The sequence below is a fragment of the Halorubrum sp. Atlit-28R genome, from assembly GCF_003665955.1.
Lineage (GTDB): Archaea > Halobacteriota > Halobacteria > Halobacteriales > Haloferacaceae > Halorubrum > Halorubrum tropicale.
The window spans coordinates 549,932-603,757 of record NZ_QPLS01000001.1 but is presented as its reverse complement, the minus strand read 5'-3'; the positions used below and the strand labels follow the sequence as shown (position 1 = coordinate 603,757).

At 72.5% G+C, this 53,826-nt stretch carries 58 protein-coding genes (2 of these 58 only partly in view); 20 read left to right on the top strand and 38 right to left on the bottom strand.

The annotated features are described in order from the left end of the window. The 4 genes in view from DVK06_RS03170 to DVK06_RS03155 are tightly spaced (at most 53 nt apart) and all read right to left on the bottom strand, a layout consistent with a single transcriptional unit that may run on beyond the window. Positions 1 to 872, bottom strand: partial view of an aminotransferase class IV gene (locus DVK06_RS03170; protein ID WP_121599241.1) — the 5' portion only. It extends 49 nt beyond the left edge of the window; the window shows 872 of its 921 coding nt (coding positions 1-872); its start codon is at positions 870 to 872; the stop codon falls past the left edge of the window. After that, positions 865 to 1,539: an aminodeoxychorismate/anthranilate synthase component II gene (locus tag DVK06_RS03165; protein ID WP_053771719.1), complete on the bottom strand. Its 675-nt coding sequence runs from the start codon at positions 1,537 to 1,539 to the stop codon at positions 865 to 867. Before DVK06_RS03165 ends, DVK06_RS03170 begins: the two co-directional genes overlap by 8 nt. After that, entirely contained in the window at positions 1,536 to 3,242 is a 1,707-nt protein-coding gene (locus DVK06_RS03160; RefSeq protein ID WP_121599240.1) for an anthranilate synthase component I family protein, read from the bottom strand. Before DVK06_RS03160 ends, DVK06_RS03165 begins: the two co-directional genes overlap by 4 nt. 53 nt (positions 3,243 to 3,295) lie before the next feature. Beyond that, complete coding sequence (locus tag DVK06_RS03155) at positions 3,296 to 3,805, bottom strand: helix-hairpin-helix domain-containing protein (protein ID WP_121599239.1); 510 nt, start codon at positions 3,803 to 3,805, stop codon at positions 3,296 to 3,298. A gap of 104 nt (positions 3,806 to 3,909) precedes the next feature. Here DVK06_RS03155 and DVK06_RS03150 point away from each other — a divergent pair, with 104 nt between their 5' ends. Next, positions 3,910 to 4,368: a hypothetical protein gene (locus DVK06_RS03150; protein WP_053771716.1), complete on the top strand. Its 459-nt coding sequence runs from the start codon at positions 3,910 to 3,912 to the stop codon at positions 4,366 to 4,368. A 24-nt stretch (positions 4,369 to 4,392) separates the two neighbouring features. On the opposite strand, the gene DVK06_RS03145 is transcribed toward DVK06_RS03150, so the two are convergent. The 5 genes from DVK06_RS03145 to DVK06_RS03125 form a co-directional block, all read right to left on the bottom strand. Further along, positions 4,393 to 5,217, bottom strand: coding sequence for a shikimate dehydrogenase (locus tag DVK06_RS03145; RefSeq protein ID WP_121599238.1), 825 nt, complete (start codon positions 5,215 to 5,217; stop codon positions 4,393 to 4,395). 72 nt (positions 5,218 to 5,289) lie between these two features. Then, positions 5,290 to 6,426, bottom strand: coding sequence for a DUF373 family protein (locus DVK06_RS03140; RefSeq protein ID WP_121599237.1), 1,137 nt, complete (start codon positions 6,424 to 6,426; stop codon positions 5,290 to 5,292). An 84-nt stretch (positions 6,427 to 6,510) separates the two neighbouring features. Then, positions 6,511 to 7,446, bottom strand: a complete 936-nt coding sequence (gene sppA / locus DVK06_RS03135; protein WP_053771713.1) for a signal peptide peptidase SppA — start codon at positions 7,444 to 7,446, stop codon at positions 6,511 to 6,513. Between the two features lie 141 nt (positions 7,447 to 7,587). Continuing rightward, positions 7,588 to 8,511: a coiled-coil protein gene (locus DVK06_RS03130; protein WP_053771712.1), complete on the bottom strand. Its 924-nt coding sequence runs from the start codon at positions 8,509 to 8,511 to the stop codon at positions 7,588 to 7,590. Positions 8,512 to 8,721: 210 nt separating this feature from the next. Continuing rightward, entirely contained in the window at positions 8,722 to 9,408 is a 687-nt protein-coding gene (locus DVK06_RS03125) for a 2,5-diamino-6-(ribosylamino)-4(3H)-pyrimidinone 5'-phosphate reductase (RefSeq protein ID WP_121599236.1), read from the bottom strand. A gap of 102 nt (positions 9,409 to 9,510) precedes the next feature. Between DVK06_RS03125 and DVK06_RS18875 the strand changes: the two genes are divergently transcribed. Next, positions 9,511 to 9,636 (top strand): transporter, encoded by a 126-nt coding sequence (locus tag DVK06_RS18875; protein ID WP_199718552.1) that lies wholly within the window; start codon positions 9,511 to 9,513, stop codon positions 9,634 to 9,636. 39 nt (positions 9,637 to 9,675) lie between these two features. Further along, entirely contained in the window at positions 9,676 to 10,101 is a 426-nt protein-coding gene (locus tag DVK06_RS03115; protein ID WP_121599234.1) for a VOC family protein, read from the top strand. 30 nt (positions 10,102 to 10,131) lie between these two features. Here DVK06_RS03115 and DVK06_RS03110 read toward each other — a convergent pair whose 3' ends face one another. The 9 genes from DVK06_RS03110 to pyk all read right to left on the bottom strand — a co-directional run bounded on the left by DVK06_RS03110 (position 10,132) and on the right by pyk (position 18,749). Next, entirely contained in the window at positions 10,132 to 10,338 is a 207-nt protein-coding gene (locus DVK06_RS03110) for a hypothetical protein (protein ID WP_121599233.1), read from the bottom strand. Positions 10,339 to 10,405: 67 nt separating this feature from the next. Next, positions 10,406 to 12,529, bottom strand: coding sequence for a methionine--tRNA ligase (gene metG, locus DVK06_RS03105; RefSeq protein ID WP_121599232.1), 2,124 nt, complete (start codon positions 12,527 to 12,529; stop codon positions 10,406 to 10,408). 328 nt (positions 12,530 to 12,857) lie between these two features. Next, complete coding sequence (locus tag DVK06_RS03100; protein WP_121599231.1) at positions 12,858 to 13,310, bottom strand: pyridoxamine 5'-phosphate oxidase family protein; 453 nt, start codon at positions 13,308 to 13,310, stop codon at positions 12,858 to 12,860. Positions 13,311 to 13,396: 86 nt separating this feature from the next. Then, the gene (locus tag DVK06_RS03095) at positions 13,397 to 14,311 is read right to left on the bottom strand and encodes a thiamine-phosphate synthase family protein (protein ID WP_121599230.1); all 915 of its coding nucleotides are present in this window, start codon (positions 14,309 to 14,311) and stop codon (positions 13,397 to 13,399) included. Then, complete coding sequence (gene dcd / locus DVK06_RS03090) at positions 14,308 to 14,949, bottom strand: dCTP deaminase (RefSeq protein ID WP_121599229.1); 642 nt, start codon at positions 14,947 to 14,949, stop codon at positions 14,308 to 14,310. The genes DVK06_RS03095 and dcd overlap by 4 nt, the downstream gene beginning before the upstream one ends. 93 nt (positions 14,950 to 15,042) lie before the next feature. After that, entirely contained in the window at positions 15,043 to 15,786 is a 744-nt protein-coding gene (locus tag DVK06_RS03085) for a YIP1 family protein (RefSeq protein WP_121599228.1), read from the bottom strand. Between the two features lie 72 nt (positions 15,787 to 15,858). Beyond that, the gene (locus DVK06_RS03080) at positions 15,859 to 16,485 is read right to left on the bottom strand and encodes an NfeD family protein (RefSeq protein ID WP_121599227.1); all 627 of its coding nucleotides are present in this window, start codon (positions 16,483 to 16,485) and stop codon (positions 15,859 to 15,861) included. Between the two features lie 101 nt (positions 16,486 to 16,586). Beyond that, the gene (locus DVK06_RS03075; protein ID WP_121599226.1) at positions 16,587 to 16,874 is read right to left on the bottom strand and encodes a hypothetical protein; all 288 of its coding nucleotides are present in this window, start codon (positions 16,872 to 16,874) and stop codon (positions 16,587 to 16,589) included. A 117-nt stretch (positions 16,875 to 16,991) separates the two neighbouring features. Then, positions 16,992 to 18,749, bottom strand: a complete 1,758-nt coding sequence (gene pyk, locus DVK06_RS03070; RefSeq protein ID WP_053771702.1) for a pyruvate kinase — start codon at positions 18,747 to 18,749, stop codon at positions 16,992 to 16,994. 322 nt (positions 18,750 to 19,071) lie between these two features. Between pyk and DVK06_RS03065 the strand changes: the two genes are divergently transcribed. The 7 genes from DVK06_RS03065 to DVK06_RS03035 all read left to right on the top strand — a co-directional run bounded on the left by DVK06_RS03065 (position 19,072) and on the right by DVK06_RS03035 (position 22,451). Beyond that, on the top strand, positions 19,072 to 20,007 hold the full coding sequence (locus DVK06_RS03065; protein WP_121599225.1) for a sulfide-dependent adenosine diphosphate thiazole synthase: 936 nt from the start codon (positions 19,072 to 19,074) through the stop codon (positions 20,005 to 20,007). Between the two features lie 457 nt (positions 20,008 to 20,464). Further along, complete coding sequence (locus DVK06_RS03060; protein WP_006114269.1) at positions 20,465 to 20,731, top strand: 50S ribosomal protein L37ae; 267 nt, start codon at positions 20,465 to 20,467, stop codon at positions 20,729 to 20,731. A 4-nt stretch (positions 20,732 to 20,735) separates the two neighbouring features. After that, positions 20,736 to 20,870: a DNA-directed RNA polymerase subunit P gene (locus DVK06_RS03055; protein ID WP_006114270.1), complete on the top strand. Its 135-nt coding sequence runs from the start codon at positions 20,736 to 20,738 to the stop codon at positions 20,868 to 20,870. A gap of 23 nt (positions 20,871 to 20,893) precedes the next feature. Continuing rightward, positions 20,894 to 21,145, top strand: coding sequence for a KEOPS complex subunit Pcc1 (locus tag DVK06_RS03050; RefSeq protein WP_121599224.1), 252 nt, complete (start codon positions 20,894 to 20,896; stop codon positions 21,143 to 21,145). A gap of 108 nt (positions 21,146 to 21,253) precedes the next feature. Next, positions 21,254 to 21,640, top strand: coding sequence for a prefoldin subunit beta (locus DVK06_RS03045; protein ID WP_053771965.1), 387 nt, complete (start codon positions 21,254 to 21,256; stop codon positions 21,638 to 21,640). A 4-nt stretch (positions 21,641 to 21,644) separates the two neighbouring features. Then, positions 21,645 to 21,911 carry a DUF3194 domain-containing protein gene (locus DVK06_RS03040; RefSeq protein ID WP_053771698.1) on the top strand — a complete coding sequence of 89 codons (267 nt, stop codon included), beginning with the start codon at positions 21,645 to 21,647 and terminating at the stop codon, positions 21,909 to 21,911. Between the two features lie 114 nt (positions 21,912 to 22,025). After that, the gene (locus DVK06_RS03035) at positions 22,026 to 22,451 is read left to right on the top strand and encodes a universal stress protein (RefSeq protein WP_053771697.1); all 426 of its coding nucleotides are present in this window, start codon (positions 22,026 to 22,028) and stop codon (positions 22,449 to 22,451) included. Between the two features lie 32 nt (positions 22,452 to 22,483). Here the strand turns inward: DVK06_RS03035 and DVK06_RS03030 are convergent, their stop codons facing one another. From DVK06_RS03030 to DVK06_RS03010, 5 genes are all read right to left on the bottom strand, one after another. Continuing rightward, a complete protein-coding gene (locus DVK06_RS03030; protein WP_053771696.1) occupies positions 22,484 to 23,038 on the bottom strand; it encodes a GMP synthase subunit A in 555 nt (184 codons plus the stop codon). Positions 23,039 to 23,142: 104 nt separating this feature from the next. Further along, a complete protein-coding gene (gene truD, locus DVK06_RS03025) occupies positions 23,143 to 24,657 on the bottom strand; it encodes a tRNA pseudouridine(13) synthase TruD (protein ID WP_121599223.1) in 1,515 nt (504 codons plus the stop codon). Beyond that, a complete protein-coding gene (gene pth2 / locus DVK06_RS03020) occupies positions 24,658 to 24,996 on the bottom strand; it encodes a peptidyl-tRNA hydrolase Pth2 (RefSeq protein WP_121599222.1) in 339 nt (112 codons plus the stop codon). Between the two features lie 99 nt (positions 24,997 to 25,095). Then, a complete protein-coding gene (locus tag DVK06_RS03015; RefSeq protein WP_053771964.1) occupies positions 25,096 to 25,914 on the bottom strand; it encodes a bacteriorhodopsin in 819 nt (272 codons plus the stop codon). Positions 25,915 to 26,117: 203 nt separating this feature from the next. Beyond that, positions 26,118 to 27,650 (bottom strand): NAD(P)/FAD-dependent oxidoreductase, encoded by a 1,533-nt coding sequence (locus DVK06_RS03010; protein ID WP_121599221.1) that lies wholly within the window; start codon positions 27,648 to 27,650, stop codon positions 26,118 to 26,120. Positions 27,651 to 27,784: 134 nt separating this feature from the next. Here DVK06_RS03010 and DVK06_RS03005 point away from each other — a divergent pair, with 134 nt between their 5' ends. From DVK06_RS03005 to DVK06_RS02985, 5 genes are all read left to right on the top strand, one after another. Further along, complete coding sequence (locus DVK06_RS03005; RefSeq protein ID WP_121599220.1) at positions 27,785 to 28,579, top strand: helix-turn-helix domain-containing protein; 795 nt, start codon at positions 27,785 to 27,787, stop codon at positions 28,577 to 28,579. Between the two features lie 107 nt (positions 28,580 to 28,686). Beyond that, a complete protein-coding gene (locus tag DVK06_RS03000; RefSeq protein ID WP_121599219.1) occupies positions 28,687 to 29,112 on the top strand; it encodes a plastocyanin/azurin family copper-binding protein in 426 nt (141 codons plus the stop codon). A 139-nt stretch (positions 29,113 to 29,251) separates the two neighbouring features. Next, positions 29,252 to 30,088 carry a sulfite exporter TauE/SafE family protein gene (locus DVK06_RS02995; protein WP_121599218.1) on the top strand — a complete coding sequence of 279 codons (837 nt, stop codon included), beginning with the start codon at positions 29,252 to 29,254 and terminating at the stop codon, positions 30,086 to 30,088. 1 nt (position 30,089) lies between these two features. Continuing rightward, entirely contained in the window at positions 30,090 to 32,642 is a 2,553-nt protein-coding gene (locus DVK06_RS02990; protein ID WP_121599217.1) for a cation-translocating P-type ATPase, read from the top strand. Between the two features lie 142 nt (positions 32,643 to 32,784). Then, positions 32,785 to 33,570 carry an aldo/keto reductase gene (locus DVK06_RS02985; protein ID WP_121599309.1) on the top strand — a complete coding sequence of 262 codons (786 nt, stop codon included), beginning with the start codon at positions 32,785 to 32,787 and terminating at the stop codon, positions 33,568 to 33,570. Between the two features lie 28 nt (positions 33,571 to 33,598). On the opposite strand, the gene DVK06_RS02980 is transcribed toward DVK06_RS02985, so the two are convergent. Further along, positions 33,599 to 35,002: a PAS domain-containing sensor histidine kinase gene (locus DVK06_RS02980; protein ID WP_121599216.1), complete on the bottom strand. Its 1,404-nt coding sequence runs from the start codon at positions 35,000 to 35,002 to the stop codon at positions 33,599 to 33,601. An 87-nt stretch (positions 35,003 to 35,089) separates the two neighbouring features. After that, complete coding sequence (locus tag DVK06_RS02975) at positions 35,090 to 36,895, bottom strand: S9 family peptidase (protein ID WP_121599215.1); 1,806 nt, start codon at positions 36,893 to 36,895, stop codon at positions 35,090 to 35,092. A 142-nt stretch (positions 36,896 to 37,037) separates the two neighbouring features. Between DVK06_RS02975 and DVK06_RS02970 the strand changes: the two genes are divergently transcribed. Continuing rightward, entirely contained in the window at positions 37,038 to 38,087 is a 1,050-nt protein-coding gene (locus DVK06_RS02970) for a glycosyltransferase (protein ID WP_121599214.1), read from the top strand. 39 nt (positions 38,088 to 38,126) lie between these two features. Here the strand turns inward: DVK06_RS02970 and DVK06_RS02965 are convergent, their stop codons facing one another. The 7 genes from DVK06_RS02965 to DVK06_RS02935 all read right to left on the bottom strand — a co-directional run bounded on the left by DVK06_RS02965 (position 38,127) and on the right by DVK06_RS02935 (position 46,028). Continuing rightward, a complete protein-coding gene (locus DVK06_RS02965; protein ID WP_053771685.1) occupies positions 38,127 to 38,765 on the bottom strand; it encodes a halocyanin domain-containing protein in 639 nt (212 codons plus the stop codon). A 96-nt stretch (positions 38,766 to 38,861) separates the two neighbouring features. Beyond that, complete coding sequence (gene mfnA / locus DVK06_RS02960; RefSeq protein ID WP_121599213.1) at positions 38,862 to 39,953, bottom strand: tyrosine decarboxylase MfnA; 1,092 nt, start codon at positions 39,951 to 39,953, stop codon at positions 38,862 to 38,864. 76 nt (positions 39,954 to 40,029) lie between these two features. Continuing rightward, the gene (gene ppsA, locus DVK06_RS02955; RefSeq protein WP_121599212.1) at positions 40,030 to 42,375 is read right to left on the bottom strand and encodes a phosphoenolpyruvate synthase; all 2,346 of its coding nucleotides are present in this window, start codon (positions 42,373 to 42,375) and stop codon (positions 40,030 to 40,032) included. Between the two features lie 544 nt (positions 42,376 to 42,919). Then, positions 42,920 to 43,549: a hypothetical protein gene (locus tag DVK06_RS02950; RefSeq protein WP_121599211.1), complete on the bottom strand. Its 630-nt coding sequence runs from the start codon at positions 43,547 to 43,549 to the stop codon at positions 42,920 to 42,922. 133 nt (positions 43,550 to 43,682) lie between these two features. Next, a complete protein-coding gene (locus DVK06_RS02945) occupies positions 43,683 to 44,432 on the bottom strand; it encodes a hypothetical protein (RefSeq protein WP_233561600.1) in 750 nt (249 codons plus the stop codon). A 94-nt stretch (positions 44,433 to 44,526) separates the two neighbouring features. Beyond that, a complete protein-coding gene (locus tag DVK06_RS02940) occupies positions 44,527 to 45,264 on the bottom strand; it encodes a hypothetical protein (protein ID WP_233561597.1) in 738 nt (245 codons plus the stop codon). Then, positions 45,261 to 46,028, bottom strand: coding sequence for an AAA family ATPase (locus DVK06_RS02935; protein WP_121599209.1), 768 nt, complete (start codon positions 46,026 to 46,028; stop codon positions 45,261 to 45,263). Before DVK06_RS02935 ends, DVK06_RS02940 begins: the two co-directional genes overlap by 4 nt. A 150-nt stretch (positions 46,029 to 46,178) precedes the next feature. Between DVK06_RS02935 and DVK06_RS02930 the strand changes: the two genes are divergently transcribed. Further along, entirely contained in the window at positions 46,179 to 47,486 is a 1,308-nt protein-coding gene (locus tag DVK06_RS02930; RefSeq protein ID WP_121599208.1) for a rhodanese-like domain-containing protein, read from the top strand. A gap of 33 nt (positions 47,487 to 47,519) precedes the next feature. Here DVK06_RS02930 and DVK06_RS02925 read toward each other — a convergent pair whose 3' ends face one another. The 6 genes from DVK06_RS02925 to DVK06_RS02900 all read right to left on the bottom strand — a co-directional run bounded on the left by DVK06_RS02925 (position 47,520) and on the right by DVK06_RS02900 (position 51,872). Beyond that, a complete protein-coding gene (locus DVK06_RS02925) occupies positions 47,520 to 47,792 on the bottom strand; it encodes a hypothetical protein (RefSeq protein WP_121599207.1) in 273 nt (90 codons plus the stop codon). Between the two features lie 86 nt (positions 47,793 to 47,878). Beyond that, on the bottom strand, positions 47,879 to 48,754 hold the full coding sequence (locus DVK06_RS02920) for an endonuclease V (protein WP_121599206.1): 876 nt from the start codon (positions 48,752 to 48,754) through the stop codon (positions 47,879 to 47,881). Next, positions 48,754 to 49,737: a rhomboid family intramembrane serine protease gene (locus DVK06_RS02915; protein WP_053771676.1), complete on the bottom strand. Its 984-nt coding sequence runs from the start codon at positions 49,735 to 49,737 to the stop codon at positions 48,754 to 48,756. Before DVK06_RS02915 ends, DVK06_RS02920 begins: the two co-directional genes overlap by 1 nt. A 120-nt stretch (positions 49,738 to 49,857) precedes the next feature. After that, a complete protein-coding gene (locus DVK06_RS02910; protein WP_121599205.1) occupies positions 49,858 to 50,040 on the bottom strand; it encodes a multidrug transporter in 183 nt (60 codons plus the stop codon). Positions 50,041 to 50,105: 65 nt separating this feature from the next. Then, positions 50,106 to 50,813 (bottom strand): type I 3-dehydroquinate dehydratase, encoded by a 708-nt coding sequence (locus tag DVK06_RS02905; protein ID WP_121599204.1) that lies wholly within the window; start codon positions 50,811 to 50,813, stop codon positions 50,106 to 50,108. A gap of 84 nt (positions 50,814 to 50,897) precedes the next feature. Beyond that, complete coding sequence (locus tag DVK06_RS02900) at positions 50,898 to 51,872, bottom strand: transcription initiation factor IIB family protein (protein WP_004596489.1); 975 nt, start codon at positions 51,870 to 51,872, stop codon at positions 50,898 to 50,900. 238 nt (positions 51,873 to 52,110) lie between these two features. On the opposite strand from DVK06_RS02900, the gene DVK06_RS02895 reads away from it, so the two are divergent. The 3 genes from DVK06_RS02895 to DVK06_RS02885 all read left to right on the top strand — a co-directional run. Next, positions 52,111 to 52,908, top strand: coding sequence for a cobalamin-binding protein (locus DVK06_RS02895; RefSeq protein WP_121599203.1), 798 nt, complete (start codon positions 52,111 to 52,113; stop codon positions 52,906 to 52,908). Next, positions 52,905 to 53,477, top strand: coding sequence for a DUF84 family protein (locus DVK06_RS02890; protein ID WP_121599202.1), 573 nt, complete (start codon positions 52,905 to 52,907; stop codon positions 53,475 to 53,477). The genes DVK06_RS02895 and DVK06_RS02890 overlap by 4 nt, the downstream gene beginning before the upstream one ends. Positions 53,478 to 53,642: 165 nt before the next feature. Next, positions 53,643 to 53,826 carry the 5' portion of a hypothetical protein gene (locus DVK06_RS02885; protein WP_053771671.1) on the top strand. Its footprint extends 71 nt past the window's final position, so 184 of the gene's 255 nt are visible here — the first part of the coding sequence; the start codon lies at positions 53,643 to 53,645; its stop codon lies off the right edge, out of view.

The window sequence follows — 53,826 nt, the reverse complement described above, 5'->3', positions numbered from 1 at the left end:
AGCCGCGAGAGGAGGGTCGTGAGCGGGCCGGCGACCCCCTCGCCGTCGCCGTCGACCGCGATGCCGTCGACGGTCGCGACGGGCCGGACCTCCCAGGTGGTGTTCGTGAGGAACACCTCGTCGGCCTCGCGCACCGCGTCGGGTGCGTACGTCCCCTCCTCGACCGGGATCCCCTCCGACTCCGCCAGCTCGATCACGGTCGACCTGGTGACCCCGGGGAGGATCGGGCCGTCGAGCGACGGCGTCTTGAGGGCCGTCCCGTCGGCGAAGAAGAGGTTCGCGGTCGCGCCCTCCGCGACGTTCCCGTCCGGGTCGAGCATGAGCGCCTCGTCGGCGCCCGTGACCCGGAGCTCCAGCCGGGCTACGATCCCGTTGAGGTAGTTGTGGGTCTTGGCCGCGGCCGGGATCGCGCGGTCGGCGGGCTTGCGCGTCTTCGTCGTCTGGAGCGCGGCCGGGCCGTCGTGGACCGGGTCGCTCCCGACGCCGCCGCGCGCGAGCGGCTTCGCGATCACGACGACCGTCGGGTCGCTCGCCGGCTTCGGGTCGAGCGTCCCCGGCTGGACCCCGCGAGTGATCGAGAGCTTCACGTACGCGTCCGCGAGGCCGTTCGCGGCGAGCGTCTCGTCGACCCGGCGTTTCAGGTCCGCGTCGGCGAGCCCGTGGTCGAGCCCGAGCGTCTCGCAGGCGTCCCGGAGCCGGTCCGCGTGCGCGTCCCACCGGAAGACGGCGCCGCCGTACGCGCGCATCGTCTCGAAGGCGGCGTCGCCGTAGGCGAACCCGCGGTCCTCCACCGAGACGGTCGCCTCCGAGGCGGGGACGAGGTCGCCGTCGACGTGGTACAGGCGGTCCGAACCCTCGTCTCCCTCACGCATCCTCACACACCTCCACGAAGTTCCGGACCATGCGCTTCCCGCGGGGCGTCAGGATGCTCTCCGGGTGGAACTGGACGCCGACGTGCGGCTTCTCGCGGTGGCGCACGCCCATCACGACCTCGCGCTCCTCGTCGGTGCGGGCGGTCTCGACCAGCTCGGCGGGGAGGTCCTCGCGCTCGACGCACAGCGAGTGGTACCGTCCGACCCGCAGGCGGTCGGGGAGCCCGGCGAAGACGCCCTCGCCGTCGTGGGTGATCGTCGACGGCTTCCCGTGGACGACCTCCGGCGCGTGACCGACGCGGCTCCCGCCGCTCGCGCACAGCGCCTGGTGGCCGAGGCAGACGCCGAACACGGGTCGGTCGAGCTCGAAGGCGTCTGTCGAGACCCCGGCCTCAGCGGGCGTCCCCGGGCCGGGGGAGACGACGACGCCGTCCGGGTCGAGCGCGCGGATCCCGGCGAGGTCGACCGCGTCGTTCCGCCGGACCGTCACCGCGCCGGCGACCTCGCCGACGTACTGGACGAGGTTGTACGCGAACGAGTCGTAGTTGTCGACCACGAGGACCCGGGCGTCGGCGTCGCCCGCGCCGGGGCGCCACCCGCCCGCCGCCGAGGCGACGCCCCCGCGGTCGGCCGCTTCCTCCTCCCGCCGCGCGTCGCCACCGCTCATCGCTCGACCGCCTCCTCGGCCGCGGACCCGTCCTCGGTCTCGACCGCCATTCCGCCGGCGGCGAGCGCCTCGTCGACCGCGCTCACCAGCGCGCGCGCCTTCGCGAGCGTCTCCTCGTACTCCGCGTCCGGGTCGGAGTCGTGGACGATCCCCGCCCCGACCCGGAGGTGGTACTCGGCGGCGTGGCGGACGAGCGTCCGGATGACGATGTTCAGCGTCGCGCGCCCGTCGAACCCGGCCGCGAACATCGACCCGGTGTAGGGTCCGCGGCGGGTCGGCTCCAGCTCGTCGATGATCTCCATCGTCCGCGGCTTCGGCGCGCCCGTGATGGTCCCGCCGGGGAAGCAGGCCGCGACCGCGTCCGCGAGCCCCACGTCCGAGCGGGCCTCGCCCTCGATCAGGCTCACGAGGTGCATCACCTCGCTGTAGCGGTCCACCCGGCGGTACTCGCTCACCTCGACCGTGCCGAACCGCGACACCTTGCCCAGGTCGTTGCGTTCGAGGTCGACCAACATCGCGTGCTCGGCGCGCTCCTTCTCGTCGCCGGTCAGCTCGGCCTCCAGCGCCGCGTCACCGCTCGCCGTGTCCCCCCGCGGCCGCGTCCCCGCTATCGGCTCCGTGACGAGCCGCGCGCCGCGGTCGGAATCGTCGGTCGGCTCGCGCGCTAGGAGGAGCTCCGGGCTCGCGCTCACGAGGTCGACGCCGCTCGGCCGGTCGGCCCCGGTCTCACCGGAGCCGCCGAACTCGATCAGGCCGGAGTACGGCGCCGGGTTCACCTCGCGGAGCGCGTCGTACGCCTCGACGGGATGGACCGCGGCCGGCGCGGTCAACCGCTGGGAGACGTTCGCTTGGAAGGTGTCGCCCTCGCGGACGTGCTCTTTGACCCGCCGGACCGCGTCGGCGTACCCCTCGCGGCCCACGTCGCTCTCGAAGGTCGCGCTCTCCGCGGTCGGGTCGGGCGGCGCCCCCGAGGCCGCGTCCCCGGTCTCGATCCGGGCTACCAGGTCCCCGGCCCGCGCCCGACCCTCGTCGAACAGCGCGTCGAGCGCGTCGCGGTCGCCCTCGGGATCGTCGAGGCCCGCCGGTACGCGGGGACAGGCGGTCACGCGGAGCGTAACGGTCCCGTCGCCGTCGCCGTCGTCGCCGTCCTCGGCGTCCACCGGACACTCCCAGGCCGCGATCCGGTCGAAGAGCGCGGCCTGGAGCCGCGGGAGCCCGCGGTCGTCGACCGCGCCGGGGCCCGCGGGCGGCGCCGGCGGGAACGCCTCCAGTCCGCGCGCCACGTCGTAGGAGAGCCAGCCGAACGCGCCGCACGGGTACGGCACCTCGCAGTCGCCGCGCGCCAGCGCCTCGCCGTCGAGGACGCCCTCCAGGGCGGACAGCGAGGCCGACGGGCGCCGATAGTCGCCCGCCTGGGTCGTCCCCTCGCCGCGCTCCGATCCGTCCGCGTCGCCCGCGCCGGCGACGACCGCCTCGGCGGCGACGGTCAGCCGCTCGACCGGGTCGACGCCGAAGTACCCCCATCCGGACTGGCCGCCGGTCGTCTCGTAGAAGACGCCGCCGGGGCCGTCACGCGCTCGGCGGTAGGCCGCGAAGGGGTCGTCGACGGCGACCCGGAGCTCGACCGGGACCCGCGCGCCGTCCGGGGCCGCGGCCGCGACCGCGCGGAACCGCTCCCGGTCGGTGTGTACCGTTCGCCTCATGGGACTCCGTTCGGCGGGCGCGACGAAACAGTTGCGGTCGCCCGACCCGCCCGTCAGAACTCGCCCGCGCGGTCGATCCACGTCGCGGCGCGCTTCTCGCCGACGCTCGTGCCCTCCGCCACCTCGGCGGCGTCCGCTTCCGCGAGGTCGGCCACCGTCTCGATCCCGATCTCGGCGAGCCGCTCGGCGTACGCCGGGCCGATTCCCTTGATCTCCTCGACGCTCGGGCCGCGGTCGTCGTCGTCGACCGCGACGTCGTCCGCCTCGCCCGCCGCGGCCTCCGCCTGCTCGGCCGCCTCGTCCGCCCCCGCGCCCTCGTCGTCGACGAGCGACTCCGTCGAGGCGGCCGCCTCCGTCTCCGCGGCGACCGCCGCCTCGTCGCCGTCGTCCGCCTCGCTCTCCGCCGGCTCCGCGTCGCTCGACTCGACCGAACCACCGGCCGCTGGCGGCTCGGCCGCCGGCTCCGGTTCGTGCTCGACCGTCACTTCCGTCTCGCCGGACTCGCGCTCGCCCGAACCGCTCCCGAATCCGAGCTTCTCTTTGAGCTTCTGGAGTAGCGCCATTGCCGGCGGCTACACGTGCGAGATATTTAAAAACCCTCTCCGCCGCAATCGACCGCCGGCCCCGTCCCGCCTGTTTATAAGTGACGCCGGGCCGTCGCGGTCGTATGAACGTGATCAATCCGGTCATGTGGTCGGTCCACGTCGGCTTCGCCGTCCTCTGGGTCGGCAGCGTGCTGTTCGTCACCCTCGCGGTCCTCCCGCCCGCGCTCCGCGGCGAGATCGGGACGACCGCGCTCGGCTCGGTCGTCGGTCGCCTGCGCTGGATCACCCGGATCAGCGCGGTCGCGTTCGTCCTCTCCGGCGGCCACATGGCCGGGACGCTGTACACGTTCGAGGCGCTGACGGGCACGCCCCGCGGGCACCTCGTGTTGACGATGCTCGGGCTGTGGTTCGTCGGCACCGGGCTCGTCGAGGTCGCCGGCTCGAAGCTGGCCGACGGGCTCGACGCCGACAAGCTCCGCGAGCCCGCCCGCGAGGCCAAGCCGTTCCTCTACGGCGCGTCCGCCGTCTCCCTCGGCCTGATCGTCACCGCCGGGCTGCTCGCGAGCCCGTCGCTCCTCTGAGCGGCCGCCGGGTCCTCCGTCCGTTCACTCCAACTCCGCCCGCAGCGCCGCGTTCATCGCGTCGACGGGCGCGTCCTCGCCGGTCCAGATCTCGAACGCCTCCACCCCCTGGTACAGCAGCATCCACGCGCCGTCGACCGTCGTCGCGCCCGCGGCCGCGGCCTCCCGCAGGAGCCGGGTCTCGATCGGCGCGTACACCGCGTCGAGGACGGCGAGGTCGCCGTGGAGGTGTTCGGCGGGCACCGGGGTCTCGTCGGGCGCCTCCATCCCCACGCTCGTCGCGTTGACGAGCAGGTCGGCGGCCGCGACGCGCTCGCCGAGGCCGTCGAGGCCGCCGCCGGTCGCGCCCGGCACGTCCCCCGCGAGCTCGACCGCGCGCTCCGCGGTGCGGTTCGCGACGTGGACCGCCGCGCCGGCGTCCGCCAGCGCGAACGCGGCCGCCCGCCCCGCGCCGCCCGCGCCCACCACGAGCGCGTCGCGGCCGTCGACGGTCACGTCGTGGTGTTCGAGCGCCCGCGTCACCCCCGCGGCGTCGGTGTTGTGGCCGCGCGGCCGGTCGGCCTCGCCCGCCCGGACCGGGCCGTAGTCGACCGTGTTGACCGCGCCGATGCGCTCCGCGAGCGGGGCGACGTCGACCGCGTCGAGAACGTCCCGCTTGAACGGGACCGTCACGTTGAGCCCCGCGACGCCGAGGTCGGCCGCGCCCGCTATCGCCGCGGCCGCGGCGTCGGCGTCCGGCTCGAACGCGACGTAGCGCGCGTCGAGGCCGAGCGCCTCGTAACCCGCCTCGTGCATCGGCGGCGACAGCGAGTGGCCGACCGGGTTCCCGATCAGTCCGTACACGTCCATGCCCGCTCACGCGGCCGCGACCGACAAAAACGGGTCGGTCGGCGGGTCGCTCTCGCCGGCCCTCGCCCCGTCTCACTCCCGCCGGCCGTCGGCGTCCCGCTCCGCGTCGATGACGTCTTCGAGGGTCTCGGTGCCGACGTCGCTGGCGATCTTGACGCCGACGAGCGACACCACGATGCCGCCGACGATGAACGCCGCGAGCTGTTGAACTGGGGTCATCGTCATGCCGTACGCCGACAGCGGCTCGTGGATCGCCTCCTGCGCGAGGAAGTACCCGGCGAACCCGCGGACGACGAGGGCGACTGCGGCGATGACGAACGGGAGGTTGAGGTACGGGGTCCGGATCCCCTCGTCGCGGATCAGCTCGTCGAGCAGCCGGCCCACGGCCGCGGTCACGCCCGCGACCGCGAACCACGGGACGGCGGCGTAGGTGAACTCCACGACCTCGACGAGCCGCGCCGATCCGGGGGTGAGGTTCGAGGCGGCGAGGAAGCCGAAGAACCCGCCGACGAGGGCGAGCCCGCCGGCGACGACGTACGTCACGACGGACACCTGGCCGGCGTACAGCGCCTCGCGGACGCGCTCCGGCAGCCCGGCCACGAGCCGGTCGACCGCGAGCCCCTTGTACAGCAGCGCGGCGCCGAGCAGCCCGGCGACGCCGGCGACCGCCTCGCCGGCGGAGAACCAGTAGAACAGCGCGGGGACTAATAGCAGCGCGACGCCGAACGGCACGAGGACCGTCGAGCGAAGCTGCTCGTCCGCGAGGAACTGCTTGAGCAGGTAGTAGGTGGACTCGATGTCCCGGGCCTGCCGGACGACGACGCGGTCGACGGAGTCGACGGGGACCCGCGACTCGACGACCGGGAGGACGCGCTCGTCCTCCGCGGAGTCGACGACGACGATCGCGGCCCGCGGGTCGTACCGCTCCACGAGGTCGTTGAGCTGGGCGGCGATGGAGCGGTCGGCGCCGACCGAGGAGTCGCTCTCGGCGGAGACGACCGCAACCACCGACTCCTCGCGTTCGTCCCTGAGGTCGCGCGCGACGCGCAGCGACTCCAGCAGGCAGTTCACGCTGGCGTCCTCGGGGTCGTCCAGCCCGGCGTCCGTGACCAGCGACCGGACGGCCTCCCAGCCGGCGACCGGCATCGGGACGTTGGTGGCGCGACCGATCGCCCCCGAGCGGTCGACGCAGATGACCAGCGTCGTCACGTGTCGTCTCACACCGCGGCCGGACAAAAATCCTCCCCGTCGGTCGCGGACCGCCCTTCCGTCTCGGCGGCAGTCTGCCGGTCGCTACCGGAACTCCACGTCGATGTCGCCGCCGTCGTCGGCGAACACGCCCGCCACGCCGCTCCCGGCCGCGAACGCGACGCGCTCGGCGCCGATGCCGAGCCGCTCCGCGAGCCCGCGCTCCGGGGTGAACTCGCGGACCTCGGGCTCGGCCCCGATCAGGTCGGCGAGCCGGTCCTCGACGTCGTCCTCTGTGCCCAGCTCGTCGACCAGGCCGAGCTCGGCGGCGTCGTCCCCGAGGTACACCCGCGCCTCGGTCTCCCGGATCGCTTCGGGGTCCATGTCGCGGCCCTCGCTCACGGTCTCGACGAACTGCTCGTAGTAGCCGTCGATGATCCCTTGGAGGTACTCCCGTTCGTCCTCCTCGATCTCCTTCAGCGGGACGCCGGCGTCCTTGTACTCGCCGGCGGTGAACTGCTCGTAGGAGATGCCGAGCTTGTCGGCGAGCCCCTTCGCGTTCGGGCGGGAGCCGACGACGCCGATGGAGCCGACGAGGCTCGCCTCGCGCGCCCACAGCTCGTCGCAGCCGCTCGCGATCCAGTACCCGCCGGAGGCGCAGGTGTCGGTCGCGTACGCCACCGTCGGCCCGTCGAAGTCGGCGGCCGCCCGCCGGATGTCGTCGCTCGGCACGACCTCGCCGCCGGGCGTGTTGAGCTCGACGAGCAGCGCCTCGGCGTCGTCGTCCTCGTCGGCCGCCTCGATCTGCTCGACCACGTCGTCCGCGGTCGCACCGCCCGGGCCCGAAAGCGGCGACGGCCGCCCCTGGTTCCGGCGGATCGGCCCCGAGACCGTCACCTTCGCGACGTTGTACTCGTCTGCGTCACCGAATCGCCCGCCCGTGAGCCGCGCGAGGACCGCGCGGCCCGCGATCGTCGTCGCCGCGCCGACCGCGGCGGCCGCGAGCAACCCCTTCCGTCCGTTCGCCGGCGCGTCGTCCATACCGACGGTTGGCGGCGCTCCCGTTTATATGCTGTCGTGGGCGACGCCGGTCGCCAGGACCGGCCGCCCGCGCTCGCCGGGCGCGTCGCTGTCGACCGTGGAAAACCGCAGAAAACCGCGTCGGACCGCGTCTCGGCCGGCTTACAGGAGGCCGGTCTTCTGGAGCTTCATCAGGTCCTCGGTGTCGAGCGTCTCGCCCTCCTTGAACTTCTGATAGATCTCCTCGGCCTCTTCCTTCTCCTCCTCGCGCTTCTCGGCGCGCTCGTCCTGCCGCTCTTCCTCCTCCTTCTTGTCGAGCTCGCGCAGGCGCTTCTGGACGCGGACGAAGTCCTCGTGGTGGCGGTCGGCCGCCTCCTGGGCCTCGACGAACAGCTCGTGCATCTCGTCGGCCTCGTCGCGGATGTCGTCGGCCTCGCGGTAGGCCTCGATCATCTGGTTGTGGTGCTCCTGGGCCTTGTCGGCGAGCTCCGTCACCTTCTGGTGGTGCTGGGACGCCTCGGAGCGGACCTCCTCGGCCTCCTCGACGAGCTCGTCGAGCTCGCTCGTGTCGTCGACCTTCTCCTTCTTTTCGGCGAGCTTCTCGCGCTTGTCGTCGATCTTCTCGATGAGCTCGCGCTCGTCCTCCGCGTCGAGCACCTCCGTCTGCTGGCGGAACTCGAGGTCCTCGATCTCCTCTTCGAGCTCCTCGATGGACTTGCCGGAGCCGAGTTCGAGGTCCTGTTTGAGCTCCTCGACCTCGTCGAACAGCTCGTTGGCCTCGGCGTTGAGCTCGTTGCGCTTGTCCTTGTGCTCTTGGACCTGCTCGTTGAGCTCGTCGCGCTTCTCGCGGTGCTCCTGGGCTTCATCGACCTTCTCGCGCGTCTTCGCGTTGAGGTCGTCGCGCTTGGAGGCGCGCTCGGACGCCATCTGGTTCAGCTCGTTGCGTCGGTCTCGCAGCTGGCCGGCGCGTTTGATGAGCTGACCCTTGGAGCCGTTCTCCAGGTCGTCCTCAGAAAGGTCCACGTTGTCCGCCTCGTCCATCGCTTCTACGTCGTACTGCTCGATGACTTCTTCTTTCGTTACCATTTGTTATCTCTCCATCACCGCTCCGGCGATAGCGGACGCTCGCTGTGGTGCGTCGGGCCGTCTACAAGAACTCCCGTTCATTTCAGCGTGCGATTCCACCAGCGCCAGAGGCGTTCTGGTACCTGCAACTACCCCCGGGCGATACATAAATACTTCGGTGATTTTCGTGCGTACCGGTGCCACGACGCGTGTACCCCCCGATTTCCGTGGTTACCGTTCACACGACTCGCCGTCCTCTCCCACCGCGTACGAGAGGACGACCCCGTCGTCGAACCGCTCCGTGCCCGTCAGCGTCAGGTCGGGGAACCCCTCGGTGAAGCCCGCGCCGTCCGCGAGGGTGGGCGCGTCGCGGCCGCCGATGACGAGCGAGCCGACGTAGACGTGGAGCTCGTCGACGACGCCGGCCTCGAAACACGAGAAGATCACCTCGCCGCCGCCCTCCACCATCAGGCGGTCGACCTCGCGCTCGGCGAGCCGATCGACCCCCTCGGCGACGTCGACGCGCTCCTCGCCGGCCACGATCACCTCGGCGCCCGCGTCGGCGAGCGCCTCGCGGCGTTCCCGGTCGGTCGCGGCCGAGACGAGCAGGTACGTCGCGGCCGCGTCGTCCAAGATCCGGGCGTCGGTCGGCGTCCGCCCCGTCGAGTCGATCACGACGCGGGCGGGGTCGCCGGGCCGCCCGTTCCGGAGGCGCTCGACGCGGCGGTCTTCCTCGTCGAGGGTGAGGTGCGGGTCGTCCGCGAGGACGGTCCCGACCCCCACGAGCACCGCGTCCGCGGCCGCCCTGACGCGGTCGACCCGGTCGAAGTCCTCGGGACCGGAGATGCGGAGCTGCTCCCGGCGGCGGGTGGCGAGCTTCCCGTCGACGCTCTGGGCCGCGTTGACGACCACGTGCATACGCGACGGTCGGCCGGACGCGGAATGGTCGTTTCGGTCGGGGCGGCCGCGGCGGTCGCTCCGACCCAAAGCGTATCCGGCGCCGGACCGAAGGAGCGCGTCATGAGAACCTCGACGATCGTGGTCCTGATCGGCGTCGCCCTGTTCCTCCTCCCGATCCCGGGCACGTTCATCCTCGGCACGCTGGTCGTGCTCGCCGGGCTCGCCGCCCGCCTGTTCGGGCTCTGACCCGATACGATTTCCCCGGCGGGGACCGTCCGACCGGCCGTGTCCGACCCGACCGCGCACCACGTCGGCGTCACCGTCGCCGACCTCGACCGTGCCGTCGAGTTCTACGCCGAGACGTTCGACCTCGACGTCGTCGCCGAGTTCGCCGTCGGCGGCGACGCCTTCGCCGAGGCGGTCGCCGTCGAGGGCGCCGCCGCCGCGTTCGCGCACCTCGACGCCGGGGACGCGATCGTCGAACTCGTCGAATACGACCCGGCCGAGGAGTCGGGTCCGGGGAACGCCCCCGACCTGAATCGCCCCGGAGCGACTCACCTCGGGCTCGCGGTCGACGACGTCGAGGCGTTTCACGCGGGGCTCGCCGACGACGTCGAGACGCTGAGCCCGCCGCGGACGACGGAGAGCGGGACGACCGTCCTGTTCGTCCGGGACCCGGAGGGGAACCTGATCGAGGTGCTCGCCGCCTGACGGGGCTCGCTCGCGCGAGCCGTGTGTTGCCTATCCCGACATCGACTCGCGGAGCACGAGCAGCGACAGCGGGACGCTCGCGGCCACGAGCCCGTAGACGCCGCCGAGGATCGGTTCGACGCCAAACTCGGGCGCGAGGAGGTAGCCGGCGGCGAACCCGATCGGGTCGCAGACGACCGCGACGGCGATCAGCTGTGCGGAAAACGACATGGCTTCGAACCGCGCCAGGAGGGCCATACCCCGTCGTCGCACGTCAGTCAAATAAAACTTCGAGAACGGTCGCCGTCCGCGGGGCGCCGCGGCCTCACTTCACCTTCGTGCCGGGCGCGGCGTCCTCGTGGGTGGTGAGGAGGTCGGCGTCCTCGCCGGCGGCCAGCACCATGCCGTTGGACTCGACGCCGAACAGCTCCGCCTTCTCCATGTTCGCGAGCACGATCACCTTCGTGTCCGGCAGCTCGTCGACCTCGTGGAGCTGTTTGAGCCCCGCGACGATCGTCCGGGTCTCCGCGCCGAGGTCGACGGTGAGCTCAACGAGGTCGTCGGCCCCCTCGATCCCCTCGGCCGCCTCGATGCGGCCGACGCGGATGTCCAGCTCCTGGAACTGTTCGAAGCCGATGCGGTCGTCGCTGATGGGTTCGATGTCGCTCATGTCGGTGTCGTCGGTGGTCTCGGTCTCGTCGCCCTCGTCGTCAGCGCCGCTCTCGTCGTCAGCGTCGTCGCTCTCCGCCTCGGCGACGCGCGCTTCGAGCTTCTCGTTCAGGTCCTCGACGCGCTCGTCTTCCACCTGCTCGAACAGCTCGGTCGGCTCGCTCAGGTCGCCGGCGGGGCCCTCGCGGGCGGCCTCGACGGTCGCCTCGTGGACGGAGCCGGGCTCGCCGAGCTGGGCCCAGAGCCGCTCGCTCTTCTCGGGCGCCAGCGGCTCGAAGAGCACGGCGATCGCCTTCGCGAGCGCGACGCAGTCGTAGATGACGCGCTCGGCCTCGGCAGGCTCCTCGTCGACGAGCTTCCAGGGCTCGTTGCGCTGGATGTACTCGTTGCCGTACCGCGCGAGGCCGGTGACGGCGTCGCCGAGCGCGCGGACGGAGTAGTCGTTGACCGCGGCCGCGAACTCGTCGACGGCCTCGTCGATCCGCGCCGCCACGTCGTCGCTCGGCGCGTCGGCGTCGGGGCCGTCCTCGTAGTTGCGGTGGGCGAAGAGGAGCGAGCGGTAGAGGAAGTTGCCGACCGTGCCCACCAGCTCGGTGTTGACGCGCTCGGCGAACTTCTCCCACGAGAAGTCCACGTCCTGCTGGAACCCGCCGTTGGTCGCGAGGTAGTAGCGCAGCGGGTCGGGGTGGAACCCCTCGTCTAAGTACTCGTCGGCCCAGACGGCGCGGTCGCGGCTCGTGGAGAACCCCTTGCCGTCGAGGGTGACGAACCCGCTCGCCATCACCGCGCGCGGCTCCACGTGGTCGGTCGCCTCTAACATTGCGGGCCAGAAGATCGTGTGGTGCTGGATGATGTCGCGGCCGATCACGTGGACGATCTCGCCGCCCTCCGGGTGCTCGTCGCTCGCGCCCTCCTTCCAGGCGGCCTCCCAGTCGAAGGCGTCGGCGCCGACGCGCTCGGAGTACTGCTTCGTCGAGGCGATGTACTCGATCGGGGCGTCGACCCAGACGTACAAGACGAGGTCCTGCGGATTCTCGTCGGGCAGGTCGATCCCCCAGTCCATGTCGCGGGTGATACACCAGTCCTGGAGCCCCTGCTCGATCCACTCGCGGGGCTGGTTCCGGGCGTTCGAGGTGCCTTCGAGGCGGTCGAGGAAGCCGGAGAGGTAGTCGGCGAACTCCGAGACCGCGAAGAACTGGTGGGTTCGCTCGCGGTACTCCGCGGGGTTGCCGGTGATCGTCGACTCGGGGTCCTCGACCTCCCCCGGTTCGAGGTGGCGCTGGCACCCCTCGTCGCACTCGTCGCCGCGGGCGTGGGCGCCGCAGTACGGGCACGTCCCCTCGACGTAGCGGTCCGGGAGGTACTGGTCGTCGACGGGGTCGTACGCGACCATGATCTCCTTCTCGTAGAGGTGGCCCGCCTCGTCGAGGTCGCGGACGAGGTCCTGGGTCAACTCCGTGTTCGTCTCGTCGTGGGTGTGGCCGTAGTTGTCGAACTCGACGTTGAACTTCGGGAACGTCTCGGCGTAGCGCTCGTGCCAGTCGAGCGCGAACTCCTCGGGCGAGACGCCCTCCTGTTCGGCGTTGACCGCGACGGGCGTGCCGTGCATGTCCGAGCCGGAGACGAACGCGGTCTCCTGGCCGAGTCGGTCGAGCGCGCGGCTGTACACGTCGCCGCCGACGTAGGTGCGGAGGTGGCCGATGTGGAGGTCGCCGTTCGCGTACGGCAGTCCACAGGTCACCACCGCGGGCCGGTCGGTGGGGTAATCGTCGTGGCTCATGTGGTGCGTGTGTGTCGTGTGTCGGTCGATCGGGTCTAAAGCCCGCTGGTTCGAGGCCGGCGACCGCGGGGAGACCGGCGCTCGCGCGGTCGTCGGTGTCGGCGCCGGCGAGGCAGTCGAGGGTCCGGGCGCTGCGGGAAGGCGACGGGATTCGCCGCCGCGTCGCCGCCGGCCGGTAACGCGGTCGGCGCCGACGCGGCGGGTCCGCCCGCCGCTAGAAGGAGCGCATCCGCATCCCGAACCGTCGACGCCGTGTCACGCCTCACGCTTCGGGCGGTTCCGTCTAAAAAGCGTCGCCCGGGGTCGGCGGCGCCCTCGGCCGGGGTCTTCAGGGCTCCATCGCCTGCTCGGCGCGCCCCGTGAGCCGCTCCGGATCGAGCCGGTAGTACTCGAACGTCACCTCGCTCGTCGGCTCGCCGAAGGCGTCGACGATGGGGATCTCCGCCGTCCGCTCGAGGCCGGCGAGCGACTCGGTCGCGCTGGCGTCGTCGCTGGTCGACACCAGTCGGCCGCTCGCCACCACGCTCTTCCACCGCTCGTCGTCCCGCCCGTAGGCGACGAACGTGACGCCGCGGTCGGCGGCGTTCGCCTTTCCGCTGTCCGCCCCGACGGCGAGCCGGAAGTAGAACGTCCCCTCGACCGGATCGTACCCGTACGACACCGGGACCGAGTGCGGCGGCCCGTCGCCGTCCGTCGACAGCGAGAGGACGCCGGTCCCCGACCGCCCGAGGAACTCGTCGCGCTCGTCGTCCGTCATCCGAACCGCGTCCGCGTCTGTCATACGGGATCTACGCCCTGTATGTTAATGAATACCTCTCATGTATCGCGCGGCGTGCGGACCGTCGCGGGCCACGGCGACCGCCCCGCCTACAGGATGTCGCGGACGACCGCGGCCGCCTCGGACGCCGTCGGAGCGAGCACGTACGCGATCGGCTCGATGCCGACCGCGCCGGTCTGGTACAGGACGAGCGTTCCCCCGTCCCCGTCCGTCGGGGAGCCGGCGGCCGCGACCGCGTCCGCGACCGCCTCGCGCGTCGGGCGTTCGGCGTCGAACTCGACGGTCGGGTGCGACTCGGCGAGCGCCTCGACGGTGTCGGGGTCGTACCGGACGTTCACCGCGCCGCGGGCGGTCGCCCCGCCCTCGCGGGCGGCGAGCAACACCGTCGCGACGTGTTCGCTCACGCCGAACTCGGGCTCGCCGGGGACCATCGCCCGCCCCTTCACGTCGACGAGTCGGCCGGGGACCGCCGCCACGTCGTCGATCGCTCGGGCGTCGCCGAGACACTCCGCCACGTTCGCCCCGACGTTCGGGATGAGCCCGGCGAAGCCCGAGGCGTTCGTCAGGGTGCGGAGCCCGCGGCGGACCGAGGTGAGGACCCGCTCGCGCTCCCGGAGCCCGCTGTCGGGGTCGTGGACGGAGAACTCGACGTCGGCGTCGGCGAGCGCGGGCATCGCCGTCTCGTGGAGGTCGGCGAGCAGGTCCCCCTCCTCCAACTGCCGGATCAGCACCTCTATCTCCACGAGCGCGGCCACCGGCGTGAGGTCGCCGCTCGCGAGCCCCTCGCCGACCCGCTCGACGAGGTCGCGCACGCGCTCGTCGGCGACGATCCGCTCGTGTCTCGCCACGTCGCCGGCGGCGTACTTCGACACGGCCGACTGCGAGATGCCGAGCGCCGACGCGACCTCGGACTGCGTGAACCCGCGGTCGCGGAGGTCCTCCGCGAGCATCGATCGGACGGTCGGCAGGAACTCGTCGACGACGACCTCCTCGATGAACCTCATTCGCGATCACCGCCCGACGGCGTCGCCCCTCCGCTACCCTCGCGTCCGTCGCCCGCCTCGCCCGCGAACTCGGGATCGTCGCCGATCCGCGACGCCTGCGGCCCGTCCTGTCCCTGGTACTTCGAGCCCCGCTCGGCACCGTACGGTCGCTCCGCGGGCCGTTTCAGCTCCGTGAAGGTGAGCTGCGACACGCGCATGCCCGGCGAGAGCGCCACGGGCGCGGTGCCGAGGTTCGAGAGTTCGAGCGTGATCTGCCCCTCGTAGCCGGGGTCGCACAGCCCCGCGGTCGCGTGGACGACGATCGCGAGCCGGCCGAGCGACGAGCGGCCCTCGACGTGAGCGACGAGGTCGTCCGGGATCGCGACGCGCTCGGCTGTCGTCCCGAGGACGAAGTCACCGGGGTGGAGGATGAACTCGTCGCCCTCGTCGACGGTCGTCTCGGTGACGTACTCGCTCACCTCGCCCGCGTCGGTCGGGTGGATACAGGGGATGTTGGTGCGCTGGAACTCCAGGAACCGCTCGCCGAGCCGCAGGTCCACGCTCGCGGGCTGGACCTGCTGGTCGACGTCGTCGAGCGGCTCGATCGCGAGGTCGCCCTCGGCGAGCCGGTCGAGGATGTCGGCGTCGGACAGGATCATACCGGAAGGGGGAGCGCCGGCGGCTTAAAAACTCCCGAAACCGCGGTCGCGGGCGGTCCGACCGGCGTCCCCGACCGATCGATCCGGCGTGACTCAGACCGCTGCCAGCGCCAGCGCGCTCGCGGCGAAGAACGTCGCCACGCCCGCCGCGGCGCCGCGACCGAGGTCGTGCCGAGATTCCAGCCCGGCGACGACGATGACCCACTGGATAGCGATCGCGACCGCCGAGGCGACCAGCAGCGGGCCCGTCAGACCCGTGACCGCCGCGACGAGGTCCGTCGTGAGCGCCTCGAACGACGACCCTGCGGGGTCCGCGTTCGAGAGCGTGTACCAGATCCCGACGATCCCGGCCCCGAGCCGGAGCAGTTCCGCGCCGACCGCCCAGCCGGCGATCACGAACGAGTCGCCGGCGGAGCCGGAGCCACCCGCGACGAGCGCCCCGACGTGGAGCGCGAGCGCGAACACGACCCACCAGAGGGGGACGCCCAACAGGCCGTAGTGGATGAACCCGGTCGCGGCGTCGCGCAGTTCCTCCCCCGCGTCGACCTCGATCCGTTCCGGTTCGTCGCACTCCTCGGCGAACATCGACCCCGGCTCGTCGCCGAACGTCTCGCAGGTCGACTCCGACGGCCGGTCGGGGTTGTCGACGGTGATCCCCTGGTCGACCGTCGCGTCGAAGACGCCGCCGAGCGCGACGATTCCGAGGCTGGTACCGATCGTCGCCACGACCAGCATCGCGACCGCGACGGTCCCGGCGTGAGGGGAGTCGAACCCGTCGCGGACGCGGTCGAGCACGCTGCCGGGCAGGCTCGCGAGGGCGGCGAACGGGGAGGGCATCGTCGGGTGGTCCCCGCCGACGGACAAGTGCTTTTCCGCTCACAGCTCCGGGGCCGTGCCCGGCCGCCCGCGTCACTCCCGGTCGAGTTCGGTCTCCCGCTCGACCTCCTCTGTGTCGGCGTCGTCCGCCTCCGCCGCCTCGTTCGCGGCGGCCTTACGGGCGCGGTCGGCCGCCAGCTCGCGGTCGATGTCGTCCTCGACGTACCCCATCGACTCGACGGTGACGACGTTGCCGCCGCCCGGGTCGACCACCATCACCTCCTCGCCCTCGTCGATCGTTCCCTCCATCGACCGGGCGGAGTAGTGGGGGTTGAAGCCGCCGCCGGCGAGCTTCACCTCGCCGCCCGTGGGGGTCACTCGCTCCGTGACCGTCCCCGTCTTCCCCTTCAGCGAGTCGCTGTCGCTGGTCTGTTGCTGCCCTTTCCCGCCGTAGAGGTCGAACTCGTGGTAGCCGTAGAAGGCGGCGGCGCCGAACGCGAGCGTCAGCAGCGCCATGAGCAGCGTGAGGAGCGCGCCGGCGACGCCGAACGACGCCAGGAGCAGGCCGCCGAGCCCCGCGCCGATGAGCGCGATGCCGACGACGATGAAGTTCGCCCCCGGCGCGAGCGCCTCCGCCATCGAGAGCAGCAGCCCCGCGGTCAGGAGTAGGAGCGGGAGGGTGTCCGGGGAGAGGAGCCCGGACTGTACGAGCGCGTTCATAATCGGTCCTACGGCCGCGGCCTGATAAGTGGTGGTACGCGCGGCCGCGGCGCCGTCGGTCGGCGGCGTCCTCTGCGGTCCGGGTCGTCGACCGCGCGCGTTCAGAAGCCGACCAGCAGGGTCCCGACGGTGAGCGCGACGCCGAGGACGACGAAGGCCGCGTGTTCGAGGTCCACGTCGCCCGGCTCTATCGGCTCGTCCGCCGGGGTGGCGGTGTCCTCGGTGACGCCGTTCGGCCCCACGTCGTCGACCGAGAAGCGCCACTCGCCGCCGCCGTCCGGCTCCTCGTCGCCGGCGTCGTTGGCCCGGCTGCGGTCGCCGAACTCCGTCGACTCCGCGGCGTCGGACGCGCGCTCGTCGCGGGCGTCGTCGCCGGATTCGTCGCTCATGATCGGGCCTACGCGACTCCGTAATAAATGGCTGGCGGGCGCGAGCGGCGCGGGGCCGGGGCGGTCACGCGATGGCGGCGCGTCGGGTGACGCTGCGTCGGCGGGATCGGGCGCGGCCTACCGCTCGCGGGCCGCCCGGAGGACGTCGCCGTCGTAGACGACGCCGCGCTCGCCGTCGAGGGTCACGGTCGTTCCGTCCGCGACCGAGTCGGGGAGGCCGGCGCCGGAGACCATCGGGACGCCGAGTTCGCGGGCGACGACGGCGGGGTAGCCGGTCATCCCCTCGCGGGCGTCGATGATGCCGGCGATCCGGTCGAGGTCGCCGGAGAACTCCCCGTCGAAGCCGGCGTCGAGCGCGACGACGGAGCCCGCCGGCAGCGCGTCGAGGTCGCCGTCAGCGGTCCGGTGGACCGGGGCGGCGACGCGGCCGGCGACGACCGCCTTCCCCGTCACGAGCGTCTCGGCGGCGACGTGGACCTTCAGCGTGTTCGTCGTGTTCGTCCCCTCGAACTCGGTGAGCATGCCGGAGAGGACCACGAGGGTGTCGCCGGACGCGGCCCCCCCGCGGTCGAGCGCGGCGTCGACCGCGTTGTCGAGAATCGCCTCCATGTCCTTGGCGTACCCGGTCAGCACGGGGCGGACGCCCCACGAGAGCGCGAGCTGGCGGCGGACGCGGTCGTCCGGCGTCGTGGCGACGACCGGGACGCCCGGCCGGAACATGGCGGTCTTGCGCGCGGTGAAGCCGGACTCGGAGACGGCGACGACCGTCGACGCGCCGATGTCGCGCGCGAGGTAGCGCGCCGAGCGCGCCAGCGCCTCCGTGCGGGAGCCCTCCTCCGCGGTCGGGACGCGCTGCTCGCGCGTCTCCGCGTACTCGTCGCTGGCCTCGACCTCCCGGACGATCCGGTCCATCGTCTCGACGACGTTGACGGGGTCGTCGCCGACCGCGGTCTCGCCCGAGAGCATGACCGCGTCGGTGCCGTCGAGGACGGCGTTGGCCACGTCGGAGGCCTCGGCGCGGGTCGGGCGCCGCGAGGAGACCATCGAGTCGAGCATCTCCGTCGCCGTGATGACGGGGACGCCCTCGTTGACGCAGGTCCGGATGATCCGCTTTTGGATCACGGGCACGTCCTCCAGCGGGCACTCGACCCCGAGGTCGCCGCGGGCGACCATCACGCCGTCGGCGGCGTCGACGATCCCCTCCAAGTTCTCGACGGCGCCGGCGCGCTCGATCTTCGCGACGATCGGGATGTCGCCGCCGCCGCGGGCCTCAAGTTCGTCGGCGATCCGGTAGACGTCGTCGGCGTCGCGCACGAACGAGGCCGCGACGAAGTCGGCGTCGGTGCGCGCGGCGAGGTCGAGTTCGGCCTCGTCCTCCGGCGTGATCAGGTCCACGTCGATGGCGACGCCCGGAAGGTTCACGCCCTTCCGGGAGCCGAGCTTCCCGCCGGAGACGACCGTAGCGACCACGGACTCGCCGTCGACGCGCTCGACGCGGCACTCGATCCGGCCGTCGTCGAGGAGGATCGTGTCGCCCGGCCCGGCGGCCCCGATCGAGTGGGTGAGGCCGACGCGCTCGGGCGTCGCGTCGTCGGCTTCGAGGAAGGTGACCTCCGAGTCGGTCGCGAGTTCGATCGGCTCGTCGATCTCGGCCGTGCGGACCTCCGGGCCCTTCAGGTCGACCATCACCGCGAGCGGGTCGTCGATCTCGTCGTCGACGGCGCGGGCGCGCTCGATCACCGTCTCCCGGTGGTCGGTGGTCCCGTGGCTGGCGTTGAGTCGGACGACGGACATCCCCGCGTCGGCGAGGCCGCGGATCGTGTCCCGGTCGTCCGAGGCGGGACCGATCGTACAGACGATCTTGGCGTTTCGCATACCGCCGGGTTCGACGTAGCGCCGGAAAAAGGCACCCGGTTGAGTCGCTCCCGAGTGAACGTTCGTGACGGACGGGCGCGCCGCGGGTTCAGTCCGGTGCCCGGCGTGGATGAGTCGCAGTCCGAACTGCGGCGGCGCGTGCCTGCGAGGCAAGCACCGCAACGAGGGAGCGGAGCGACCGAGTGCGGAGCGCAGCGAGCGCACCGAGCCCTCTCGGCTGGGACTCTGGTGATGTTCGTGTCGGTGGTGCCGACAGCATTTATACGTACAACTCCGTGTCGACCGCAACGCATTTCACAACCAAGTAATACTACCAAGTTGTATGAACGGATTCGACGGCTTCAGCGACGTGAGCGAGACGGACGTGACGAAGGCCATCGGTACCGAGTGGACCGACGGGTTCCTCGATTTCACCGACTCAGAGGTGATCGTCCTCGGCGGCGGCCCGTCGGGGCTGATGGCCGCGAAGGAGCTGGCCGAGCGCGGCGTGAAGGTGATGATCGTCGAGAAGAACAACTACCTCGGCGGCGGCTTCTGGCTCGGCGGGTTCCTGATGAACACCGTCACGGTCCGGGACCCCGCCCAGGAGATCCTCGGCGACCTCGACGTGGACTACGAGCCGGTCGCGGACGTGGACGGGCTCTACACCGCCGCGGGCCCGGAGGCCTGCTCCGGGCTGATCAAGGCCGCCTGCGACGCCGGCGCGCGCGTCCAGAACATGACCGAGTTCACCGACCTCGTCGTCCGCGACGACCACCGGGTCGGCGGCATCGTGATGAACTGGACGCCGGTCCACGCGCTCCCCCGGGAGATCACCTGCGTCGACCCCATCGCGGTGGAGTCCGACCTCGTCATCGACGCGACCGGCCACGACGCCGTCGCGATCAGCAAGCTCGACGAGCGCGGCGTCCTCTCGGCGCCCGGCATCGAGCACGCGAAAGAGCACAACACCAGCATGGACCAGACGGACGACGACCAGTACGGCGCCCCTGGCCACGACTCGCCCGGCCACGACTCGATGTGGGTCGGCGAGAGCGAGGACGCCGTCGTCGAGCACACCGGCGTCGTCCACGACGGCCTGATCGCCTCCGGGATGGCGGTCGCCACCGCGCACGGCCTCCCGCGGATGGGCCCGACGTTCGGCGCGACGCTCGTCTCCGGGAAGCGCGCCGCGCAGGCCGCCCTCGACGAGCTGGAGGTCGACGCGCCCGAAGTCACGCTGTCGACCGGCGGCGCGCCCGCGCCCGCCGACGACTGATACATCGCCGCTGACGCTCCGGGAACGCACCCCTCCAAATCCTCAGGCGTCTACTCGTGAATCGCCCGTAGGGGATCCGTAGCGAACACCGCCAACGCCCCGGCCGGGAGGGCTCGGTGCGCTCGCTGCGCTCCGCACTCGGTCGCTCCGCTCCCTCGTTGCGGTGCTTGCGTCGCGCGCCGTCGCCCTCCCGGCTGCCCCTCTGAGTCCCGCCCCGCGCCACACGGCACAGCAGCCTCACACCTCCCCAGCCTCGCCGTTCGTTCCGGGCTCCCTGCGGTCGCCCGTCACTCACGGCGTCCCTCGCGCGTGCTGCCTCGCGGCCTCCGCTTCGCTCCGGCCGCTCGCAGGCACGCGCCGCCGCGCTCGCTCACCCGTCTTTCGTCGTCGCCGTCGGCGGTTCCGACCGCCGCAACTCGCAGCCTTTTTACCTGCGCTGGCGGTAGGAGTGGCTACTATGGCTGAGGACAAGGCTCGAAGCACCGGCAGCGCGGGCCGATTCGGCGCCCGTTACGGCCGGGTCTCCCGCAAGCGGGTCCAGGACATCGAAGAGGAAATGCGCAACGCGACCGTCGACGGCGACGACGTGAAGCGCGTGGGTACCGGCATCTGGGTCAACGAGGAGACCGGCGAGACGTTCACGGGCGGCGCGTACCGCCCCGAGACGCCCGGCGGTCGCACCGTCCGCCGCTCCATCCGCGCCGCGCTCGCCGACGAGGAGTAGGACGATGAGCTACAAGTGCTCCCGCTGTAAGCGCGACGTCACCCTCGACGAGTACGGCGGCGTGCGCTGCCCGTACTGCGGCCACCGCGTCCTCCTGAAGGAGCGCGGCGGCGGCATCAAGGAAGTCGACGTCGAGTAACGCCGTCTCTCCCTCCACGGACCGTGACGCGCACACACGAGACGGTCCTCTCGTTCACCTACCCCTCCGAGCGGCGCGCACGCGTCGTGGCCGACGCGCTCGGTCCCGAGGTCGGCGAGATCGACGACGCCCGCTCGGCCGCGACCGTCGACCGCGAGGGCGACGCGGTCCGCGTCCGCGTCCTCGCCGACGACCTCGTGGCGCTGCGCGCCGGCGTCAACAGCTGGTCCCGGCTCGTCGCGGTCGCCGAGCGCGTCGGCGGGCTCGACGCCTAAACCGACGCGAGCGTTTCCGAGACCCGTCGTATTGCCGACTTGTCGGGGCGAGAGAGATGTAGTGGGTTTTTCCGTCCGGGCCGCCTCGGTCCGCCCATGCAAGGGAACATGCCGCCCGAGGCACAGGAGAAGATCGAGGAGCTACAGGACCTTCAGGAGACCGCACAGCAGGTCGCCGAGCAGAAGGAGCAGGCCCAGTCCGCGCTCAACGAGTCCAAGACCGCCCTCGACGCCCTCGAAGACGTCGACGAGGACGCGGGGATGTACCGCGAGATCGGCGAGGTCCTCGTCGAGACGGACTACGAGTCCGCCTACGACGACCTCGAGGACAAGGTCGACTCGCTCGAAGTCCGCGTCGAGCAGCTCGAAAAGCAGGAGGAGCGCGTCGAGGAGCAGTTCGACGACCTCCAGAGCGAGCTCCAGCAGATGCTCCAGGGCGGCGCGGGCGGCGGCGGCCCGATGGGACCGGGCGGTCCGGGCGCCGGCGGCGCGTAAGGCCGTGCCCGACGACGCCGACGCCGCCGCGGAGCCGAGCGACGACGAGGTCGTTCGCACCGCTGCCGAGGCGGCCGAGGGGATCGTGTTCAAACACTACGACCAGTCGACGGTCACCGACCTCGACGTCACCGTCACGTTCGAGGCGGGCGTCCTCGACGTCGACGTCTACCTCAACGCCCCGGAGGACGCCGGGCCGGACCCGGACGCGGTCGCGCAGGAGGCGGTCGAGACCGCGGGCGAGGCCGTCGACGAGCTGTTCGAGGCGTAGGCGCCGGCCGTCTTTTCCGACCGATGTGCCCCCGAGACGACGAGCGGCGCGACCGCGTCCGGCGCCCGCGTATCGGATACTGTTAACGTCTCGCACGTCGTGGGTCGGGCCGATATGTACGACGCGATACTGTGTCCGACCGACGGGAGCGCCGGGAGCGCCGCCGCGACCGAGCAGGCCTGCGGCCTCGCCGCCCTGACGGGCGCTCGGGTCCACGCGCTGTTCGTCGTCGACGAGGGCATCGCCGGCGCCGACGAGTGGGACGTGGTCGTCGAGCGCGAGGAGGCGCGCGGCGAGCGCGTGCTCGACGCGGTCGCCGAGGCGGCCGCGACGCGCGACGTCGAGTGCGAACGCCGCCTCCGCCGCGGCCGCCCGCACGAGGAGATCCTCGACGCGGCGGCGGACTACGGCGTCGACCTGATCGTGATGGGCACGCACGGCCGCACCGGGATCGGGCGCTTCATCGCGGCGGGGTCGGTCGCCGAGCGGGTCGTGCGATACAGCGAACTCCCGGTGTTGACGGCGCGCGTCAGCGAATAGCCCGCGGCGCACGTCGACGAATCGCTCGCGGTCTACGCCGACTCGCAGATCGCGACGAAGTTCTCGAAGACCTCCTCGCCGCGCTCCGTGTGCGCGACCTCGGGGTGCCACTGGACGCCGTACAGGTTCGCGTCCGCGTCGGCCATCGCCTCGATGCCGCAGACGTCGGAGGTGGCGGTGCGGGAGAACCCGTCCGGCAGCTCGGTCACCTCGTCGGCGTGGGAGGCCCAGACGCGCGTCTCGGGGGCCAGCGAGCCGACGAGCGGGTCCTCGTCGTCGGTTATCTCGACGTCGACGTCGGCGTAGCCGCCGTAGTCGCCCTCGCCGACCGCGCCGTCGAGCTCCGCGGCGATCAGCTGCATCCCCAGGCAGATCCCGAGAACGGGGAGGTCGCGGTCGAGGTAGTCGGGCGCGTTGCCGACGCGGTCCATGTCCGGGCCGCCCGAGAGGACGACCCCGTCCGCCTCGACCTCGTCGGCCGGCGTCTCCGCCGAGATTATCTCGGTGTCGACGCCGAGGTCGCGGAGCGCCCGGCGTTCGAGGTGGGTGAACTGGCCGTGGAGGTCGATGACGACGATCCGAGTCATGGCGTCGATTGACGGCTGTCGCACAAAAACGGCTCGGAACGGAACACAGTCCCGTGGTGGTTTCGACCCCGCGAATCCCGAAGTGATCCAGAAATACGGATCGATCAGAGGTCGAGCGGGCCGCGCTTCGTGAACTCCCGCAGGAGCGCGGTCGCGTACGACCCGCTCGGGAGCGCGAAGGCGAACCGCGGGTCGCCGCCCTCGAACGTCACGTCGAGGTCCGTGCGCAGGAGGACCGCGCGCCGCGTCCCGTTCGAGTCGAACTCGCCGGGGAGCGCGAAGTCGCCCGGCTCGACGCCGGCGTCCGCGAGGACCTCGCGCTCTATCTCGCCCGGTTCGCCGTCGCCGAGCGCCGTCTCGGTGCCGACGAGCGGCGCGGTGACGAAGGCCCGCCCGCGCTCGCAGTGCCGCGAGACCACGTCGACCCGGTCGGCGTCGACGCGCTGGAGGCGGTCGGCGTCCGGCGCGTACAGCCCCTCGGGCGCGTCGCCGTCGGCGAAACAGACCACGTCGCCGGCGACGGGGCGGGCGAACGGGAGCCCGCGGCGCAGCCGCTCGCTCACGAGCCGGTTGAAGAGGAACGACTGCGCGGCGTTGACGAACAGCCGCTGGAGGTTCGAGGGCACCGCCTCCAGCGCGTGCCACCAGTCCTCGTCGTCCGGCGGCGCGTCGGGGCCGACGCCGCGGTCGGCGAGCCGGTGGACCATCGAGCGCTCGAACCGGAGCTTGCCGGGGATCGCGTCGAGGCAGGCGGCCCAGTCGCCGTCGCCCGTGCCGTCGGCGGCGGGCCCGCCGTCGGGTCCGGAGTCGCCGCTCACGCCGAACGCCGCGTCGACTCGGTCGCGCGCGGCCCGGGTGTCGTCGGGCTCCGCCGCGGCGGGGTTCCCGGCGTACAGCCGGACCGCCTCCCGGGGGTCGTTCCGCGCGATCGCCAGCCCGACGACGTGAGTGACGGGGCGCCGGCTGCCGAACCGCTGCTGGCCGAAGTAGTTCGGGACGCCGACGGTCGCCTCGATCGACTCGTCCCCGCCGGGGCCGCTGCTCCCGTCCGCGTCCGTCCCGTTCGCGTCTACTCCGTCGACGTCGCCCTCGCCTCCGTCGCCCGCGAACGCCCGGAGGTCCCGCACCGCCTCGGCGACGCGCTCGGGGGCGCCGTCGACCGCGTCCGCGACGCGGATCTCGAAGGCGTTGCCCGCGAGGTCGCCGAACGAGAGGCTCCGGCCCGCCCGGCCGAGCGGCTCTATCTCGGCGCCGCGGACCTCCGGGAGGTCGTCGGCGTCGGCGCCGCGGACGGTGAACAGCTGCGTCGTGACGGCGCGCTTGTCCTTCGTCCCCGCCCACGAGACGCGCTCGCGGCTGACGCCGAGCGCGTCCGAGAGCCGGCGCGCGAAGTCGTTGGTGTCCCAGTCGCGGAGCGTCGCCCGGACGACGAGGTCGGGGTAGCTGCCGGGGTCGGCGTCGAGCGGCTCCGCGTCGAACGCCTCCAGCTCCCGGACCCGGAAGTCCTCGGGCGACTCGCGCAGCCGCCCGCCGATCCCGTCGGCGCGGCTGGCGTAGTACTCGATACCGACCGCGCGCTCCGTCGGGTGCGCCTCGCGGAGGGAATCGCCGTCGGCCATTCAGAACAGCGAGAGGTCGCCGGTCACGCGGTCGACGCTGTCGTCGCGGGCGGGGCCGACCGCGAGCGCGGTGACGGTCCCCGGTTCGAGCTGGGTGTGGCCGGCGTCTCGGACGACGGCGTACGGAAGCCCCTCCTTGTCGGCCTTGTCGGCCAGCTCGAAGAGCTGGCTCTCGGAGCTCCCCTTCAGCACGACCTTCTTCTGCCCCTCGCCCTGCCACTTCTTCCGCGCCCGGTCGCTCGCGTCCTGGTACGCCGACAGCGACGCGTGCGCGACCTGCGCGGCGAGCTTCCCCTCGCCCATGCCGACGTCCGTCCGGGCGACGATGGCCTGTTTCATACCGTCACCACCGCCGCCGCGGGTTTAGCGCTTTTCTCTCCGACGCCGGGCCGCGGCGCTCGTCGACGGCGAAAATAGCGGGGGACCGACCGCGACCGATCAGTCGTCGGCGGGCGCCGCGCCGCCGCGGGAGGCCGCGCCGAGACCGGCGGCCATGTCGGCGACGGTCCGCTCGTTGTCGACGACCCAGCGCAGCAGGAGGAACGCGAAGAGGTACTTCGCGATGATGTCCATCCCGCTGTACGCCCACGAGGTGATCGCCACGTCGAGCACGGCGAACCCCTCGGCGCCGAGGGCCCAGAAGATGGGGTAGCCGAGCCAGAGGACGACGGTGAGCACCTTCAGCGTGTTGAAGATGTCGGCGGTGCCGGCGACCTCGGCGTCCTTCGCCCACTCCGCGAGCAGGATGTAGAGGACGACGACGAAGAACGCGCAGCTGATGCCGTACCAGACCCAGCGCAGCAGGAGCGAGGACGTGGTCAGCGCGGCGGCCAGCCCGGTGACGCACATCCCGACGTCGGCCACCACGGCGGTGAACAGCTTGCTCAGGTTCGAGCCGGCGAGCAGGCCGAGCGCGACGAGGATCATCGGCGTCGAGAACGCCCACGTGAGGTACCGACCCCACGGAGTGAACACCCCGCCCTCGGGGCCGGCGCCCGCGCCGGCCAGCGCGTGGCCGGCCGGCATCTCGAGGAAGCTGACGGTGAGTCCGGAGACGAGCCCCGTGTAGCTGGAGATGGACACCAGCGGTACCATCAGCGTGGCGACGAAGATCAGTTGGGCGCGCGGGTCCTCCACGTTCCGTCCCATGTAGACGAACAGGAGGATCGACAGCCCCGCGAGGGCGATGTTGATCCAGAGCGACGAGGCCAGGAGGGTGTTGCTCTGAATGAACTGGAATACCTCGGTCTGTGTCATTTCGAGCGGAACGGTACTCTGCGCCAGGAGGTCGGCCGCTGCTGTTTCTATCATGCGACGTTCTATTACACGTGGCGTGTTTATTAAATGTACTAACCTGACTGGTAAGGTTTTTCTGACAGTCCTCCGTCTCTCCCCGTATTTTTTAATATATTACCGTTCCAGAACGTGTATTTGGACGCGCGTTTCGACTCTATCCGGGCTCAACGCCCGACCAGCGGCAGCCGGTCGAGCGGGCCGCCGGCGACGTCCGCCTCGACCGCGGCCGCGCAGTGTTCCCCGCCGAGCAGGCACATCGGCACGCCGATCCCCGGATTGCTGCTCCCGCCGACGTAGTAGAGGCGGTCGGTCCCGCGGACGCGCGGTCCGGGGCGGAGCGGTCCGGTCTGTCGCATCGTGTGCGCGAGCCCGAGCGCGCTCCCGCCGGGCTGGTCGAACCGCGCCGCGAACTCCGAGACGCACGCCGACTCCTCGGCGACGATCCGGTCGCGGAGGTCGACGCCGGCCCGCGAGTCCACCGCGTCGAGGACGCGCTCCCTGAGCGCCGCCCGCCGGTCCGGCGTGTCGTCGAGCCCGGGCGCGAGCGGCACGAGCGTCACGACCGCCTCGTGGCCGTCGGGGGCGACCGACGGGTCCGTCCGCGACGGGACGTTCACGTACACGACCGGCTCCGTCTCGCCGGTCGGCCACGCGGGGTCGTCGAAGATGGCCGCGAAGTGCGGGTCCCAGTCCGTCGGGAGCGCGAGCGTGTGGTGCGCCAGCTCCGGTAGCTCGCCCTCGACGCCGAGGTACAGCAGGTGCGCCGAGGGGCCGTACGTCCGCCGCTCCCAGTAGTCGCCGAGCCGCGGGACGGTGCCCTCGGGGAGCAGCTCGCGCTCCACGTGGGCGGGCGGCGCGTTACAGACCACGCGGTCGTGGACGTAGCGGTCGCCGCCGAGCTCGACCTCGACGCCGCCGTCGACCGGTTCGAGGCCCGTCACCTCGACGCCGGTGTGAACGTCGGCGCCGGCGTCGCGGGCGACCGCCGCGACGGCCTCGACCACCTCGTACATCCCGCCCATCGGGTAGTAGACGCCGAGCCCGTAGTCGACGTGGCTCATCAGCTGGTACAGCGCCGGCGTGTTGTGGGGCGACCCCCCGAGGAAGACGAGCGTGTACTCCAGCAGCTGCCTGAGCTTCGGATGGTCGACGTACGACCGCACCCGTTCGTCGAGGCTGGAGAGCAGGTCGAGTTCGCGGCCGCCCGCGAGCACGTCGAGCGAGAGGTAGTCGCGGAACCGCGACCGCCCGGGGAGGACGAACCGCTCCATCCCGGCGTCGTACGCCCGCTCGGCGTCGTCGAGGTACCGCTCAAACGCCTCGCCGGCGCCCTGCTCGTAGGACTCAAAGAGGTCTGCGGCGGCGGCCGGGTCGGCGGGCACGTCGACGCGGTCGCCGTCGTCCCAGAACACCCGGTAGTGCGGGTCGAGCCGACGCAGGTCGTAGAACTCGTCGGGCGACCGGCCGAAGTCCTCGAAGAACCGCTCGAACAGGTCCGGGAGCAGGTACCACGAGGGGCCGGTGTCGAACCGGAACCCGTCCAGCTCCAACCGACCGGCGACTCCCCCGACGCGCTCTGCGCGCTCGTACAGCGTCACCTCCGCGCCTCCGGCCGCGAGGTAGGCGGCGGCGGAGAGCCCGCCGACGCCGCCGCCGACCACTCCCACCGAGGCTCCGCGCAGCGGCTCGTCGCTCATGGGGTCAGTAGGGGCTCGCGCCCTGAGTGTGATTGCCAACTTTCGACGGCTCTTTATTCGGCGCTCCGACGAGCCGCCGCGACGCGTACTCGTTCGGCTTCCTTTTTTTCCGGCTTCGGGCACAGGATCGATACATGGAACGGCGGTCGCGGTCGTCGGACGGCGGCTCCGCCGACAGCCCAGATACCGCCGACAGCCCCGGTACCGCCGGCCACCCCGGTTCCGACGGTCTCGCGCGCTCTGGGGCCGCGCGGAGCGGGTCCGATGCGTCCCGAGCCGTCGACCGGTCCGGGGCCGGCGGTCGCGGCGGCGCCGGCGTCCGCGTCGAGGTGGTCGTTCACGACCCGAGCCCCGCGCCGGTGGCGGCGGCGCTCCCGCCGGGCGCGGTCGCGGAGGACGTCGACCGCGTCCGGGTCGACGGGGCGGTCGTCTCGCAGTTCCGCGCCGACCGCGCGGTCGACGCGGAGCTCGTCTTCGACGGCGGCGACGAGTTCGTCTACCGCTGCCGCAGCCGCGCGGCGGGCCAGTTCCCGTCCGACGCCGTCGAGTCGCTCGGCTACCCCGTCTCGTCGGTCACGGTCCGCACGGCGCCGGACCGCGTCCGCCTCCGGCTGTCGCTGCCCGCGGCCGACCCGCTCGGCGACGTGATCGACGCGCTGGAGGCGACCGGCGGCTCGGTCCGGCTCGAACGGCTCACCAGCTCCGGCGGCGCCGACACCCGGTCCGACCCGGTCGTGGTCGACCTGGGGCGGCTCACGGAGCGCCAGCGCGAGGTGGTCCGGACCGCCCAGCGCCTCGGCTACTTCGAACACCCCCGCGAGGCGAGCGCGACGGAGGTGGCCGACGCCATCGGCATCGCTCGCGCGACGTTCTCGGAGCACCTCGCGGCGGCGCAGCGCCGCGTCTTCGACGACCTCGTCGGCGGGTGAGACCCGCCGCGAACGGCTCCGCGGGGACGGGTTCCCCGGGGACGGATCCGTTCCCACGCGGCGGGGTCGACCGCGGTATTGAAACCCCTCAGGCGCTCAGGTAAGGTATGTATCGCAGACGGTTCCTTCGACGGACCGGCGGCGTCGCGAGCGCCGCGGCCGCCGTGGGCCTCGCCGGGTGCGCCGGCGTCGGCGGCGAGCCGGACTACGACGTCGGAATGCTCGCCGCCGCGTACCAGCCGCGAGAGGTCACGGTCTCGGTCGGCGACACCGTCGTCTGGGAGAACACGAGCGCGCGGGCCCACACCGTCACCGCGACGGACGGCGGGATCCCGGACGACGCCGAGTTCTTCGCCTCGGGCGGCTTCGACGACTACGACGCCGCGCTGTCGGCGTGGCAGTCCGACTTCGGCGGGCGGCTGGAGAACGGCGACCGGTACGAGCACACGTTCACCGTCCCCGGGACCTACGAGTACGTCTGTATCCCCCACCGCGAGGGCGGCATGTTCGGCACCGTCGTCGTGGAGGAGTGATCGGCGTGATCAGCGTCGACGCCGCCCGCCGACCGTCGCTCCGTCCCGCCGCCGACCGCCGCACCGCGCCCCGCTCGGCCGACCCCCGGCAGCGAAACCCATTCACGCCCGCGCACCGAACGGGAGGTGACTGACTCGCATGGCCCTCTCGCCGCTCCTCGGGACCGACGTGCTGCTGTTCGCCGCCATCGGACTGCTCGGCGGAGCCCACTGTATCGGCATGTGCGGCCCGCTCGTCACCGTCTACGCGAGCCGGATGGACGCCGACGGCGGGCGGACGGACGGCGGCGAGCCGAGCGCGGCCGGCGTCGCCGGCGCGGAGACCGGCCGCGAGGGGCACCTGACAACCTACGAGGTGCGCCAGCACGCGCTGTTCAACCTCGGGCGGGCCGCGAGCTACGCGGCGATCGGAACCCTCCTCGGCGCGCTCGGCGGCGCGGTCCTCGTCACGACGGCGACGCTGACCGGCGCCGCGACGGCGGTCCGCGGCGGGGTCGGGCTCCTCGTCGGCGCGGCCGTGATCGCCGTCGGCGTCCGGTACCTCCTCGGCGGCGCGACCGGCGGCGTCCACCTCCCCGGGCTCGAACGCGTCACGGGCTGGCTCACGGGGCACGTCGACCGCCTCGCGAACGGGCCGGGGATCTTCGCGCTCGGCGCGGTCCACGGGCTGCTCCCCTGTCCGATCCTCTATCCCGCGTACCTGTACGCCCTCGCGAGCGGCTCCGCGGTCGCGGGCGGGGTCGCGCTCGGCGCCCTCGGGCTCGGGACGATCCCCGCCGTCTTCGCCTACGGGACGCTGATCGAGAGCGTCGACCCGGCCTACCGCCGCCGGATCCACCGGCTGTTGGGCCTCGCGTTCGTCGCGCTCGGCTACGTGCTGTTCGCGCACGGGCTGATGTCGGTCGGGATCCACGTGCCGCACCCGCGGCTCCCGTTCTGGAACCCGCTCGACGCCGGGATGATGGGAGGGATGTGAGATGAGCGCGACCGAGGGCGCCGCGGGCGCGCCCGACGACCCCGCCGCCTGTACCCTCTGCGAGCTCCCGACCGAGGGTGTCGACGTGACCGACGACGAGGAGAACCGCTTCTGCTGTACCGGCTGCCGGGACGTGTACGGCGCCCTCGGGGACGCCGACGTGAACGCCGATGCGGTCCGAGAGCGGCGACGGGAGCGGGACGGTGCCGCGGGCGACGGCGACGAGACGGACGGCGACGACGACCGCGACGTGCCCGACGGCCACGAGGCGGCGTTCCTCGAGGTGGACGGGATGCACTGCGCGACCTGCGAGGCGTTCATCGAGACGGTCGCGACCGACGCCGACGGCGTCAGCGGCGCGAGCGCGAGCTACGTCACCGACACGGTGCGGATCGACCACGACCCGGACGCCGTCACGATCGACGACCTCACCGAGACGGTGAGCGGGCTCGGGTACAGCGCGTACGCCCGCGACGACGCCTTCTCCAGGCGGCAGGCGAGCAACATGGCGACGGCGCGGCTCGCGGCGGGCGTCCTCGTCGGGATGGCGGTGATGCTGCAGTACATCGTCCTCATCTACCCGACGTACTTCGCGTTCCCGTTCTACGACGAGCGCACGCTGACGTACCTCGACGAGGCGATGGCCTCGACCTCGGGCACGTACTTCTTCATCGTCATCGGCGTCCTCACCACCATCGTCCTCTTCTTCACCGGGAAGCCGATCCTCCGCGGCGCGTACGTCAGCGCGAAGACGCGCTCGCCGAACATGGACCTCCTGGTCGCCATCGCCGCGGTGAGCGCGTACCTCTACAGCACGCTCGCGGTGATCTTCGTCGAGTCGCCCTCGATATACTACGACGTGACCGTCGCGATCGTCGTCATCGTCACGGTCGGGAACCACTACGAGGACTCGGTGAAGGACCGGGCGACGGCGCTCCTCTCCGAGGTCACCGCGGTCCAGGTCGACGACGCGCGGCGGCTGACCGGCGACGGCGAGACGGAGTCCGTCGCCGTCGACGCGCTCGAACCGGGCGACCGGCTCCTCGTGCGCGCCGGCGAGCGGATCCCCGTCGACGGCGAGGCGGTCGACGGCGACGCCGCGGTCGACGAGTCCGTCGTCACCGGCGAGTCGCTGGCGGTCCGGAAGGTCGCCGGCGACCCGGTCGTCGGCGGCTCCGTCGTCGCGGACGGCTCGCTCACGGTCGCGGTCGGGCCGGACGCGGCCTCCAGCCTCGACCGCGTCGCCGAGCTCGTCTACGACCTCCAGAGCGGGAACCACGGCGTCCAGAAGCTCGCGGACCGGCTCGCGACCGTGTTCGTCCCGGCGGTCCTCGTCATCGCCGCGGTCGCCGCCGGGGCGTCGCTCGCGCTCGGCGGCGCCCCCACCGACGCGATGCTCGTCGGACTGACGGTGCTGATCGTCTCGTGTCCCTGCGCGCTCGGGCTGGCGACCCCGCTCGCCGTCGCCGCCGGGATCCGCGACGCGCTCGAACGCAACGTCGTCGTCTTCGACGACACCGTCTTCGAGCGGATCCGCGACGCGGACACGGTCGTCTTCGACAAGACCGGCACGCTGACGACCGGCGAGATGCGGCCGATCGAGCGGCAGGTCGACGACGACCTGCTCCGGCTCGCGGCCGCCCTCGAATCGCGGTCCGCGCACCCGGTCGGGCAGGCCATCGCGGCGGCGCGGTCCGCGGCGGACGCGGCCGAGGCCGGTCCCGGCGAGGCGGGCGACGAGGGCGCGACGCCGGCGGTCGCCGACGGCGGGGCCGCGGCGGCGGTGGGCGAGTCCGGAGACGGGGGCGACGCTCCCGCGGTCGAGTCCTTCGAGAGCCACGCCCGCGGCGTCTCCGGCGTCGTCGACGGCGTCGAGGTCGTCGTCGGCCACCCGGCCCTGTTCGACGAGCGGGGCTGGACCGTCCCCGACGAGGTCCGCGAGGCGGTCGCGGCCGCGCGCGACGTGGGGCGCGTCCCCGTCGCCGTCGGCTGCGACGGCGCGGCCGAGGGGTTTGTCGTGGTCGGCGACGAGCTGCGCGACGGCTGGGAGGAGACGGTGACCGCGCTCGACGAGTCGGGCGTCGAGGTGATCGTCCTCACCGGCGACGACGAGCGCGCCGCGACCGTCTTCGCGGAGCACGACGCCGTCTCGTCGGTGTTCGCCGGCGTGCCGCCGGAGGGGAAGGCCGAGGCCGTCGGGCGGCTGAAGCGGCGCGGCGTCACCGTGATGGTCGGCGACGGCACGAACGACGCGCCGGCGCTCGCGGCGGCCGACCTCGGGATCGCGCTCGGCGGCGGCACCGCGATGGCGGCCGACGCCGCCGACGTGGCGATCGTCGACGACGAACTCGGCTCCGTGGCGACCGTCTTCGAGCTCGCGCGGGCGGCGGGCCGGCGCGTGAAGGGGAACATCGGCTGGGCGTTCTGCTACAACGCGGTCGCCATCCCGCTGGCGGCGACCGGGCTCCTGAACCCCCTCTTCGCCGCCGTCGCGATGGGCGCGTCGAGCCTGCTCGTGGTGACGAACTCCTCGCGGGCGCTGCTCGACGACTGACCCGCCGACACGACTCGCGGCGGCGCCTCGCGCCGCGACCCGGCCGCGCCCGCCCCTACCGCAAGCGACTTTCGGCTCACGCGAGTAGAGGCGGGCGATGACAGACCAACAGCAGCAGCCCGCGGTCCCGACCCGGAACGGCATGCCCGTCCTCGGGCTCGGCACGTGGGAGAACGACGAGCCAGCCCAGTGCACCGAGTCGGTCGCGAACGCGCTCGACGCCGGCTACCGCCACGTCGACACCGCCCAGATCTACGGCAACGAGGCGGCCGTCGGCGAGGGGATCGCGGAGAGCGACGTCGACCGCGAGGACGTCTTCCTCGCGTCGAAGGTGTGGATCGACAACCTCGCGCCCGCCGACGTGGCCGCGTCGACCCGCGAGAGCCTCGACAAGCTCGGGGTCGACTCGGTCGACCTCATGTACGTCCACTGGCCGGCCGGGGAGTACGAGCCCGAAGAGACGCTGCCGGCGTTCGCCGAGCTGCGCGACGACGGCCTGATCGACCGGATCGGCGTCTCTAACTTCGAGCCGGAACACCTTGACGCCGCGGCGGACGCGCTGGGCGAGGCGCCGTTCGCGAACCAGGTCGAGGTGCACCCGCTGCTCCGCCAGGAGGAGCTGCGCGAGTACGCCGACGCCAACGGCGTCGAGCTGGTCGCCTACTCGCCGCTCGCCCGCGGGGAGGTCCTCGACGACCCGGCGATCGTCGACATCGCGGAGAAGCACGGCGTCAGCGCCGCGCAGGTGAGCCTCGCGTGGCTCCGCGAGTCCGGCGTCACGGCCATCCCGAAGGCGACCGGGATCGACCACATCCGCGACAACCTCGCCAGCGTCGACCTCGACCTCGACGACGAGGACGTCGCGGCGATCGACGACCTCGGCCGCACCGACCGCCAGCTCAACCCCGACTTCGGGCCGGACTGGTAACCGCCGGGCCGCGGCCGCGCGGACCGCCTCACTCCGCCGCGCGCGGCAGCGACACCGTGATCCGGTTGCCCCGCTCGTCGCCCCCCGTGCCGACCTCGACCGACACGCTCCCGTTCGACAGCTCCACGCTCCAGTAGACGAGCCAGAACCCGAGCCCGCTGCTGTGGTACACGTGGCTCATGTCGTGGTCGCCGGTGAGCACGTCGGCCTCGACCGCCGGGATGGGCGGCAGGTCGTCCTCGACGACGAGCTCGGCTCCCTCCTCGGTACTGCGGAGGCGCACCGTCACCGCCGGACTCCCGTCGTCGCTGTGCTGGAACGGGTTCTCCAGGAGCTCGATCACCGCCGAGCGGAGCTCGCAGCCCCCGTCGACGACGACCGCGTCGAGCTCCCCGACCGCGATCGACCCCTCCGGATACCGCTCGCGGACGGTCTCGACGGCCTCCTCGACCACGCTCCGGAGGTCGACCGCGTCGGTCTCCCGCTGGTCGGTGATGAGCTCGATCACCTCCCGCTCCTTCCGTGCGGTGTCGAGGAGGCTCTCGCCGACCCGCCGGATCACCGCCGTGTGCGCCGCCGACTCGGGGACCTCGTCTTCGAGATCTTCGACCGTCCCGAGGACGATGTTGAGGTCGTTCCGGAGGTTGTGGCGCAGGAGGTTGTCCATCACGACGAGCTGGCGCTCGCGCCGCCGCCGGTCCGTGACGTCCTTCGCGAACCCCGTGATCCGGACGACCTCGCCGTCCTCGACGATCGGCTCGCCCTGGACCCAGACCCACCGCTTGTAGTTCTCCGCGGCGTTTACTCGGTACTCCATGTCGACCGATTCGCCCGCGGAGAGCCGTTCCATCGACTCCCTCACGGCGGGGCGGTCCTCGGGGTGGACCGCGTCGAGGAACGTCGCGGGGTCGCCGCGGAGCTCGTCGAGCGAGGCCCCGTACATCTCCTCGTACGCCGGGTTCGCGAAGAGCAGCTCCGACCACTCGGCGTCGAACATCCAGAGCACGTCGCTTGAGACCGCGGCGATCTCCCGGAGGTGCGCGGTCGCCTCCTCGCGCTCGCGCTCGGCCGCCACGCGGTCGGTGATGTCCCGCGAGCTGACGACGAACCCGTCGAGCTCCTCGTCTGTGAGGTTCGACATGCGGCTCTCCAGCCACACCCACGAGCCGTCCTCGGCCCGGTGGCGGTACTCCGCCGTGACTTCCGTGAACTCGTCGGTCCGGATCGCCCCCTCGAAGGTGCGCCGAACGGCTTCTCGCTCCTCGGGGTGGATGTACCCGAAGGCGTTCGTCCCGACGAGCTCGTCCGGCTCGAACCCGAGGATCTCCTCCGCGGCCGCGTTGACGTACGTGTACTCGCCGTCGACGCTCAACAGGGCGACCTTGTCCTGCGCCTGGTCGAGCAGTAGCTCGTACGGCTCGGAGGCACTCATTCTCCCCATGTTCGTCGGCGAGCCCGTATAACCGTCACGGCCGTTCGACGACCGTGAAGACGCGGGGAGAGCGACCGCGCGGTCCGGTCAGACGTGTTCGGCGAGGAAGTCGACGATCTCGCGGTACGCCTCGATCCGGTTGTCGAGCTTCGCGAACCCGTGCCCCTCGTCCTCGAAGATCAGCTTCCGGACCGGCACGCCCTGCTCGCGGGCCTCCTCGACGATCTGTTCGGCCTCGCCGACGGGCACCCGCGGGTCGTTCTCGCCGTGGAGGACGAAGAGGGGGGCCTCGATCCGCTCGATGTTGTTGATCGGCGAGACGGACTCGAGGAACTCGCGGTCCCCGTCGAGCGAGCCGTACTCGGCCTCGCGCAGCGAGCGGCGCCAGTCGCCGGTGTTCTCGAGGAACGTGACGAAGTTCGCGATGCCGACGATGTCGACGCCGGCGGCCCACAGCTCCGGGTACTCCGTCAGCGACGCGAGCACCATGAAGCCGCCGTAGGAGCCGCCCATCGCGACGACGCAGTCTGGGTCGACCTCGGGGTGGTCGTGGAGCCACCCGACGCCCTCGCGGACGTCCTTCACCGAGTCCATCCGGTTCTCCACGTCGTCGAGCCCGGAGTACGCCTTCCCGTACCCCGAGGAGCCGCGGACGTTCGGCTCGAAGACCGCGTACCCGTTGTTCAGCAGGTACTGGGTGACCGAGGCGAAGGAGGGCCGCCGCTGCGACTCCGGCCCGCCGTGGATGTCGACGACGACCGGGTAGCCCGACTCCGGCGGCTCCGTCTCGGGCACGGAGAAGAACGCGGGGATCTCCCGCCCGTCGAAGGTGGGGTAGTGGACCAGCTCGCGCTCGACGAACGTGTCCGCGGGGATGCCGGCGGTCGAGGCGCGCGTCCACCGCTCCGCCTCGCCGGTGGTCGCCTCGACGACGAAGACGTTCGCGTTGTGCGTGCTGCCCGTCGACGTGACGGCGAACCGATCGCCGTCGGGCCCGAAGCTCACGCCGCCCGCGACGCCCCTCGGGAGCTCCGGCGTCGGGAACTCGTCGATCCGGTCGGGCGCGACGAGCTCGCCGGCGGTGAGCTCGGTGTAGCCGTCGACGTTCCGGGAGTAGACGAGCCGGCGGGTGTCCTCGTCTATCGCGACGCCGTCGACGTTCCACTCGCCGCTGTCCGCGACGACGGCGAACTCGTCGGTCTCCAAGTCGAGCCGCTCCAAGCGGAGCGTGTCGGTCTCGCGGTCGGTGACGAGGTACACGCCCTCGCCGCCGGGCCCCCACTCCGGGCTGCTGTACCGCACGTCGCCCTCGTGGGGCGTGTGGTGGGTCAGGTCGCCGGTCGACAGGTCGAGGGTGTACACGTCGTGGTCGAACGACGAGTGCGCCTCGTGGACGATCAGCCGGTCGTCGCTCGGCGACCACCCGGCGACGGAGAGCCAGCCGTCGCCCTCGTACACCAGCTCGGCGTCGTCGCCCGTCTCGTCGCGCCCCTGGACGTACACGTCGAAGACGGCCTCGTCGCGGCGGTTCGAAGCGAACGCGAACCGGTCGCCGGCCGAGTCCCAGCCGCCCCACCGGTGCTTCGCCTCCGGCATGTCGGTGAGGTTCTCGATCGCGCCGGACTCGTAGTCGAGCCGGTACAGCTGCGCGCGCTCGTTGCCGCCCTCGTCCATGCCGAAGACGGCCTCGGAGCGCTCCGGGGAGGAGTCGACGAAGGAGACGGACTCCTCGAAGAAGGTGTGCTGTTCGGGCCACGACTCCGGCTCGCGGAGCGACCACACCTGCCCCGTGCCGGTCGTGTTGAGGAGGAAGGACAGCCGTCCGTCGGGGCCGAGGTCCGCGCCGCCCGCGTTCCGCACGTTGAGGTAGCGCTCGATGTCGTACTGTCGCATGCGGACCCGTACCGCGCGCGGCGTGAAACCGCTTCGGGTGACGGAACCCCGGGCGAGGGGAGGCCGGTCCGGTCGCCGTCAGCGCGTCGTCTCCCGACCGGATGCCGTGTCTTTTTACCGGCGCCCCCCGTGCGGTCGGCGTATGCGCGTCGCGTTCGCCTCGCTCTTCGCTCCCGGACACGGGGAGACTCCGGCGCGAACGCGGACCCTGCGGACCGCCCGCGGCCTCGCCGCCCGCGGCCACGAGGTCGTCTGGCTCTGCGCCCGGTGGTGGGGCGGCGACGTCGACGCCTTCGACGAGGACGGGATCGAGTACCGGTCGGTCACCGCGGAGCCCGCACCCGGGGCCTTCGCCGCGCGGCTGCCGGGCGCGGTCCGCCGCGTCGACCCCGACGTGGTCCACGCGGTCAACAGCCCGCCGACGCCGGCGCTCGCCGCCACGGTGGCCGGGTCGCTCTCGCGGGTCCCGGTCGTCGTCGACTGGTGGCGCGACCACCCCGCCGACGCCCGCCGCTGGTACCGGCCGCTCGCCCGGCGCGCCGACGCGGTGACGACGCCCTCGCGGACGACCAAGACGCGCGTCCGCGAACACGGCGCCGACGGCGACGACGTGCGAGTGCTCCCGGAGAGCATCGACTTCGACGCCGTCGAGTCCGCGGGCGTCGACGACCGGTTCGACGCGGTGTACTCGCGGCGGCTCGACCGCCACGCCAACGTCGAGACGTTCCTCCTCGGGCTCGCCGAGCTGCGCGGCCGCGACTGGACGGCGGCGGTGATCGGCGACGGGCCCGAGCGCGGCCGGATCGAGGCGACCGCGAGCGACCTCCGGATCGACGACCGGGTCGAGTTCCTCGGCGACCTCCCGACCGAGGAGCGGGTCCCGATATTCAAGGGGACGCACGTCGCCGTCGCGACCGCGACGTGGGAGACGTTCGCGACCGACCTGCTGTGGGCGGTCGCCTGCGGCTGCGTCGCCCTCGTCGAGTACCAGGCCGACTCCAGCGCCCACGAGCTCGTCGAGGGGCGCGAGCGCGGGCGGCTCGTGACGAGCCCGGCCGAGCTGGCCGACGAGTTCGTCGCGGTCGGGGACCTCGACCGCCGCGCCGTCGACCGCGAGTTCGCCTCGTTCGACCACGACGCCGTGGTCGACCGCTACGTGGCGCTGTACGAGGACGTCGTCGACGGGGAGTGAGTCGCCGCGAGGGCGGCGCAAAGGGTCTGTCGCCGGCCGCTACGCCTGCTCGCGGCCGGTGATCGTGCCGCCGTACTTCATGAAGACGAACGCCAGGCCAAGCGTGCTCACCATCGCGATGAACGTCGCGATGCCGAGCGCGCGCGCGGCGTCCGGGACGAACACCGCGTTCGAGCCGCTGTCACCGCCCACCTCGACGGTGGCGACGTCCTCGCCGACGGCGAGGCCGGCGTGCATGCCGACCGCGGTGTGGGGGACGCAGTGGTAGTGGGTGATGCCGGCGTCCTCGCTCGACGTCTCGTACTCGTAGGTGGCACCTTCCTCGCCGACGGGGTCGCCGCTGTCGAGGCTGGCCGGGCCGCCGCCGTCGACCGTCTTGACGTTGTGCGAGCCCCCGGCGCCCGTCCACTCCCAGGTGATCGTCGTCCCCTCGTCGACCCACACGAGGGTCGGGTCGAACGCGAGGCCCTGGTCGCCGGCGCCGACCGAGATGGTCACCGAGTCCTGGCCGCGGGCGTCGGTGTACGAGCCCACGTTCCCGACGGCGGCGCTCGGCCAGTCGGGTTCCACTTCCTGTGCCGCCGCCGTCCCCGCCGTCGCCGTCGCCGCGCCGGCGGCGGCCGTCGCACCGGCGGCCGTCCGCATGAACGCGCGCCGAGAGACGTCGTCCGAACTCATACGAGGCGGTTCGTGGTGGCCCGTAGTGAATATGTTGATCCGAACGCGGCGCGAGCGATCGCCCCGGACCGGTCGCTCGGCCGGTCGCTCGGCCGGTTACCGGCGAATCCGGTCGAGGTCGTCGAGGAACGCCCGCAGCGTCGACCGCGTCACGTGCGGCATACACACCACGCGGAGCTCGCCCGCCCCGGTCCGCGACACCTTCCAGCCGGCGTCGCGGAGCGCGGCGAACGTCGGTTCGGGCACGTCGGCCGCGACGAGCGGGAGCTCGGGCTCGACCACGTCGTACCCGCGGTCGGCGAGCCCCTCCGCGAGCCAGTCGGCGTTGTCGGCCGCGCGCTCGGCCGCCTCGCGGTAGCCGTCGGGCCACAGCGCGTCCATCGCGGCGACGGCGCCGGCGACGCCCGCGCCGCTCCGCGTCCCGGTCAGCGTCGCCTGCGACCGCGTCTCTAAGTAGGGCGTGTCGACCGCGAGCGCGTCGAGCGCGGCGTCCTCGCGGGCCAGCAACCCCCCCGACGGGACCGGCGCCTGCCCGAACTTGTGGGGGTCGATCGTCAGCGTGTCGACCGGCGCGTCGGCGAACGACCAGTCGCGGTCGGTGAACGGGAGGACGAACCCACCCCACGCCGCGTCGACGTGAAGCCGCGCCCCCGCCTCGTCAGCGATCGCTGCCAGCTCCGGGATCGGATCGACGCGGCCGTACTCCGTGCTGCCGGCGACGCCGACGACGAGCGCGGTGGCGTCGTCGACCGCGGCCGCGACGGCGTCGGTGTCCGCGCGGTAGCCGTCGTCGAGGGGGACCGTCCGCAGCTCCACGTCGAGCAGCGCCGCCGCCTTCGTGAACGAGAAGTGCGCGCTCTCGGGGGCGACGACGTTGACCTCGCCCGCCCCGCCGCCCGTCGCCTCGCGGTGCCTGTTCCGCGCGGACCGCACCGCCTGGATGTTCGCCTCGGTGCCGCCCGAGGTGACGTATCCCGCGGCGTCGGCCGGCGTCGGGTGGCCCGCGAGCCTCGCGAGCCCCGCGACCGCCCGCGCCTCCAGTTCCGCGACCGACTCGTAGGTGGCGGGGTCGCCGGGGTTCGTCGCGAGGAACCGCTCGGCGGCCGCGCTGGCGTCCGGGTGCGGCTCGGTACACATCGAGGAGAGCACCCGGTCGAACGACTGCGGCTCCGGTTCCGGCTGTCGCATCTGCCTTCCCGTTGCCGGGGGCGGCTCTTACCCGTTCCGCTCTCGGATGCGTCCGAGGGAATCCCCGCTGGCGGCCTCAGCGGACCGAATCCAGCAGGAGCCGCTGTTCGGTCCGCTTCACCTCGTGTTGGACGTCCCGGACCGCGTCGATGTTCGCGGAGATGGAGGAGACCCCCTTCTCGACGAGGAACTCGACCATCTCGGGCTTCGAGCCGGCCTGCCCGCAGATGCTGGTGTCGACGCCGAGCTCCCGGCACGCCTCGACGGTGTCGCCGATGAGCCGCAGCACGGCCGGGTGGAGCTCGTCGAACCGGTCGGCGACGTGCTCGTTGTTGCGGTCGACCGCGAGCGTGTACTGCGTGAGGTCGTTGGTGCCGAAGGAGGCGAAGTCGATGCCGGCGTTCGCCAGATCCTCGATCTGGAGCGCGCTGGCGGGCGTCTCGACCATCACGCCCCAGCGGTGCGTCTCGGGGTCGATCCCGGCCTCGCGCATGTGTGCCGTGATCCCCTCCACGTCGGCCGCGTCGTTGACGAGGGGGAACATCACCTCCAGGTTGTCGTACCCCATGTCGTAGAGGCGCGCGAACGCGGCCAGCTCCTGGCGGAACGGCTCCGACTTGTCGAGGCTCCGCCGGATCCCCCGCCAGCCGAGCATCGGGTTGTGTTCGGCCGGCTCGCCCTCGCCGCCCTCCAGTTCGCGGAACTCGTCGGTCGGCGCGTCGATGGTGCGCACGCGGACCGGGCGGGGGTAGAACTCGTCGGCGACGCGCCGGACGCCCTCGATGATCTCGTCTTGGTACGCGCGGGCGCCGCGGTCGGCGATGTACCGCTCGGGCGTCTTCCCGAGCGAGAGCACCATGTGCTCGATCCGGAGCAGGCCGACGCCGTCGGCGCCCGTCGCCGCGGCGCGCTCGGCCGCCTCCGGGATCGAGACGTTCACCTTCACCTCCGTCGCCGTCATCGGCTTGACGGGCGTCTCGGGACGCGCGGCCTCCACCGGCTCGAACTCCTCGCCGGGCTCGGCCGACTCGGACTCGCCGGCCCGGATCGTCCCCTTGTCGCCGTCGAGGGTGACCTGCCGGCCGTCCTCGAGGACCCGCGTCCCGTTGCCGGTACCGACGACCGCGGGGACGCCGAGCTCGCGGGAGATGATCGCCGCGTGGCTCGTCATCCCGCCCTCGTCGGTGACGATGCCGGCGGCGCGTTTCATCGCGGGCACCATGTCCGGCATCGTCATCTCCGTCACCATCACGTCGCCCTCCTGGACCTGGTCGAGGTGGTCGAGCTTGTGGACGATCCGGACGGCGCCGGAGACGACCCCCGGGCTCGCGCCGAGCCCGTCGACGAGCACGTCCGCGTCGTCGTCGCCGTTCGAGGCGGTCCCGCGGTCGGGGCCGTCGTCCGTCACCCTCCCGTCGCCGTCCGCGGTTGCCGCGCCGGCCTCGTCCGCGCCCGCTTCGCCGCCGGCGTCCTCGCGGATCGTCGTGATCGGGCGCGACTGGAGCATGTATATCTCGCCGTCGTAGATCGCCCACTCGACGTCCTGGGGAGCGCCGTAGTGGGACTCGACGCGCTCGCCGAGCTCGACGAGGTCACCGATCTCCGCGTCGGAGAGGACCCGCTCGTGTCGGCGCTCCTCCTCGACGTCGAGCTGGACCGTCTCGCCGGTCTCCGCGTCCTTCACCATCTCGACCTTCTTGTCCGCGACGGTTACCTTGTCGACCGCGCCGCGCTCGCGGTCGTACACGTAGTTGTCGGGCGAGACGGTGCCGGAGACGACCGCCTCGCCGAGCCCCCACGCCGCCTCGATGGTGACCTGCGGCTCGCCCGTCGAGGGGTGGCTGGTGAACATCACGCCGGACTTCTCGGCGTCGACCATCCGCTGGACGACGACCGCGATGTCGACCTCCGAGTGCGGGAACCCGCGCTGCTGTCGGTAGTAGATAGCGCGCTGCGTGAAAAGCGAGGCCCAACACTCTTTCACGCGCCGCAGGAGGTCCTCCTCGCGGACGTTGAGGAACGTCTCCTGCTGTCCGGCGAACGAGGAGTCGGGCAGGTCCTCGGCGGTGGCCGAGGAGCGCACGGCGACGAACGCCTCCTCGCCGTCCTCGCCCATCGCCCGGTACCGGTCGAGGATCTCCTCGCGCACCGGCTCGGGGAACGGCGTGCCGAGGATCAGCTCCTCCGCGCGCTCCTCCGCCTCGCGGAGCGCCGCGGAGTCCTCGGGGTCGACGTCGACCGCCTCGAACAGCTCGTCGTCGATCCCGGCCTCCTCGATGAACGTGCGGTACGTCCCCGCGGTGACGGCGAACCCCGGCGGAACCGGGAGCCCCGCACCGATGAGTTCCCCGAGCGACGCGGCCTTCCCGCCGACGGTCCCGACGTCGTCGGCATCGACGTCCTCCAGCAAGCGTACTGCCATTCGTGTGTCCGGAGGATCCGCGAGCCGACGTATGAAGCTTCCGGCAGCCGCACCGGTGAATAAAAGATTACTCGCCGCCGAGTTATCACCGCGAGTCGGAGTGGACACCCCGAATCGCTGAACAGCGGCTTCAGTTCGGAACTCCTTCGGCGGTGACTGCGGCAATCCCGGTCACAGCCTCTCAGATCCGGACATGGATACTTCGCTGCTCACACGTTACCTCCGGTCCTTCTATCCCCCTGCCCGCACTCGTTGAGCGACCACGTGAACGGACGAGCGCTACACGGGAGTCCGACGGGACGACAATGTCTGTCGGGGTCCAGAGCAGGACCGCGACGAGACCGCCGCGGCCGCGAGCGAAAACGAGGGCCGAAGGTCGGGGACAGCGAACCGACACGCGGTTCGTACCACTCGGTAACGGTCGGACTTGTCTATACTTACCTTCGGTTTTGCGATCGGATCCTGTAACTTGTTACAGGGTATGTAACATATTTTCCCGCAAGCGTCCGGCGTGACTCGGTCGATCGGTCGCCGCTCGCTCCGATCAGTCGCCGCCGAGCCGCCGACGCTCGTCGCGGAGGAGCCGCTCCCAGAGCCCGAACAGCGCGCTGTCGAGGCCGTACGCCTCGTCGACCCGGCGGACCCAGCGGTCGTCGCCGAACAGGTGTCGCTGGAACCGCCGGACCTCCGGGGAGAGCCGGTCGCGCTCGCCGCCGTAGTAGGACAGCGACTCCTCGCGGGTCCGCGCGACGAGGCCGTCCGGCACCTCGACCCCGTCGGCGGCGGCGACGTGGTCGAACCACTCGAGGTGGAGCAGCGAGTCGGCGAGGAGGAACCGCTCGCGGAAGCCGTCGACCCGCGACAGCGCGGGCGCGCCGTCGATCCGCACGTCGGTCGGCCGCGAGAACCGCGGCGCGGTCGCGGTCACGGACGCGCGCTCGGCGACCGCCCCGGCGACCCGCCGCAACCGCCAGTCGGCGTACCGGACCGGCGCGATCAGGGCGAGCTCGTACCACGTCGGCAGCCACTCGCAGTACGGCTCCGAGAACGCGCCGTCCGCGAGCAGCGTCGTCGCGACAGAGCGCGCCTCGGCCGGGGTCAGCTCGTCCGGGGCCGCCCGGAGGCGACGGACGGTCCGGTCGCCGTCGAGCGCGTCGACGCCGGGGAAGCCCATTCCCTCGGCGACGGCGGTCGTGTACGCGCGGCCGGCCGCGTACCAGGCGGCGAAGTCGGTGGGCGCTGTCAGCCGCAGGAGTCGAAGGACGGTGATACTGATCGGAGGGGCCCCGCCGAAATAACTCGGTCGGTCAGCCGTCGACGCGGGCCAGCGCGTCGCCGAGCGAGACGCCGTGGTCGGAGCGAACGGCCACGGCGTACACCACGCCCGCGGCGACGGCGGCGAAGGCGACGGCGAACGCGACCCCGGCGAACGAGAGCGGACCGAACACCGGGAGCCCGGCGGCCCACGCGCCGAGGACGACGCCGGTCGCGAGCGCGAGCGCGCCGAGGGCGGTCCGCCTGACGTTCGCCGTGTCCGGTTCGATCTCGATCACGAGCTCGTCCGGCAGGTCCGAGGTCAGCCGCACGGTCCCGTCGCGGTCGTCGAACTCGACGAGCCCGGCGTCGGCCATCTTCGGGCAGTGGAACTGCCGGAGCGACGTGTACACGCTCTTCCGCTGGTCGTAGTCGACGTCCGCGGGGTCGACGCCGTTCTCCCACGCCGCGATCCGTCGGGAGGCGTCCGACAGCGCCGCCGCCTCCTCCGCGCGGAGGTGTCGCCACAGGAGGCGTCGCCGGCGGTTCCCGAGCAGTTCCAGGAGCTCGTTCGCGCAGACGCGATCGCCGTCGGCCGGCGCGTCGGGATCGCGGTCGGGCTCGCCGCCGCCGTCCACGGCGCCGTCGTCCGCGCCGCCCGTTCGCCGCGCCGTCCGCCCTTCGGCGTCGGCCGCGCTCCCGCTCCCGGCGTCCGTCACGCCGGCCGACCCGGCGCGGTCCGTCGGGTCCCGCGCCTCGGGCGACCCCTCGACCCCTCCGGCCGGTCGTGCTCCCGCGTCCACTCGTCCACCGAATGACATGTTATATCTTCACACGACCTGCGTTCAAAAAATCACCGGCGAGACGGTCGTTTTGAACGCGCGTCTGATCTCCGTGTCACGCGCCTCGGCCGTCTGAACTCGGGTCGGGCGGCGGGGCGCGGTCCGCCGGATCGCCGGACTCGTCGGTCCGGCGCGTCTCCCGCTCGGCGCCGGCGGCGGTCCCCCTCTCGTCGCCGGTTTCCGCCGGGTCGTCCGACCCGTCGAGCGCGTCGTCGAGCCCCCACTCGGCGGCGCGGTCGCGGGCCTCGGCCCGCGCCTGCTCGCGGATGGCGTCGATCCGCTCGTCGTCGGCGAGGAAGGCGGCGACGGCGTCGTCCTCGTCGGCGCCGTCGCGCAGGCGCTCATCGGGTGCCGCCTCGCGGGTCCGCTCGGCGAGGGCGGCGTCGTCGGCCAGCTCGGTCGCGGCCGCGTCGGGCGCGACGCGCAGCGCGTCCTCCTCGTGGGCCGCCGCCAGCCCGCTCGCGTCGACGGCGTACAGTTCGACGCGGTAGGGGCCGGGGACCGCGAGCTCGGCGAGCGCGTCCGGGCCGCCGCTGTCGGTCACGGTGTTGTACGCCAGCACGGGCACGCCGTCCTCGAAGGTGATCACCCCGCGAGCCTCGCCCGACAGCAGCAGCGTCTCTTGGGGCACGAGCGTCGCGTAGCCGGTGAGCCCGCGGTCGAGCGCGCGCGAGAGCGTCGTTCCCACGTCGGAGACCACCCGCGAGCGCAGCAGCGTCCCCCGCGGGATGGTGAGCGCGGGCGGTTCCGAGCCGTCGCCTTCCGAACCGTCGCCGTCCCGGCGCCCGCTCATGGCGTGTCGGGGACGACCGCGCTGCGGAACCGGTCGGCGACCGCGTCGCCGTCGCCGTCGCGCACGTCGAGCCGGTCGGCGGCGCGCCGGTAGCGCGCCGCGGCCTCGCTCTCAGGGGCGTGCGCGAGCAGGGGCTCGCCGGCCCGGCGCGCCGCCCGGACGGCGTCGCTCTCGGGGACGTTCGCGAGGACGGGACCGCCGAAGTGGCGCTCCGCCTGCGCGGCCACGTCCTCGGCCTCGTCCCGGACCTTGTTGAACAGGACGCCGGCCGTCTCGGTACCGTACGACCGCGCGTACTCCTGGACCTTCAGCCCGTCCGAGAGCGCGGGGATCGTCGGCTCGACGACGACCACGACGCGGTCCGCGAGCACGACCGGCAGGACGGCCGACTTCGAGCCCAGCGCGGCCGGCGAGTCGAGTAAGAGCACGTCGGTGTCGCGCGCCAGCTCCGCCACCACGTCGCGGAGCCGCGCCGGCTCCGCGGCCTCGAAGCCGGCCAGCGAGGTGCCGCAGGGGACGACCGAGAGCCCGAACCGCTCGTACACCGCCTCGCTCACGTCCGTCGCGGTCCCCTCGACGAGCAGGTCGTGGAGGGTGACCGCCGCGTCGTCGAGCCCGGCGTGGAAGAGGAGGTTCGCCATCCCGGTGTCGGCGTCCACGACGGTCACGTCGTGGTCGGCCGCGAGCGCCATCCCGAGCGCGAGCGTGCTCGTCGTCTTCCCCGTGCCGCCCTTCCCGCTGGCGACCGCGAACGCCTCGACCATACGCCCGCTGGCCGGTCGCTCCGAATAAATCCTACCCATCGCGGTCGCGGTGGCGCGCCCTGCCGAGCGGCCGACGCAGTCCGTCCGTCGACGGTCGTCTCCGCCTTCCGTCCACCGAGCGTTTTTGCTCGCTCGGCACGCCACCTCGGTATGGTCGAGACCATCTCAGCCGACGAGTTCCGCGACAGGATCGACGCGCGCCGGCGCGGCGACCGGTCGTTCACCGTGGTCGACACGCGACCCGAGGAGAGCTTCGAGGGCTGGCGCGTGGCGGACGCCGTCCACTACTTCTACAAGCCGTTCCACGAGTTCGACCTCGCCGACTTCGAGCGCGAGACCGGCCTCTCGCCCGACGACAGCGTCGTCACGCTCTGCGCGAAGGGGAAGGCCTCGGACGACTTCGCCGCCGAACTCGCCGCGGCGGGGTACGAGGACGTGACCGTCGTCGCCGACGGGATGCGCGGGTGGTCGGCGGTGTACGACCGGACCGACGTCCCGCTCCCCGACGCGCCCGGCGACGCCCCGCCGCTCGACCTCGTCCAGGTCCAGCGCCGCGCGAAGGGGTGTCTGGGCTACCTCGCCGTCGGCGGACGCGAGCCGGGCGAGGCCGACCGCGTCCCGTCGGACGCACCCGCTGACGACGCCGACGGCACCGACCGCGTCGCCGTCGCTATCGACGTCTCCAGACACGGCGACGAGTGGGTCGCGGCGGCCGCGGAGCGCGACGCCTCGATAGCGGCCGTCCTCGACACGCACGTCCACGCCGACCACCTCTCCGGCGGCCGCGCGCTCGCCGACGACCTCGGCGTCCCGTACTACCTCCCGGCCGCGGCCGCCGACCGCGACGTGGCGCACGCCTTCGAACCGATCGGGCGCAACGAGACGCTCGACGTCGGCGGCGTCGACCTGAAGGCGCTCGCGACGCCCGGCCACACCGACGACGGCGCGAGCTACCTGATCGGCGGCGCCGCGGTCCTCACGGGCGACACGCTGTTCACCGAGGGCGTCGGCCGCACGGAGCTCCAGTTCTCGGCGGGCGGGGGCGACGAGTTGGTCGCCGGCGGAGACGGCGACGATGGCGCCGCGGGCGCGGCCCGCCGACTGTACGACTCGCTCCACGGGACGCTGCTCGCCGAGCCGGACGACGTCGCCGTCTGCCCCGGTCACTTCGCCGTCGCGAACGACGGGACGACCGGCGGCGCCGAGCCCGGCGACCCCGTGTTCACGACGGTCGGCGACGCGCGCCGGGGGATCGAAGTCCTCGACCTCGACCGCGACGATTTCGTCGACCGGATCACCCGGACGCTGCCGGAGAAGCCGCCGAACTACGAGTCGGTGATCGCGGCCAACCGCGGCGTCGAGTCGCCGCCGGACGAGACCGCGGCGATCGAACTCGAACTCGGCCCGAACCGCTGCGCGGCCGAGCCCGACGCCGAGCCCGCCGCTGACGACGACTGAGAGGCGGCGCGGCCGCCCCGCAGGGCGGCCCGCCTACTCGTCGTGGATGAAGACGAGCCGCTTCGACTCCGTGTTGACTAAACAGAGGTCGATCCCGTCCCGGGTCGCGCCGATCTGCTGCCAGCCGTGGTCGCTGACGAACAGCGTCTGGAAGACGCCGCGGTCGCAGTCGGGGTTCGGACAGCCGACCCCTGCCGCGTTCTTGTAGACGGTCGTTCCGCCGCCCGAACTCTGTCGCACCAACCCGTCGGTCAGCGACCGGAACTCCTCCGCGGACATCGGATTCTTCCCGTCGTCGTCTGTCATGTCTCCGCGTTCGCGGCCGACCGCCTAAAAACCGCCTACCGTGGCAACTGCTGACATACATCTCGGCGCGGGAGGCGGTCCGGCGCTCACTCCGCGTCCCGCTTCGCCCGCTCCGCGTGGGCGTCCGCGAGCCGCGTCGGCTCCGGGAGCTTGTACCCCGCGCACAGGGCCGCGACGAGGGCGACCGCGGTCTCCGACGAGACGCGGTGCCCCGGGCTCACGTACAGGGGGTTCACGCGCCTGCTGTTCGGGTACTGTCGCGACTGGAACGCGTGGCCGATGACGGTGCCCGGCTCCGCCGTCTCCACCGCGTGGTCCGCCCTGATCGGCGTGCGCCAGCCCTCGGGCCGCTCGTCGGTCGGCTCGTCGGGTTCGCCACAGAGGAGGCTCTTGGCGACGCCGACGCTGGGCACGTCGCGGAGGACGCCGACGTGCGTCGCGAGCCCCGCCTCCCGGTAGTGGATCCGGCCCGAGCCGTCACAGACCAGCAGGTCGGGGTCGGCGTCGAGCGCGTCGAGCGCGGCCAGTATCGGCTCTCCCTCGCGGAAGGCGAGCAGCCCGGGAACGTACGGGATCGACAGCGGCGTCGTCGCGCTCGCGTACTCGACCACCGTCCCGCCTCGGAGCGCGACCGCGGCGGAGACGGCGGCGTCCGGGCGACCCTCGCCCCGGCCGGTGAGGAACGCCTGATCGACGCCGACGACGGTGGGTGCGTCCTCGCCGCCTCCTTGGGGTTCGGCGTCCGCCGGCCCCGCACCTGCCCCTAGCCGCTCCTGCGCGTCGCTGCGCGCCGGGGGGAGTCCGTCCGCGAGCGAGGCGCCTTCGTCGACCGCGACGGCGACCGGGTCGGGCGCGCCGTCGTCCGCGAAGACCGCGGCGGCCGCGATGTCGCGCTGGAGGGCCTCCATCTCCCCGCGCGACAGCGACGGGTCCGGGCGGAGGTCGGGCCGCGCGAGGTCCATCAGAACCGCCCGCCGGGGCCGCCCGGACCGCCGGGGCCGCGCGGGCCGCGGGCGCCGCCCATCGAGACGCCGCCCATGCCGCCCGCGGAGCGCGCGAGCCCCTCGTTGCGCTTGCCGAACGCGAGGCCGATGGCGAAGCCGATCAGGTGCGCGAGGTGCGCGATGCCGCCGGCGGCGCCGCCGCCGCCGGCTTGGAGGCTCTGGACCACGAGCACCGCGGAGATGAGCGCGATTCCCCACGTGAGGTACTTGATCTTCATCGGAACCACGAAGAAGAGGAGCACCTGCATGTTCGGCCGCCAGACGGTGAGCACGCCGAGAATCGCGAACCCGGCGCCGCTGGCCCCGAGGATCCCGGCGAGGGGGGCGTTCGTCGCGATCGCGAAGAGGACGTGGCCGAGCCCGGCGACGATCCCGGACGCGAAGAAGAACGCGACGAACTTCTTCGACCCCACCGCCCGCTCGACGAGCGGGCCGAAAAACAGGATCACGACGCTGTTCCCGATGATGTGATAGAGGCTCACCGGCGAGTGTGAGAGCACGGAAGTGATCACCGTCCAGACGTTTCCGAGCGCGTCGGGCTGGAGGACGAACAGGGTGTCGTGGAGCCCTCGGGCGCCGAGGCCCCAGAACACGATCAGCTGTGCGGCGAAGGTGACCCAGATCGCCGCGAGGATCGCGTACGTCGCGTTGTTACGGAAGTAGCTGATCAGCCCGCCGGTGCTGGTCTCGTGGTCGATCCGCCGTTTGACCTGATCGACGACCCCCGCGGACGCGCCGCCCGAGCGGGAGCCGCCGCCCGACCCGCCCTCGACGCTCTCGTCGAACCCGCTGTCGAAGACGCCGCCGGGGTCGTCCCACTCGGCGAGGCCCGGGCAGTCGTGGTTCTCCGGGAGCCGGTGCTCGGCGCAGAACGTCTGCCCGCACCGCTTACACTGGTACGGGAGGTTCTCGTACTCCCCGCACTCGTCGCACGTCGCCATTGCCCGCACTTACGGGGGCGGTCGTAAAGCGGTTTGGCTCCGCGCCGGCCCTGACGGACGCCCGACCGCGCGACGAGCCGGCGGCTGGCGGACGGCTCGAACCGGTCGGCGGCGCGTCGCTCAGTCCAGCAGCCGCGCGGCGACGACCGCGACGGCGACCTCGGCGACGCCGACGAGGGTCGGGACGAGCCGGCCGGACCCCCACTCCCAGCCGAGGAAGCGGGTTCCGACGACCGCGACGAGGGCGATCAGGAGGCCGAACGCGGAGACCAGCGGCGACTGATTCGATCGGAGGAGGGCCATCTCACCCATCAGGTTCGACGGCGCCGGTGAAAAATATTCGTCCCGTTCGACCGAGCGGCGACTCCCTACGCCTCCGAGTCGACCGCTCGCAGCCCGTCGACGAGGTCCCTGAGCGTCGCGAGCGGGTACTGTCCGGGCGCGGTCGCGTCCGCGGCGTCGACGGGCGCGTAGCCGATCTTCGACCCGTACAGCGGGGTGACCGCGCGGGTGTGCCGGCCCGGCTCGCCCATGCACATCGTCGCGACGCGGTGGCCCGCCGCGGTCGCCTCGTGGGTCGCCTCGATCATCGCGAGCGCGTCGCCCGGCGCCGTCGCCGTCGTCGCCAGCTTCCCCACGTCGCCCTCGCTCGCGGCGTCGGCGAGGAGGTCGACCAGCGCGGCGGGCTCGGGCGTCGACTCGAAGTCGTGGACGGACGCGACGACCGCGACGCCGGCCTCGCGGGCCGCCTCGCGCAGCGCGGTCGCGTGCGACGCCTCGGCCGGGTCCGGGTGCGTCCCGCGCAGCGCGGCGAGCTCGACGTCGACCGCGGCGACGGCGTCGCGACCGATCGCGTCCGAGAGCGCGTCGTAGCGGCCGAGCCCCTCCGCCTCCCCGCCCTCCCACGACGCCCGGTTCGTGACGAGCAGCGGGAGCTCGCCGTCGTAGCCCGTCAGCTGGTCGAGCGGGTCGCTCGCGAGGTCCATCCGGAACTCGACGGCGTCGGCGTGCTCGCGGGCGGCCGGCTCCGCCGAGAGGTCCGCCGTGCTCGCGGCGAGAACGTACTCCTCGAACATACGCGGGCGTTCCGCGGGCGGGGACTTAGCTGGTCGGGTTGGCGGGAGCCCGCGGGAGCGGGGAATCGAGGAAGAGCGCGCGGGTTACGCGACGAGGCCGTCCTCGGCCTCCAGCAGCTCGTGGTAGCGGTTCCGGATGGTGACCTCGGAGATGTCGGCGACCTCCGAGACGGCCGCCTGCGTCGTCTTCTCGTTCGTGAGCAGCGCGGCGGCGTAGACGGCGGCCGCGGCGAGGCCGACCGGCGACTTGCCCGAGTGGACGCCCTTCTCCTTGGCGTTGCGCAGGAGGCTCTTCGCGCGCATCTCGGACTCCTCGGAGAGCTCCAGGTCGGAGGCGAACCGGGGGACGTACTGCTCGGGGTCGGCCGGCTTCACTTCGAGCTTGAGCTCGCGGACGACGTATCGGTACGTCCGGGCGATCTCCGCCTTCTCGACGCGCGACACGTCGGCGATCTCGTCGAGCGAGCGCGGGACGCCGGCCATCCGGGCGGCGGCGTACACGCAGGAGGTGGAGACGCCCTCGATGGAGCGGCCGGGGAGGAGGTCCTCGTCGAGCGCGCGGCGGTAGATGACCGACGCGGTCTCGCGGACGTTGTCCGGGAGGCCCTGCGCCGAGGCCATGCGGTCGATCTCGCCGAGCGCCTGCTTGAGGTTGCGCTCCTTGGAGTCGCGGGTGCGGAAGCGCTCGTTCCACTTGCGGAGCCGCTGCATCTTCTGCCGCTGGCGCGCGCCGAGCGAGCGGCCGTACGCGTCCTTGTCGCGCCAGTCGATGTTCGTCGAGAGCCCCTTGTCGTGCATCGTGTTCGTGGTCGGGGCGCCGACGCGGCTCTTCTCGTCCTTCTCGCGGGAGTCGAACGCGCGCCACTCCGGACCGCGGTCGACCGAGTCCGCCTCGACGACGAGGCCGCAGTCGCTACAGACCGTCTCGCCGTGCTCCTCGTCGTTGATGACGTGGCCGCCGCACTCCGGGCAGCTCAGCGTCTCGTCGGTGCTCTCCGATTCCTCCTCGTTCGTCTCCGTTCGGGAGCGACTCCCCCGTGTGTGTAGTCGTTCACTCATAGCTCGGTTGCCCCCGGAAACTGAAACTGCCCGAGAGCGATCTTGGTTTACCGTCGGCAGAACACAACTTAAAACGACCGGAACGTGTCGCTCGAATCTCGGCGAAAAGACACGATCTATCACGCGTTTTCGCCGCTCTCGCAGTCGACGGCGACGCGCCGTCACGCGCCCTCGAACCCCGCCTCCCGCGGCCCCCGGGACCGAAACCGTTGACACGGTCGCGCCCGGAGCGTTTCCTATGTCCGCGCCCCGCGTCGTCTCGCTCGCGCCGAGCGCGACCGCGACGGTCGCCGCGCTCGGCGGGGCCGACCGCCTCGTCGGCGTCACCGCCCACTGCGACCTCTCCGAGGCCCCGAACGCCGGGTTCGCGCACGGCGCCGACGCTCTGACCGCCGTCGGCGGCTGGCTGAACCCAGACCTCGACCGCGTCGTCGACCTCGACCCCGACGTCGTCCTCACGAGCGACGGGCTCCAGGCCGACCTCGCCGACGACTGTCGCGAGCGCGGCCTCGACGTCGCGCACCGCGAGCCGGCGACCCTCGACGACGCCCTCGACGGGTTCGCCGCCCGGGGGAGCGACGTCGGCCGCCCCGAGGCCGGGGAGCGACTCGCCGCCGACGCTCGCGAGCGCCTCGACCGGATCGCCGAGGCCGTCGCCGACCGCCCCCGCCCGACCGCGTACTGCGAGGAGTGGTCCGACCCGCCGATGGCGGCCGGCAACTGGGTCCCCGACGCCGTCCGCGCCGCGGGCGGGCGCTACCCGTTCGTCGACCCCGGCGAGCGCTCCCGCGAGGTCGACCCCGCCGCCGTCTCGCGCGCCGACCCGGACCACGTCGTCGTCCACGTCTGCGGGCGCGGCGACCGCGTCGACCCCGCGACCGTCGCGGCGCGCGACTGGATCGACGCCCCCGTTCACGTCGTCGACGACTCCCTGCTCAACCAGCCGAGCCCCGCCCTCGTCGACGGCGTCGAGCGCCTGGCGCGACTGTTCCATCCCGACGCGTTTTCGACCCCGGGCGACGACGGCCGACCATGACGACCCTGCGAGTCGGCGTCGGCAGCGGCAACCCGGTGAAGCGGCGCGCGGTCGAACTGGCCCTCGGATCGGCGGCGGACGCCGATCTCCCCGGCGCCCCGACGGGCGTCGCCATCGAGTCGGTCCCCGTCGACTCCGACGTGAGCGAACAGCCTCGGGGCCACGCGGAGACGATCGCCGGCGCCGAGAACCGGGCCGCGGCCGTCCTCGAAGCGGCGCCGAGCGACGGCGAGGCCGCGGCGTTCGACCTCGGCGTCGGCGTCGAGGGCGGCGTCGCGGGGTTCGACGGGACCGACGACCGCTACCTGATCATGTGGGCGGCGGTGACCGACGGCGACCGCGTCGGCCGCGGGGCCGGCCCGAGCCTCGCGCTCCCGGCGAGCGTCGCCGCCCGCCTCGCCGACGGGGCCGAGCTCGGCCCCGTGATGGACGACCTCCTCGACACCGAGGGCGTCGCGGAGCGGGGCGGCGCCGCGGGCGCGCTCACCGCCGGCCGCGTCGACCGAGCCGAGGCGCTCGCCGCCGGCGTGAGCGGCGCGCTCGGCCCGTTCGTCTCGGACCTGTACTGAGCGGCTCGCGGCGCCGCCGCCGGCGGTCGGCGCGGTTCGAACACCGTACCCAAACGCGGTCGCGGAGCGGCGCTCTCGCTCCGGTTCCGGGACGAAACCGCACGACAGCGGCGTGTTAATCCCGTCTACCAACCGGCTTATGTCGGACGCCGGCGTGGGTCGGGTATGAGCACTGCCCAGTTGGACGCGGTCGCAGTCGAATCGAGCGGCCTCTCCGCGAAACAGTCGCGGATCCTGCGGTACCTCCGCGAGAACGCGGGCGACCGGACGTACTTCAAGTCGCGGCTGATCGCCGACGACCTCGGTCTCTCCGCGAAGGAGGTCGGCGCGAACATGAGCGCCGTCGCCG

Bases quoted from the DNA above. Each gene is read 5' to 3' on its own strand.
- DVK06_RS03015 (WP_053771964.1), bottom strand. From the start codon at position 25,914: ATGACACAGACCGAGGTATTCCAGTTCATTCAGAGCAACACCCTCCTG.
- DVK06_RS03065 (WP_121599225.1), top strand. From the start codon at position 19,072: ATGAACGGATTCGACGGCTTCAGCGACGTGAGCGAGACGGACGTGACG.
- metG (WP_121599232.1), bottom strand. From the start codon at position 12,529: ATGAGCCACGACGATTACCCCACCGACCGGCCCGCGGTGGTGACCTGT.
- DVK06_RS03155 (WP_121599239.1), bottom strand. From the start codon at position 3,805: ATGGCGCTACTCCAGAAGCTCAAAGAGAAGCTCGGATTCGGGAGCGGT.
- DVK06_RS03030 (WP_053771696.1), bottom strand. From the start codon at position 23,038: ATGACTCGGATCGTCGTCATCGACCTCCACGGCCAGTTCACCCACCTC.
- truD (WP_121599223.1), bottom strand. From the start codon at position 24,657: ATGGCCGACGGCGATTCCCTCCGCGAGGCGCACCCGACGGAGCGCGCG.
- DVK06_RS02940 (WP_233561597.1), bottom strand. From the start codon at position 45,264: ATGAGCGGGCGCCGGGACGGCGACGGTTCGGAAGGCGACGGCTCGGAA.
- DVK06_RS02930 (WP_121599208.1), top strand. From the start codon at position 46,179: ATGGTCGAGACCATCTCAGCCGACGAGTTCCGCGACAGGATCGACGCG.
- DVK06_RS02970 (WP_121599214.1), top strand. From the start codon at position 37,038: ATGCGCGTCGCGTTCGCCTCGCTCTTCGCTCCCGGACACGGGGAGACT.
- sppA (WP_053771713.1), bottom strand. From the start codon at position 7,446: ATGGACGACGCGCCGGCGAACGGACGGAAGGGGTTGCTCGCGGCCGCC.
- DVK06_RS02895 (WP_121599203.1), top strand. From the start codon at position 52,111: ATGTCCGCGCCCCGCGTCGTCTCGCTCGCGCCGAGCGCGACCGCGACG.
- DVK06_RS03130 (WP_053771712.1), bottom strand. From the start codon at position 8,511: ATGGTAACGAAAGAAGAAGTCATCGAGCAGTACGACGTAGAAGCGATG.
- DVK06_RS02985 (WP_121599309.1), top strand. From the start codon at position 32,785: ATGCCCGTCCTCGGGCTCGGCACGTGGGAGAACGACGAGCCAGCCCAG.
- DVK06_RS03145 (WP_121599238.1), bottom strand. From the start codon at position 5,217: ATGGACGTGTACGGACTGATCGGGAACCCGGTCGGCCACTCGCTGTCG.
- DVK06_RS03125 (WP_121599236.1), bottom strand. From the start codon at position 9,408: ATGCACGTGGTCGTCAACGCGGCCCAGAGCGTCGACGGGAAGCTCGCC.
- pyk (WP_053771702.1), bottom strand. From the start codon at position 18,749: ATGCGAAACGCCAAGATCGTCTGTACGATCGGTCCCGCCTCGGACGAC.
- dcd (WP_121599229.1), bottom strand. From the start codon at position 14,949: ATGATCCTGTCCGACGCCGACATCCTCGACCGGCTCGCCGAGGGCGAC.
- DVK06_RS02890 (WP_121599202.1), top strand. From the start codon at position 52,905: ATGACGACCCTGCGAGTCGGCGTCGGCAGCGGCAACCCGGTGAAGCGG.
- DVK06_RS03035 (WP_053771697.1), top strand. From the start codon at position 22,026: ATGTACGACGCGATACTGTGTCCGACCGACGGGAGCGCCGGGAGCGCC.
- DVK06_RS02910 (WP_121599205.1), bottom strand. From the start codon at position 50,040: ATGGCCCTCCTCCGATCGAATCAGTCGCCGCTGGTCTCCGCGTTCGGC.
- DVK06_RS03045 (WP_053771965.1), top strand. From the start codon at position 21,254: ATGCCGCCCGAGGCACAGGAGAAGATCGAGGAGCTACAGGACCTTCAG.
- DVK06_RS03010 (WP_121599221.1), bottom strand. From the start codon at position 27,650: ATGAGCGACGAGCCGCTGCGCGGAGCCTCGGTGGGAGTGGTCGGCGGC.
- DVK06_RS02920 (WP_121599206.1), bottom strand. From the start codon at position 48,754: ATGGACCTCGCGCGGCCCGACCTCCGCCCGGACCCGTCGCTGTCGCGC.
- DVK06_RS03075 (WP_121599226.1), bottom strand. From the start codon at position 16,874: ATGAGCGACGAATCCGGCGACGACGCCCGCGACGAGCGCGCGTCCGAC.
- DVK06_RS02990 (WP_121599217.1), top strand. From the start codon at position 30,090: ATGAGCGCGACCGAGGGCGCCGCGGGCGCGCCCGACGACCCCGCCGCC.
- DVK06_RS02915 (WP_053771676.1), bottom strand. From the start codon at position 49,737: ATGGCGACGTGCGACGAGTGCGGGGAGTACGAGAACCTCCCGTACCAG.
- DVK06_RS02950 (WP_121599211.1), bottom strand. From the start codon at position 43,549: ATGGGCTTCCCCGGCGTCGACGCGCTCGACGGCGACCGGACCGTCCGT.
- DVK06_RS03060 (WP_006114269.1), top strand. From the start codon at position 20,465: ATGGCTGAGGACAAGGCTCGAAGCACCGGCAGCGCGGGCCGATTCGGC.
- DVK06_RS03095 (WP_121599230.1), bottom strand. From the start codon at position 14,311: ATGAGGTTCATCGAGGAGGTCGTCGTCGACGAGTTCCTGCCGACCGTC.
- DVK06_RS02965 (WP_053771685.1), bottom strand. From the start codon at position 38,765: ATGAGTTCGGACGACGTCTCTCGGCGCGCGTTCATGCGGACGGCCGCC.
- DVK06_RS02905 (WP_121599204.1), bottom strand. From the start codon at position 50,813: ATGTTCGAGGAGTACGTTCTCGCCGCGAGCACGGCGGACCTCTCGGCG.
- DVK06_RS18875 (WP_199718552.1), top strand. From the start codon at position 9,511: ATGAGAACCTCGACGATCGTGGTCCTGATCGGCGTCGCCCTGTTCCTC.
- DVK06_RS03110 (WP_121599233.1), bottom strand. From the start codon at position 10,338: ATGGCCCTCCTGGCGCGGTTCGAAGCCATGTCGTTTTCCGCACAGCTG.
- DVK06_RS03160 (WP_121599240.1), bottom strand. From the start codon at position 3,242: ATGAGGCGAACGGTACACACCGACCGGGAGCGGTTCCGCGCGGTCGCG.
- DVK06_RS03100 (WP_121599231.1), bottom strand. From the start codon at position 13,310: ATGACAGACGCGGACGCGGTTCGGATGACGGACGACGAGCGCGACGAG.
- mfnA (WP_121599213.1), bottom strand. From the start codon at position 39,953: ATGCGACAGCCGGAACCGGAGCCGCAGTCGTTCGACCGGGTGCTCTCC.
- DVK06_RS02925 (WP_121599207.1), bottom strand. From the start codon at position 47,792: ATGACAGACGACGACGGGAAGAATCCGATGTCCGCGGAGGAGTTCCGG.
- DVK06_RS03150 (WP_053771716.1), top strand. From the start codon at position 3,910: ATGAACGTGATCAATCCGGTCATGTGGTCGGTCCACGTCGGCTTCGCC.
- DVK06_RS03085 (WP_121599228.1), bottom strand. From the start codon at position 15,786: ATGCCCTCCCCGTTCGCCGCCCTCGCGAGCCTGCCCGGCAGCGTGCTC.
- DVK06_RS03080 (WP_121599227.1), bottom strand. From the start codon at position 16,485: ATGAACGCGCTCGTACAGTCCGGGCTCCTCTCCCCGGACACCCTCCCG.
- DVK06_RS03165 (WP_053771719.1), bottom strand. From the start codon at position 1,539: ATGAGCGGTGGCGACGCGCGGCGGGAGGAGGAAGCGGCCGACCGCGGG.
- DVK06_RS03000 (WP_121599219.1), top strand. From the start codon at position 28,687: ATGTATCGCAGACGGTTCCTTCGACGGACCGGCGGCGTCGCGAGCGCC.
- ppsA (WP_121599212.1), bottom strand. From the start codon at position 42,375: ATGGCAGTACGCTTGCTGGAGGACGTCGATGCCGACGACGTCGGGACC.
- DVK06_RS03055 (WP_006114270.1), top strand. From the start codon at position 20,736: ATGAGCTACAAGTGCTCCCGCTGTAAGCGCGACGTCACCCTCGACGAG.
- pth2 (WP_121599222.1), bottom strand. From the start codon at position 24,996: ATGAAACAGGCCATCGTCGCCCGGACGGACGTCGGCATGGGCGAGGGG.
- DVK06_RS02980 (WP_121599216.1), bottom strand. From the start codon at position 35,002: ATGAGTGCCTCCGAGCCGTACGAGCTACTGCTCGACCAGGCGCAGGAC.
- DVK06_RS02900 (WP_004596489.1), bottom strand. From the start codon at position 51,872: ATGAGTGAACGACTACACACACGGGGGAGTCGCTCCCGAACGGAGACG.
- DVK06_RS02995 (WP_121599218.1), top strand. From the start codon at position 29,252: ATGGCCCTCTCGCCGCTCCTCGGGACCGACGTGCTGCTGTTCGCCGCC.
- DVK06_RS03005 (WP_121599220.1), top strand. From the start codon at position 27,785: ATGGAACGGCGGTCGCGGTCGTCGGACGGCGGCTCCGCCGACAGCCCA.
- DVK06_RS02935 (WP_121599209.1), bottom strand. From the start codon at position 46,028: ATGGTCGAGGCGTTCGCGGTCGCCAGCGGGAAGGGCGGCACGGGGAAG.
- DVK06_RS02975 (WP_121599215.1), bottom strand. From the start codon at position 36,895: ATGCGACAGTACGACATCGAGCGCTACCTCAACGTGCGGAACGCGGGC.